The sequence below is a fragment of the bacterium genome (assembly GCA_040755755.1).
GTDB lineage: Bacteria > SZUA-182 > SZUA-182 > DTGQ01 > DTGQ01 > DTGQ01.
In genome coordinates this window covers 175,654-233,324 of sequence record JBFLZW010000022.1, presented here as the reverse complement: position 1 = coordinate 233,324, position 57,671 = coordinate 175,654, and the positions used below count along the sequence as shown (strand labels likewise).

Below are 57,671 nucleotides of genomic sequence, written 5' to 3'. Positions count from 1 at the left end.
GGGTGTCTACGGTCGGAACACCAGTGATGTCAATGATGGCAATGGCCGAGCCGGTCTCGGCAATCACGTTCAGGAGGCTCTCCATGACTGTCTGCGTGCGCTCGCTGTCAAGTGTGCCGATCAGCGGCAGGGCCAGAACACCCTCCCATAATTTAACTACCGGTGTCGAAAGCTCCAGAAGCTCTTTGCGCTGCCGGGCGATTATCCCCTCACGGCTCTCCTGATACTTCTCGGTGACAAAAAGTCCCACTTTGTCCAGAAAGACTGTGGCCAGCCATATCTCAGCCTTCAGCGCCTCGCTGTCCTGCCCCGTCTCCCTGAACAGGTAAGCGAACAGAGGCTGTTTGAGGGAGAAGATAAAGGTTGCGGCTTCCGAAGAGGTAAAACCCTGCTCCGCTCTGATACGCGACAGACGGACCAGCATTGCCCTCATGTCATCCCATTCGGGGGCAGTAATATCAGTCAATTGCCCGCTCCGTGCCCCTTTCGTCAAGAGGTTGAGGAATTCGGACGACTGCTGCCGCAGCTCCGATTCACTGATGAGATCAAGCCTCAGCGTGATCGAGGCCGTTTGCTCCTTCATCCAGTCGATTAATAATTCCTGCTGATACTTTTGCAGAATGTCCGGTATTCTTGTCTTATTTGTTGGATTTCCCATTACTCTCTCTATTCCTCCTGACTCATGCTGAACCTTAACGATTACTTACCCCAAAAGCCCCTGTCGCAGATGGTGCGAACTGAATGGTCAACAATGCCATATCTCAGGACTTTTCGGATAGGTTATCAGGATACACCGCATAGGTATCCTCTGAGAAATTTTTTCCAGCTCCAGAACACAATTATACACCTCAACTGATAATTTCACAACAACTTAAGTATGATCGACCGTCCTATTTATCGCAGGTGGCCGGAAATATAAATATAATATACTGAAATTATTCAGCGAAGGGGCGAGGGAGTAAAGACGGGGCACTGCCCCCTCCGGTTGCCGCTATCATGGACTTGGCGCGAGGATCGCTAAGGTAAGTGCCATTCGCCTCCCCTGGCAGGCAAATGATTCACAATTGAAAATCCAAATCCAAATTTTACCATCATAGTAAATAATTCCCGATCATGCTCCCTGCCAAAGTCGAAAATATAGTGTGAGAGCACTTTTCATTATTACCTGCTCTCTTTCGGGGAACCTGATTTTCATGGGGAGATCGGGTTCCCCTTTTTTCTCCGGGTATGCATCTGGCATGGCCCGGGCAGGAAAGCTTATCGAGAACTCACTGAATTTATTGCTTGCAGATAAGGCTTTCTTATGCTAATTTATCTCCATTATGCCAGATAACCAGGGAAAATCGGACAGCCGGGGAAAAATTTTCATCCTCGATACCAATGTCATTCTTCATGACAGCACCTGCATCTACCAGTTCCAGGAACATGATATCCTTATCCCGATCACTGTTTTGGAGGAACTTGACCAGTTTAAAAAGGGCAATGAAACCCTGAACTTTCATGCCCGCGAATTTGTGCGCGCACTGGATTCGCTCAGCGGTGACAGCCTATTCGACGGCGGGGTCAGAATAGGTCCGGATCGCGGCCGCATTTCCATCAAGCTGGAGCAGGAATTCCATCAGGATCTGGCATTCAATTTCACCAACAACAAGCCGGATCACCACATTTTAAATATCGCCTATCATGTTGCCAAAGAGAACCCTTCCAAGCAGGTCATTCTGGTATCGAAAGATGTAAACCTTCGCATGAAGGCCAAGTCCATCGGGCTGCTGGCCCAGGATTACCGCACAGACCATGTGAAGGATATCTCGTCACTCTATACCGGACACCGGATCGAAGAAAAAGTCACCGAGGAGCTGATTAACCGGATTCATGCTGAACCTTTCGAGATCGATGCATCTGAGCTGACCCCGGAGAAACCACTCCAGCCGAATGAATTTCTTATTCTGCGCTCAGGGAAAAAGTCAGCCCTGGGAACCTATGATCCCTTTACCCAGAAAATCAGGCGGGTGGATAAGACCATTGCCTATGGGATTACTCCCCGCAATGCAGAGCAAACCTTTGCCCTGCATGCCCTGATGAACCCCGATCTGCAACTGGTCAGCATCTCCGGCAAAGCGGGGACCGGCAAGACCCTCCTTGCCCTGGCCGCGGCCCTGGAGAAAAAACGGTATTATCAGCGCATCTTTCTCGCCCGGCCGATTATCCCTCTGAGCAACAGGGACATCGGCTACCTGCCCGGCGATATCCACTCCAAGCTCGATCCCTACATGCAGCCGCTCTACGATAACCTTGGGGTGATTCAGAACCAGTTCCCCGAATCAGATCACAAGCACAGCCAGATCAAGGAACTCCTTGAAAATGAAAAACTCGTCATCTCCCCTCTGGCTTATATCCGGGGACGCAGTCTGGTGAAAATTTACTTCATCGTGGATGAAGCCCAGAATCTTACCCCCCATGAAATCAAAACCATTATCACCCGTGCCGGTGAAGGAACAAAAATCGTGTTCACGGGTGATATCTTCCAGATCGATCATCCCTACCTTAACACCCAATCCAATGGCCTCAGCCATCTCATCGAGAAAATGCAGGGCCAGAAAATCTATGCCCACATCAACCTCGAAAAAGGCGAGCGGTCCGAATTGGCTGAACTGGCCAGTAATCTGCTGTAGGAAAAAGTGGCCAGTGGTCAGTAAAACAGTGGTCAGCGGTCAGTTATCAGTGCCCTCTCTGAGGGCAGCCATGCTCCCTCTCCCCCCTCAGGCTTCAGGGGCGGACAGTTGTATTTAGCCGATGCAGTTATAGTGGAAGCGGCTTCCGCCCGCCTTCCAAAGTCCGCTTCCCCAAATTCAAAAGTGTCCGCGTTTTTCAAAAATACCTTACCGGGTGCCGCACATTTCGTTCTCAGTACCCTCCGCGGCAAATCCACGGCCAAGTCAGGACTGACCATGAGATCGCGTGCGGTATTTGGTGGGGCAAAAAAGCAGCCCTACCCTAGATGTGCTATCGTGCCTTGTTCAGGTATTGAGTAATAATAATCCTGGCCATAAGCCGAAAAAGAATACTCAAAGGAATACTATCAGGCAGGAAAAGCCAAATGGAGCCAAGTATGGAGTCTCAGCCGAAGGGGAAAACCGGGTCGGTTATGGTAGTGGGGGCAGGGATTGCCGGTATTCAGGCCTCGCTTGACCTGGCAGAGTCGGGCTATTTCGTTTACCTGGCGGAGCGATCTGCGGCCATCGGCGGCACCATGCCGATGCTGGACAAAACCTTTCCCACGCATGACTGCTCTTTGTGCATCCTTTCACCGAAACTGGTCGAGTGCGGCCGTCATCCGAACATCAAAATCTATACCGGCGCACAAGTGACCGATATCCAGGGTGAGCCGGGAAATTTTCAGCTCACCCTGCACTGTCAGCCCTGCTTCGTCGATCCGGCCACGTGCAGAAACTGCGGGCAATGTGCCGAGGTCTGCCCCGGCCATGTGCCCAATGAGTTCAACCAGGGGCTTGATTTCCGGCCTGCCATTTACAAGCTTTACCCCCAGGCACTTCCCGATTCCTATGCCATTGACCGGGAGAACTGCAAAATGTGCAGGGCCTGTGAGAAGGTCTGTCCAGCCGGGGCAATCGATCTTGACCGAAAGGAGGAGATCGTTACCGTGTCTGCCGGTGCGGTTATCCTTGCTCCCGGCTTTGAGCTGATCGATCCACGGGGGCTGCTCTCCTATGGCTACGGGAGATTTCCCAATGTGCTCACCGGCCTTGAATTCGAGCGGATTCTGAGCGCCGGAGGCCCATTCCATGGTGATCTGGTCAGGCCGTTCGATCGCCAAAAGCCCGCCAGAATAGCCTGGATCCAATGCGCAGGATCGCGCAATACTTCTGAGGGCCGGGGATACTGCTCTTCGGTCTGCTGCCGGTTTGCCATCAAAGAGGCGGTCCTGACCAGAGAGCACAGCCAGGCTGACATCGACACGGTCATATTTTTCATGGATATCCGGGCATATACCAAAGGGCTGGAGAAATATTATACGAGTGCCAGAGATCTCCACGGCGTGCGGTTCGTACGGTCGCGCATTTCCGAGGTGATCGAAATTCAGGACGGGCGAAGAAATCTGCTGATCCGCTTCGCTGACCCGGCAGAAAACAGCCTCAAGGCTGAAGAATTTGACCTTGTTGTTCTCGCTGTCGGTTTCAGGCCGCCGGTCAGAGCTGCGGAGCTTTATCAAAAGCTTGGGATCGACCTCAACCGCTACGGCTTTGGCGAGCCTGCACCGCCCTCCGGCGTGGAGACTGTGCGTCCGGGGATCTTTGTGGCCGGTGCCTTTGCCGGACCAAAATGCATTTCCGAAACCGTAACCCAGGCCATGGCCAGTGCCGGTGCTGCCGGAAGCTGGCTGGCCCCGGCCCGGGGAAGTCTGGTCAGGGGGAAAATATTTCCTCCGGAAAAGAGCAGGGATGCCGAGAAGCCCCGCATCGGCGTTTTCGTCTGCCATTGCGGCACCAATATCAGCCAGGCGGTCCGGGTAGCGGAAGTGGTCGAAGCAGCCAGCCGGATTCCCCGGGTGGTTTATGCGGCGGAGTATCCCCACGTCTGCTCGCAGGACAGTCAGGCAGGCATCAGGGAAGCGGTAAAAGAACACGGCCTGAACCGCCTGGTGATTGCCGCCTGCAGCCCGGCCACCCACTGGCCGCTGTTTCAGGAGACTGCCCGGGAAGCCGGCCTGAACAAGTACCTGTGCGAAATGGCCAATATCCGCAATCAGTGTGCCTGGGTGCATAAAGATCTGCCGGAAAAGGCTACGGAGAAGGCCACGGAGATGGTCAGAATGAAGGTGGCCAAACTCATCCTGCAGGAGCCCATCCGGCAGACATCGGTCGGCCTGACCAGGGCAGCCCTGGTTATCGGCGGCGGCATATCGGGCATGACCTGCGCCCTGAACCTGGCCGGAGAATCTGGCTTCGAAGTCCATCTGGTGGAAAAGTCAAAGGCCCTGGGGGGCATGGCCCGAAAGGTCCGCCAGGGATTTAACGGCGAGAATATCCCCGCCCTGGTTGACGATCTGGTTGCCAGGGTCGGCGCTCAACCGCTCATCAGGACCTATCTTTCCACCGGGCCCGTGGAAAGCTGCGGCGGGGTGGGCAACTGCATCACCACCCTGGATAATGGCCAGAAGATCAGGCATGGTGTAATCATCCTGGCTACCGGAGGCCGGGAATACCAGCCTGCAGAATACCGGTATGGCGAAAGTGACCGGATCATGACCTATCTTGAGCTGGACAAAGCCCTGGCTGAAGAAGATGAGCGGCTGAAAAAAAGCCGGAGCATCGTCCTGATTAACTGCGTCGGCTCGCGGGAGCCTGAGCGGCCCTATTGCAGCCGGGTATGCTGCAATACATCGGTCAGGCTGGCTCTGGCGCTCAAGGGCAGGTACCCTGACATGGATATTTTCATACTCTACCGCGACATGCGCACCTATGGCTTCCTGGAGGATAAATACCGGCAGGCGCGCATGATGGGTGTCACCTTCGTCCGCTATGAAGCTGAGCAAAAACCCGTGGTTGAAAAAACCGGGCAGGGGGGCTCGAGGGTTATTGTCATTGATCATGTTCTGAGGCGGCCCCTGGTTATCGAACCGGATATTGTCGGTCTGGCTGCGGCTGTTCTGCCCGGCGAGGATACCCTGAAGCTCAGCCGGATTTTCAAGGTTCCTCTCGACGAATATGGATTTTTCCTCGAGGCGCACCTGAAGCTTCGTCCGGTGGATTTTGCAGCCAAAGGCGTTTTTCTGGCCGGTGTCGCTCATGGGCCGAAAAACGTAGAGGAAAACCTGATCCAGGCCAAAGCGGCCGCGGGACGGGCAGCCTGCATCCTGAGCAAAAACGTCCTTGAGTCTCAGGGCGTGGTAGCCAGAGTCAACCCGGACCGGTGCGTGGCCTGCCTTACCTGCATGCGGCTCTGCCTGTTCAATGCTCCGAAGGTAAAAAATTCGGTGACTGAAATCGATCCCTCGATCTGCCAGGGCTGCGGCACCTGCGTGGATGAATGCCCCAACCAGGCCATCAGCCTGCAAGGGTATAATGACCATATCTACCTGGCCATGACCGGATGCCTGCCAGCCGGCGTGCAAATTACGGATGGAAAATTCGAACCGAAAATCGTGGCCTTCTGCTGCACCTATTGTGCTTACGCTGCCGCTGACCTGGCAGGTACGATGAGGCTTCAGTATCCTCCCAATATCAGGATCATCGAAGTACCCTGCTCGGGAGACGCCGGTGAGCAGGTGCTCATCCAGGCTTTCGAGCATGGTGCCGACGGCGTGTTTGTGGCCGGATGTCTGGAAGGAAGCTGCCACTTTCTCCAGGGAAACTGCCATGCCAGAAAACGGGTCGAGGCAGTGAAAAAAATACTCGATGAGATCGGCCTGGGCAGCGAGCGATTGGAGATGTATAACCTGTCTTCATCCATGGGCCAGCGGTTCGTCCAGATCGCTCATGAGATGACTGAGCGCATCCGCCAGCTTGGACCAAATCCTTTCAGCCGGGCCGGATAATGAGAGAAAAGGAGATACTGACACCATGCCGCCAGAACCGTTGCAGGAATCAATCCTGGTATCACGGCTTGACCGGAATTTCAGGTTTGAAGTGGCTGCCAGCCACCCCATCGCCCAGGACCTGAATGCCTGCTTCACCTGCGGAACCTGTTCGGCAGGCTGCCCGATTCACCGGGTGTATCCTGAGTATGACCCGCTTAAGATGCTCAGGATGATTCACCTTGGGATGCGGGAGGAACTTTTCAGCAGCGGATATATCTGGTATTGTGCCACCTGCCATACCTGCGGGCAGCGATGCCCGCAGGGGGTGCAATTTTTTGATATCCTGAATCTGATAAAAAATATGGCTGCCAGGGAAGGATATGCCCCTCCTGCCTGGATCAACCAGACCAGACAGGTTGGGCAAACCGGGCTGGTCTTTCCAACCGAAGAGGCATGGGTAAAAAGGAGGGAAGAGCTTTCTCTCCCGCCGCTCAGGAACAATGGGGACAGGCTGTCCAGGCTGCTGACAGCCGCAGGTTGTGCACCGATAATCGAACCTGAAATCGAACCGAAGGGAAACCGGCCATGACGGGGAAAAAATATGCTCTGTTTTTAGGCTGCACCACGCCCACCAGGGTGCCGCAGTATGAGCTTTCGGCGCGGTGGGTGGCCAGGAATCTGGGCATCGAGCTGGTTGACCTTCCGGATATGGCCTGCTGCGGCTCCAATCAGATCAACCTGAGCCTTGAAGCAGGGCTTTTAATGGCAGCCATGAACCTGGCCCTGGCTGAAAGCCATGAGCTTGACATGATAACCCTGTGCAGCGGCTGTACCGGGGCATTGACCGAAGCCAGGGAAGCATTGAAGGATGAAAGAGTCCGGGACCGCATCAACGGGAAACTTTCAGCCATTGGCCTCGCCTACCAGGGAAAGTACACGGTCAGGCACTTCTCGCGGGTCCTCTCCGAGGATATCGGCCCGGACCGGCTGAAAGAGAAAGTGACCAGAAATCTGTCGAAGCTGAAAACCGCCCCCCATTACGGCTGTCACTACCTGAGACCAAAAGCTGTCTACAACGGATTTGACGAGCCGGAAAATCCCAGGACTCTCCATCAGCTCATCGCTGCCACCGGAGCCTCACTCATCGACTATGAGACCCTGCTCCTGTGCTGCGGCGGAAAAACCTTTCCGAACTCTCCGGATGTTGCCTTTTCCCTGGCTGGATTGAAACTTGAAAACCTCAAAGACAAGGGAGTGGACTTTATCACCCTGCACTGCAATACCTGCTACGTTATGTATGGCCTGAATCAGACCAATATTGCCAAAAAACTCGGCCAGCCGCCATACAACCTCCCTGCCCTCCTCTATCCTCAACTCCTTGGCCTGGCCCTGGGCGCAGATCCAATCGCCGACCTTGGTCTTCACCTGAATGTCCCTCTCCCCGCCAGGCTGCTTGAAAGCTTTTAGGGGCAGGAGGCTGCATAATAATTTGAATTAATTGCCTAAAAAGGCTATATACTATCCGTCTGTTATGCTATAATGAGTGTTATAGTGATAGTGTTGAGGAGGCACTATAAAAAAAAGGATTAAGCAGACAATGTTCGGAGATTTTGGCAGGAAGAAAATGATACATCGTGATAAGGCCAGAGAGAAACTCAAAGAGCAGGTGCGACTCCTGCGCCAGAGGGTGACTGAGCTGGAAAAATGGGAAACAGATCATTGCGAGGCTGAGGAAGAGATCGAGCGCGCACGCTCTGATCTCGATCAGATATTCAACGCGGCTGTCCCCCTGTGCGTTATTGCCAGGGACCGCACCATACTCCGGGTTAACGATTCCTTCTGTTCCCTTTTTCACCTGAAGAAAGATGAAATAATCGGCCATGACTGCTGCGAGGTCTGGCAGGGTCCGTTCTGTAATACTCCTGCGTGTCCACTGCAGCAGGTACTGAACGGTGCAAAGATCAGTTCGCATGAAGTTGATAAAAAGCTCGACGGGGGAAGTGGTAAAACTATTTCCTGCCTGATAACGGCTGTCCCCTATCTGGGACTGAAGGGGGAGATTCTAGGAATCGTCGAGAATTTTACCGACATCACCGAACGCAGGAAGGTCGAGAAAGATTTACAGGACCACCGCTCCCGGCTCGAAGAGCTCGTAAGGGAGCGTACTGCCCAACTGACCGCAGCCAACGAACGGCTTCAGCAGGAGATAGCCGACCGCAGGCGGGCAGAGGAAGCGACCAGGGTAGCCTATGCGGAACTGAATCAGATATTCAATGCCGCTGCTGACGGCATGTGCCTGATCAGCAAGGACCTTCGGGTGATTCGGGTCAACGAGACTTTTTGTACCCTCTTTGGCTTGAAAAAAGAAGATGTGGAAGGCAAAAGCTGCTACGAAGCATTCCATCAGAACCTTTGCAAAGCCTTTGCCTGTCCGGTTTCACTCATGTACAGCGGTGATGAGCATTTTGAGCGTGATGTTGAAATAGAGCGCAGCGATGGCAAAAAACTAACCTGTATCCTGACGGCAACTCCTTTTCGTAACCCTGAAGGCGAAGTGGTCGGGTTCATGGAAAATTTCAAGGACATCACCGAACATAAGAAGGCCGAAGAAGAGCTTCAGCGGGCCCAGAAGCTTGAATCGATCGGGGTGCTGGCTGGCGGTATCGCTCATGATTTCAACAATCTGCTGACCGCCGTCATTGGCAATATTTCCCTGCTTGAGCTGTACATGCAGGCCAGCCCTAGCGTTGCCAGAATCTTACAAGAGACCGAAAAAGCGGCTCAGCAGGCCAAGCGCCTGACCAGCCAGATTCTCACCTTCTCCAAGGGCGGGGTACCGGTCAAGAAAACCGCCTCGATCACCGAATTGTTAAACGATACCACGGCCTTTGCTCTGAGCGGTTCCAAGATCAGGAGTGAGTTTGTGCTGCCGGATGATTTATGGTGGGCTGAAATCGATGAGGGGCAGATGAGCCAGGCCCTCAATAATCTGCTGATTAACTCCATCCAGGCCATGCCCGAAGGTGGAGTTATTACCATACGGGCGAAAAATGTGGTCGTTCAGGCAAGCGAGGGCCTGCCGCTGGGTCAGGGAGAATATATCAAGATATCCATACAGGATCAGGGAAGCGGGATACCGGAAAAGTATCTCCACCAGGTGTTCGATCCCTATTTCACTACCAAGGAGCAGGGGAGCGGTTTGGGCCTGTCGATCACCTATGCCATCGTCAAGGGACACGGGGGCCATATTACCGTGGAATCTCAGGTCGGCGTCGGGACGACTTTCCACATTTACCTTCCCGCTTCAGCGAAAAAGGCCGTACCGGAGGAGAAAGCCGCAAAACAAAAGCTCCATGCAGGCAGGGGGAGAATCCTGTTTATGGATGATCAGGAAAGCCTCAGAGATATGGTCGGCGAGATGCTGAATGACCTTGGATACGAGGTCGATCTTGCCCGAGAGGGTGACGAGGCTATCGAGCTCTACGCGCAGGCCAGGGAATCGGACAAACCTTTTGATGCCGTTATCCTGGATCTGACCATTCCCGGTGGAATGGGAGGCGAAGAAGCAATCAAGAAACTCCACCAGCTCGATCCTTCGGTTAAGGCTATCGTTTCCAGCGGCTACTCCCAGGATCCCATCATGGCCGAATACCAGCAGCACGGCTTTTGCGAAGTGGTGGCCAAACCTTACGGCATCAGGGAATTGAGTGAGGTATTGCACAAGGTAGTGAGACATGGCAGGGAAGCAGGTTAAAGAGGATAGAAAGCAGGTTAGGAAGGGTAAGAGATGGAAAAAAATTATCGGCAGTATTATTCTTTAGTATTTGCTGTTTTGGTGTCCACAGTCCTGATCAGTGGCTGTTCGATGTGGTCAGGATCAATTAACCTGATGATGCCGGCTGACAGCCGGCCTGGCAGGGCTGAATTTGCGGTGAATAAGGTCACGCCGCTGGAATTTGACACCATCGCCTCGCAGTTGAGCAAAGATTTTTCTTACCGATTCAATCATATCGAACAGTTCCGGAAAGCGAATCTTCTTGGCTATGAGGGACCCGGGACCTGCCTCCGCTGTCACGAGAAGATCACTGTTCAGGATGCAGTCAGCGGGAAAGAGAAAAAAGTTGACCTGATGGACAATATCACCAGCTCGGCGCACTATCGCTTTTTCACGAAAAATCATCCGAATGTCTATGGTTTCAACGGCCATTTGGCTGATGATTTCCCGATGGGGAAAATCAACCGCCCCTGTCCCAAGCCCGGCTCCTTTGCCATGACTGCCTGGGCTGAGCTGGTAATAACCAAAAAAGGCAAGACCCTGTCCGAAGGCTGCGGGCAGTGCCACATCGGCAGCCAGTATCAGGCTCCGCTGGGAGAGATGATGCCATTCTATTCCACCCTGGCCAGGGAGAAGGAAACCATCGACTGCCTCATCTGTCACGCGGCGGCTTACGACATGAATAAAAAGCAGGTTATTGCCGGTGATGCCGGGCGGCTCAGATGGGACCAGGACCGCTCCCTCAAGGCTGCCCTGTCGGTCATCAGACCGACGGCCCAGAACTGCCTGCGTTGCCATCAGCATAACATGGGCGGCGATATCTACATCGATCCGGAAGATCCGTCATACATGCAGAGTACCCAAAACCTTGGGCATGAGCGGCCGCGGATCAGGCACCCCGGCTCCAAGCGAGGGACGCCCTATTCACCATCCTGGGATGTGCATGCTGCTGCCGGGCTCTCATGCATCGACTGCCACCTGGCCGAAGGCCATCTCATGGCCAGGGGGACCCACACCACGACCATCATGGCCAACGACCTGCCTAACGTGGAGGTTTCCTGCGAAAAGTGTCATACTGCCGAGCCCCATAAATCCAACCGGGAACTGGCGGACTATCTGAACGGGCATACGGCAACAATAGCCTGCCAAACCTGTCATATCCCTTCTCTTCACCCGGATAACGCCACCTTGCGGGATTTCAGCAATCCTGTTTTTGAGGAAGATCCGGGGATTTACCTGTACCACGATCTGAAAAAAGATACCGAGCCGGGAAAGGGAATCGTATATGTCTGGTGGAACGGTGATGCCAGCTTCCTTGGCAATCCTATCGGCGATAATCCCAATGGCGCCAACCTCTACAGATTTTATAAACCCGCCCACATATGGCCCGAATTTACCGGCTTTGACTATCAGGCATGGTATGAAACGGTAATGCGTCCTATTGCCAGACAGGGAAGAGCGTCCAAAATTTACCCCATGAAGCTCTTTAACGGCAAACAGCATATCGATCTTCAGAATATCGGACCTTTCGGCGGGATGTACGTTCCCTATAACCTGCCCGCCTATTATGCGTACGGAAAACCCGATCTGGCAGCCTCGAAGGAAATGGAAAAAAGCATGATGAATCGCCTGTACGGATGGATGTTCGACCTCTACCTGATGAATAAGTTCATGACCTTTATGGATGATGGATCCGGAAAGTATCTCCCGGGGTGGAATACCCGTTCATATCAGGATGTTCTGACCATGGCCAGGGGGAAAGTGGAAGCGCGGTGGATACCGCAGGATGCCTGCCTCGAGATCAGTCACGCAATCAGACGCAACGGCGCTCTCTCCTGTGCGGACTGCCATAGGCCGGATGGAGTCCTTGATTGGAAAGACCTTGGCTATACCCGGGAAGAGATCAGGACTCTTACCCAAAATCCCCTTGAATAGCGGCATCAAAGGGACAGAGGGAACATCTCGAGCGGTATCATGATTTTTGCCTCCTCAGCAGCTTCTTTGTATGCTTTTTGCATTTTTTTAATCTCGAACTGATAATTTTCTTACTAAGCTGACGATTTTTTTATATAATTACATAACCTAAATTTATCGGCAGGGCCTGGAGGCCATGATTATCATGAGCCAGGAGCAGATTTTCGGAAGAAAAACCTTTAGATGAGTCTGCTTCAAGGTCCTCAAACGATAGAAACAGCAGGATGCACATTCTGAATTGTGAAGTTTGCGTTTTGACTGATGGTTTCTCATTCCAAATTCTCACTGGACAAGGGAAAGGGAGAAATAGTATCTTTAAGGAGAACAGTATGGAGAGAGGCATAAAAGGTATGGAGGCAAAAAGAATGAATCGCAGGTTCATGCTCCTGACAGTTGCTCTGATTTTCAGTCTTTCAATGATCACAGCAGGTTCAGCGCAAAGTCCGAGCTCGGGGACCCGGATACCCCCGGAGGTTATCATGAAAGTACCGGAGGGAGTGAAAAACAGAAAAGCACCTGTTCCCTTCCCCCATGCCAAACATAAAGACTTCGATTGCACACTGTGCCACCATAATGCTTATGAAACCCTGGTCATGAATAAATGCTCCGCGAATGGCTGCCATTCCAATGCCCAAAAGCGAGAAGGGACCGATTCATTCTATGGTGCCTTCCATAACGTGTTTGAACAGCACGACCGCAGTTGTCTGGATTGCCACAAAACCCGGGGAAAAGGTCCAACCTCCTGCAAGGATTGCCATCAGCAAAGATAAGCGCCTATGCGAACCCGCTCCGGCGGTATTTTGGTGGGGCATAAGCCCCACCCTCCATTTTATCAGGAGGCAGGAGTCAGAAGTCAGAAGAAAAGACAGCCTTTATTCTGACTCCTGACTCCTGACTCTTACCCCCCTTTTCTCTTCAATTTCTTCCGTAGGATTTACAGAATGGTGCCGAATAAAAAGTAGTCCCTGCTTGCATACTGTCTTGTTTATCTTTCGTGAGCAATACACCATTTGGCGGTGCGCGCGGCCCTGGAGGGCCGCCTTCCCTATGTAAGATAGCTATACGTTATCGAATAGATACTTACCGAGAGAGTGCCATCGGGGTGAACAGTGAGCCTGTTACCAAATCATATCATATGAGCGGAGATACACCAACACTTCCTGGTAGTTATCGTCTAATTTCCAGGCAATCATTAGCATTGAAAAAGGAGGTCTCAGTTATGAAGAGTTTAAAGACAGGTTGTGCACTCATCATTTTCCTGAATGCCTTTACTCTCATTCTGGCAGGATGCGGCAGCAGCAGTGACAAAGATGATGATAATCCGCCTCAAACCGGAACCACGGTTATCAGCGGGGTTGCATCCAAAGGTCTTATCAAGGGAGGAAATGTCAGAGCCTATGCTCTGAATGCGGATGGAAGCACAGGAGCTCAACTTGGCACAGCGGTGACTGATCAGGAAGGCTATTACTCCATCAATCTTGGATCGTACGCCGGTAATGTTCTGGTTGAAACAACCGGCGGCGTATATACCGACGAGGCGTCGGGTGACGCTAACGTTCCGGCTCCTCCGCTGCGGGCAGCATTGACCAATGCTCAGGGGAACGTTTCAATCGCCATTACTCCCCTGACTGATATTGCAGTCCAGTGCGCAGGCAGCGCCCTGACCGGAGACAAGATCGAAGGTGCCAATTACCTGGTTGGCGCAGCCTTCGGCATCCAGGATATCATCGGCACCAGACCTCACGATGCCACCAGGGTACCGCAATTGGGAGCGCCGGATGGCGGCATCAGGTATGGGCTCCTCCTTGCATCCCTGTCTCAAATGGCCCAGACCGAGGGGAAAAACGTAGGGGAGGTCATCAGCGATATCAGGACCGATCTGCTTGATCAGAAACCCGATGTTGAAGGGCCTAAGCTATTGAACGCTTTCACTACTTTTGCCGCATCTAACCAAAACCGTACCCAGATCAGGGCAGTGCCTCTATTGATAGCGAATGCCATCAGTGATGCTATCGAAAACCCGATCACTCCTCCCAACTGGGAGCCCGACCCGGCGGCGGCAGGCTTGATAAAAGCCAAACGGCTCGTGGCAGACCTTCGCAATACCGCCCTTTCTCTTTACAATTACCAGACCGGCGAAGTAAAGGATGTAGTAAAGACACCGTTCGTCAATCTCGCCCAGGAACTGGAGAGCGGTCTTGGTCCAAACCTTGCCTTCAATACCCAGCGGATAGGCTGGATAGTAGATTGCACCAAGCTGATAATCCAGGATATCACGACTGATGAGCCCCTGGCGGCAGAACGGAAATTGGACCCCGAACCCACCTATACCTATACGCAAGGCGACCTGAAGCTGGAACTGACATTAGTTGAGTGTGACAATAATGTCGGCTATTGTTCCGTAACCTTTACGGTTACCGATACGGGTCAGGAGCCCGATGCAGTTCTCGACAGCGGCGCTCTGACCCTGACCGCCAATTCAGCCGGAAAAATTGTCGTCGGCGTATTTACCGGCTTCATGACAACCCTGTCGAATGAGAAACTGGTGGTTAATCTGAATTATAGCGGCATCTATCAAGATACCCTGCTGGCCAGGATAATCCTGACAGGTTCCATCATAATCCCCGGAGGGTTCACGTTTGATTTCGCCAATGACGGGAGAAAGCTCGAAGTAAACTTTGCCAGCACCCCTGAGGGCAAGTATATCCCCCTGCCTGATGTACCCGTGCCCAGTGAAGATGAATGGAATGCATGGACGGAGGAATACCTTCAGGAAAATCCTGAGATGGAAAATGCCCTCCCGCCTTATCCGGACACTGCCAGCATCCCGGACAAGGTGTTCGCATCCTTCTATCCCACCAGGCTTTTCTTTTCAGGCAGAGCCAAGAGTAATACAGCTCAGATGGATGGCAATATCATCATCTCGGATATGACCTGGTACGAAGCTGAGTCGGATGATCAGTCGGTTGTCGCTGTCGTGCCCCAGTCAGTCCGCTTTGAGGGAACATTCCAGGAACTGAAAAACAACGCCTCAACCGGCGCTAAATTTGCCGGAAGCATAGTCGGCACCTGGCAAAATGCTGATACTTTCAATTGCTGTATCCCGCAAAGCCCGACCAATTACCCGGAATGGACAGCTACCTTCGATGGTACGGTCGCCATACCCTCGCAGCCTGTCCTGACTGCATTCCTGAGCGTGGAACAGACCGGATACCGGCTAGCTGAAGTGGAAGTCTCCTACCGGAAAACCTATAGTAACGGGACGGTCATATCACTTGAGGGAACCGCCACGATTAACGACCAGACCAAACAGTTGACAGCCACCCTCAGCAACCAGGAAAACATGCAGGTGACTATCTGCTATGATGACACCAAGCCGAAGAACAGCAAGCTCAGCGGTTCGATCACTACCGCCAATGGCACAAAAATGGCGGACCTGTATACCATAAGCGGTATGCCGACTGTCAAGTACACTGCGGACGATTATATTGAATCAGTCTTTTAGCAAACCGGTTGCCAGCCACATGAGGGCGGCCCCATGGGCCGCCCTTATTTCCTGGGTCTCTCTCTCCTTCTGTCTCCTCCTGCCATCCTCCGCCCGTGCCCAAAATCCCCTCTCAGGTTTCAACCCCGCCACCCTGGCAGGTGAGACCAGGGGTGTCTTCCTGGAGGCCAGGGCTTTCTGCGCAGAGAATACCCTCACCCTCCAGCCGCTGCTCATCGGGGATCAGAAAAAAAGACCATTCAGGCCCGGCAGCAGCAATACAGCCGATGGAGCATGGAAAACCGCATCCGGCCTTATCTGGCACGGCTGGAAGTTTGCAGCCCTCTACCGCGGCGAGATATACCTGAAAGCCAACCGTGACACTCTGGAGATCCTGCGGCTGATAGACCAGAAGAAGAACCTGCCCGTTGGAAGAGAATACAAGATAGACATTCAGGCCAGAGGATTTTCCGCTTTCGGTGTCGAAGTGTCGAAAGGGATGAAATTCAACATCCTGGTCCCCGGATTAACCGCAGGATTCACGGCCCGTTACCTGCAGGGCGAGATGATTCAGGAGGGGAAGATCGAAGGCAGGATAATACCCGTAAGCAAAAAAAGCTATAATTTCGACCTGTCCATTGACTATGTTTATGACGATAACCTTGTCTATGACCGCCTGGAAACGATCCCCGGAACGGGTACCGGGTACAGCTTCGACTTTGGCCTGCAATATGTCATGAACACATGGTTCCGGGGAGAGATCCTGTGCAGGGATATCGGAGGCAGGATGTTCTGGAAAGATGTACCCTACACCGACGCCAATGCCAGCTCGAAGAACAGAGAATACGACAGCCAGGGCTACCAGATCTACCGCCCGACCATTCGCGGCTATGAGAGCTACAAGGACTATGTCCAGAAGATCCCGCTGAAAACCGATATACTCATCTCCTGCCAGGCCGGACCTTTTGCCCTGACCCCTTCGGTCAGTTTCATCGACAGCAGGCCATTCCCCTGGATCGACCTGAGCTACCGGAGAGTGAGCCACCGGAGAGGAAAAAATTTCTCCCTTCATACAGGATACAACCCCGACTATCGGGCTTACTCCCTGGGAGTAGCCTACGGCAAGGTCTCACTGACCATATCGGGAAGCGATACCGATATCAACACCACCCAATTCCTCGGCCTCATGCTCTCGCTCCAGTATCCCTGGTAACGGGCAGCCTCTTTCTCTCACTCCCCACCTGGAAAGTACCTCCACCAAAAGCCCCTTACAACTTTCCCGGCATGGGAAACTTCTGTCTTACTAATTCTAACAGCCGGGATTCGATGACCTGAAATGCCTCCGGCCTCGGAGAGGACGTTGGGAAGCTTTGGTAAACCACTGTCTTCTCTCTTTGCACAGGCTGCTCGCCCTGCGTGATCCTGACAGATAGCGTATAGGGGTAATATCTCTGCCCAGGGGCCGCTCCCCCGTAAGTATCTTCAAGATCCACAAAACGTGTCTGATATATCAGGCCGATTAACCCGTTGACTTCATCCTTTGATAAAGGTGTCTCCATGGTCGTAAGGTCCTGTTGTGTCCAGCAGGGAGATTGAGCAACCCAATACCTGCACTTCTGATCGGTGTCTTCAAAATAGGTGTAAACCAGTTTTGCCTGGTCTATCCTGATGTTTACATATGTTGCCTCGGCTGTAAAGCCGTAGGTCACGGATAACTGCTCTTCCTCAATTTCCAGACAGGATGCCTGACCCACGTAGCTTTGAAATAAACACAGGGCATCCGCCGGGGTAATATGGCCATCCTGGTTTACATCAGCACATTTCGGACAGGGGCCGGACACAAGGTAACACTTGAAAGCGATGAGAGCATCCGCCGGGCTGATGACTTCATCCCCGTTGAGATCACCGTTGCAGACAGTTACCGTGAAATGGTATTCGCTGGAGCGGCCAAAGCTATCAATGCCTGTGACTCTGACTATTGACTCCCCGACCGGAAATTCGGATCCGGAAGGCGGATCATAGATAAACCTGACATCATTGGAATCCGCTGGCAGGGGATACGTTACCGGCGTTAAAATGCCGGTTGTAGAAACCGTGATATCAGATGGAAGGGCGAGCGATAGTGACCAGGCACATGGAACATGTAAGAGTATGGCTATGATGGAAGCCATGCGCATGAGGCGCATGGGTAAAGCCGAAAGCTTTTTCATTTTTTCCCTCCTGTGCAGATGAAAACAATGACACGCAATCTCCTTGTCATAATTATTATAGCAAATTATTACCTTTATTAATATTCCTGTTTTTAACTAATATTGGGAACCCGTGCCGGACATAGGAGTACTTGCCTGCAATTATGCATTCGTGATATAAACTCGGACAATATTTCTTGATAAGGTCTGCTTAACCGCATTATCTCAATTAAGAGAAAAATGGTATAATAAAAATATTGCAGGCTGTTGAGGGAGAAATTCAATGATTTGCCGGATAGAGACATTGAATTATCGATGTTTACGATATATTGATCAGCGATTAGCAAATTTCGAGGTACTGGTGGGTCCGAATGCCAGCGGGAAAACGACATTCCTTGATGGAGTGGCCTTTTTGAAGGATCTTGTCACCAGTGGCCTGGATGTTGCCATCCGGAATCGAACGGAAAATTTCGAGGACCTGATATGGAACCATTCCGGTGATAAGTTCGAGTTGGCCATAGAGCTGAAAATCCCTGATGAACTGCAAAAACAGATTGCCAGGTCGTTTTCAATCATACGATATGAGGTTTCCGTTGGCTTCGACAGCATGGATAAGGAACCGTCAATTCTAGCTGAAAAAGTCCTTCTCAAGGAAGAAGAGGACGAAAACCGCCAGGGTATGCAGATGAGGCTTTTCTTTCCTGTAGAGCCCACCCCTCTGGACACGTTAATCACAACGAGGGCGAAGAAGAACATCAGGACAGTGGTCAACAAGGTCAGGGGGGAAATGATAATTTCTACTCAGAAGTTTATAAGAAGGGGGGCAGGGGGTGGGCACCTGCCTTTCGGCTTGGTCCCCGGAAATCGGCCCTCGGAAACCTGCCCGCGGATGAATCGAAGTTTCCGGTAACCACATGGTTAAAGGATCTTCTGACCGATGGGGTTCAGCAATTGATGCTGAACAGTCTCCTGATACGCAAAGCAAGCCCTCCCGGACAACCGAGGGGATTCAAGCCGGATGGTTCTAACCTCCCCTGGGTGATTGAAAACCTTAAAAAAACATCTCCCGAACGGTTCAAAGAATGGATTGGTCATGTGCGGACCGCACTTCCTGACCTTGAAGATATACGCACGGTCGAACGGCCGGACGATAAACACCGGTATTTGAAAATTTGCTATTCGGGCAACCTGGAAGTACCGTCGTGGATGGTTTCGGATGGAACCCTGCGGCTCCTGGCCCTCACCCTTCCAGCATATCTTCCTGATTTCTCCGGTATATATCTCATTGAAGAACCGGAGAACGGCATCCATCCACGTGCAATAGAAACTATGTTCCAATCCTTATCCTCGGTCTATGAGGCACAGATTCTTTTGGCCACGCATTCTCCAGTGATTCTCAGCATGGCCGAACCTGATCAGATCTTATGTTTCTCAAAAACAGAAAGCGGGGCTGTAGATATTGTACGGGGAAAAGAACATCCGAATCTCCGTGACTGGAAGGGGGAAACCAATCTGGGAATAATTTTCGCCGCAGGAGTCCCCGGATGAGAAGGGGGGAATCAGATCTGGTTATTCTGGTTCCAGATAAAAATCTGGAAGCGACCGTGAAAGGACTGCTATCCCGGCGCCGATCTCTGAGCATACGACAACTGAAATTTATACCCTATGTCCATCCTGGACGTGATTCCGGATGCTTTCGAGAGAGCCACATTTTTCTTCGCACTTTTACAAAACTTTATGCTCATGCTCTGGTCCTGTTTGATCGGCATGGTTGCGGGCATGAAGATAAATCAAGAGAATCATTGGAAGGGATAATGGGAGGGGAAAAATCCAAACCTTCGGACCTGGCTCTGCAACCAGGGGCTCTGGCAGGAAAATGCTCTCAAACCAGCCGATCCCAAAGAGGCGGTAGAGCTGGCTCTCCGCCTGGCTAAACTTGTTTCTTTCCATAAATGCACTGACGACGCATTCATAAAATTTAAAAGGACATTACAAAAATGGTATCCGGAAAGCAAGCCTTTGGAAAACGAAGTATCGGGCGGCTCCCGGACACCTGAGCCATAGCTGAAACGCTACAATCTGCTTGTAACTTTTCCGCACATAGAATATAATTTTTCCAAAATGGCACCATTTGGCTTGGTCTTTCACAGGATGGGAAAATATCATGAATACCTTGTTCACACTGGCCCTTGGGGCGATGACATTTTACCTTGGCCATAACTGCTATGCCAGGAGAATTGACCGAAACATTATCAAGGCTGATCCCCGGAAGATCACACCGGCCAGGATGTACATGGATGGTGTGGATTTTTCTCCGGCCAGCCGCTATGTTTTGTACGGATTCCAGTTCAAGTCCATTGCCGCTGCCGGTCCCATTGTGGGGGTCATTACCGCGGTCAGTCTGTGGGGGTGGATGCCGGCGCTCATCTGGCTGCTTGTCGGCGTCAGCTTCATCGGCTGGGTGCAGGACTATTGCAGCATGATGATGTCGGTGCGCCGCGATGGTGACTCGCTCAGCGCCACGGCCCACAAGCTGGTCTCTCCGGCCAGCCGCTCCATCCTGCTGATTTTTATCTTTGCCTATCTTCTTGTTGTGGCCGGGGCCTTCGGCAATCTGATGGCTTCGGTCTTTTCCAGCACGCCGGGTGTGCCGATGGGCATTGTTGCCCTGGTCGTGGCCGGTCTTCTGGGCGGCCAGATGCTCTACCGATGGCGGATTGGCCTGGCAGTGACCACGGCGGTTATCGTCGGGCTGACCCTTCTGGCCATTATCCTTGGGCCCACGCCGCAGGTGAGCGGGCTGGTGAACGGGGTGAACAACGCTCTGAACGGTTTGACGGGCGGCCAGCCCCTCTACTCGGTCTTTGATCCTATGGCCAACGGCTATCTGAAAGTTACTCCCAGCTATGTTTTCTGGCTGCTGTTCACCATTCTCTTCTGTTATCTTGGCGCCACCCTGCCCATCTGGCGCTATGCTCAGCCCATCAACTATATCGGCTTCTGGGTTATGGCCATTACCCTGATCGGCGGATTTCTGGGCGCAGCCCTGGCCTTCTTTGTCAGGCCGGAGCTGGCTACCTTCACCATGCCCGCCTTCAAGGCCTGGGATGTGGGGACCAAAGGCGCATTCCAGCCGCTGTGGCCCATGCTCTTCATCACCATTGCCTGCGGCGCTGTGTCCGGCTGGCATGGCCTGATCTCGACCGTGGGTACGGCCCGGCAACTGGAGAATGAAACCGATGCCCTGCCCGTCGGCAGCGGCTCCATGTTCAGCGAGATGCTGCTGGCTGTTCTTTCCCTGATGGCCATTTCGGTTGCCGGGAAGGGCGGCGGGGCCGCAGCCTTTGCCGAGGGCGTGGGCAACTTCCTGTCCATCTTCGGGCTGGACCCCAAATACGGCAGTTCGATCGCCTTTGCCGCGTTCGTGATCATCATCATTACCATGCTGCAGCTTGCCATCCGCTTCATGCGCGTCTCCCTGGCCGAGTGGCTGGGCCAGAGCCTTCCCTTCATCCACAATATCCACCTGGGCACGATCATCTCCTCAGCCCTGGTGTTCTTCGTGGTGCTCTCCGGCACCTTCACCTACCTGTTTCAGCTCTTTGGCGGAGCCAATCAGCTCATGGCCTCACTGGCCCTCATGCTGATAACCCTCTGGCTGGTTTCGGAGGGGAAAAAAGCCCTCTGGGTAGCCCTGCCCATGTTCTTCATGTATGTAACCACCGTTGTCGCCAACCTGATTACCGCCTGGAACCTGTACATCACCGTCGTGGCCCCCAACTGGGGCAAACCCGACTACAGCGGACTGGCCATTACCGGCGCACTGATCCTGGTGGTGCTGGCCTTCTTCCTGGTAGGCGCAGCCCTCTTCCTGGCATGGGAAGGCTGGAAGGCATACCTGCGGCTCAAGGCCAGGGCCAAGGCCCCGGCGGTGGGGCCGGTGGCGGCGTAAGGCTGCGGGGAGACTTAGGGGCGAGCATTACCATTTCTCACCTTGAGGGGCAATGCCATTAGCCTCAGAGGTGGAAAACAGGAATAGATAATGAAACATATCAAAGAAGACAAAGTGTTAGATTTTTTTTGCATCAGATTCGAGAACGGCTCTGTGACCACCTTAAACTGACTATCTTATTTGGATCAAGAGCCCGGGAAGATGAGGCTCAGGATTCCGACTATGATGAATGGCACTTACAGAAGCCTAGTTGGAACTCATCCACCGCGGCAGAAGGCAGGAGCGTTATCTTTCAGGGTGTAAGAGCATCATTGCCCCCAAGAGGGAGATGAGATCGGATTAGCCGTATGATTCGTTCTGTAAGTGCCATTCGTGTTAACCTGTAAAGGCTGGTCCTCCTGAAAGCCCCAATCCCAACAATCCTGAGAGGTCTGCATATCTGCCAAGGTTTGAAAATCAGCCAGGGATTGTTCCTGCCTTGCTCATTCTCAGAGCGTGGTGTATAATTTCCTGAAAATCTGATTCTGAAGAATGGGTGTTACCCGGTTGAGGAAGTCGGCGTTTTACCGCTGCGTTCCAAAACATCTACCCTGCACTGCAGGTACCCTATACAGTAAGTTCCGCCACTTATAAGGCAAACAGATGTATTCGATGGTCGCTGACGGAGAGGGGTGGGGGTTTTTGTCTCACCAAATTCTTCAGCAGCCTCATGGATAAGGGGAAAAAGCGTGCCGACGATAAAGAAAATCGTGGCCACCCTGCGCCGGTGGGCCAGGGTGCTGGGCGATGTCTGGTACGGGATGACTGCCTACGGCTTTGTCGTGAGCCTGAAGCATGAGCGGGCCTATGTGGAGCGGATATTCATGCTCATGCTGGTGGGCGATCTTCTTGGCCTGCCCATTCTGCCGCCTTACTACTCTCTGCGCATCATCCCCTACATTCTGCCTTCGATCAACCGCTGGCGGGCCGGGATGCTGCGCGAGCGGGACATTGTCGATATCCTGGGGGAAGGAGAGAGTATCGGATAAATCAAGATCGCTCATATTGATAAGACAACACACTATTTGATAAGCATTTAGATCCCGTCTTAAAAAGCATTAGATCAAAATCCAGGAGTCAACATTCAAAATAGGCAACTTTAACTCTGAGCAAGTAGATGTTCTCCATTTCCCCTGCCAGAGGGGCTCCCTGTTTCTTGATGAGGAGGGTGAATACCAGCCATCACCCCCACCCGGCCTCCCCCCTCAAGGGGGAGGAGTGTAAGGGAAGCTCCCACCCCAAGGCAGGCAGGGGATGCTCCCATACAAGTTGGAGCTCTCATACGAGTTGGAAAACATCTGCTGAATGAGAGGAGTCAATCGCTATGTCAGAAGCACCAAAATCAAAAACGCCAAACTCAGAATCGCCAAAGAAAGCAGGTTTCTTCCGCAAATCCTTAAGCCGGGCCAAAGAGCTGGTTTACGGCATGGCTGCCCACGACATGACCCGCCAGGCCATGAAGACGCGGGCCAGCATGGAGCACCTTTTCATCCTGATCACTATGGGTGACCTCCTGGGTGTGCCCATTCTGCCGCCGTATTATTCCCTGCGCCTCCTGCCCTATGTGGTACCCCAGATCAGCACCTGGAAGCGCCGGATGCTGCGGGAGAAAGACCTGACCGACGCTATGGCCTGAGCCCGAAGGCTGCGACAATGTCAGGATGGATTTGAAATGGTGACTTGAGGTTAAAGAGAAGGTAATGGAGGCATGGATTAAGATATGGACAAAGAGACAAGAGATTATATTGATGAAAGATTGACTTGTTTTCAAAAAGAGATTGTCCATCAGTTTCACATCATAGCTGAGGATGTTGTTAGTAAGGTTCAAGTAGTAGCTGAGGGAGTAGCCACTGTAAATGAAAAGCTCGATAGGCGGACAGATGAATTGGACCAAAGGATCAATGAAACCCAGGCTATGATGGTTAAGATGAACAAGCATCTGAATAAAAAGATAGATGAAACCACCAAAGAAGTAAAGGAACTTAAGGCTGATGTAACTGTATTAAAGGCTGATGTAATTGAACTTAAGGCTGATGTAATTGAACTTAAGGCTGATGTAATTGAACTTAAGGCTGATGTAAGGGAACTTAAGGCTGATGTAACAGAAATTAAATCTGATATGAAAGAGCTCAAAGCTGATATCCATAGGGTTGAGGACAAAGTAGAAACAATCGATGGCAGGCTCGGAGAGCATGAAAGGATTATGCATCGCTTCTGACAGGCAAAAACCAAGAGGAAACATCTCGATCAAAAAGTATATCAACGATATTCTCCATCAGGGCTGCATACTTACCGATCCAGAGGAGTCAGGAGTCAGAATTCAGAAGAAGGTATGGGCTGTCTTAAGTGAGGAGTTCTTTTACCTTCTCCTGGCTCCTGGCTTCTGACTTCTGACTTCTGGCTTCTAGCTCCTGGCTTCTGGCTTCTGACTCCTGACTTCTGGCTTCTGACTCCTGACTCCTGGCTCCTGAGCAAAAAGTTCAATATTCACCTATTCACGGTATAATAAGCTTTAGTTTATAGCCGAGGAAATAGCCGCTTTAGATGAAAAGCTTGATAGACGAATGGATGAGTTAGGCAGAAAGATTGATCAAAAATTCATCGAGACCCAGGATATGATTCAGGCAATGTGCAAGCAACTGGTTGACAAGGACTCGTGATCCTCAAGGAGAAAAAAATACCATGTCGTTACGAGAAGTTTTTGAGCAAAACCCCGACCGCCGCTATATCATGTTCGGCGGGAAAGGGGGGCTTGGCAAGACTACATTTTCCGCGGCCACGGCCTACTGGCTGGCCAAAACCGGCAAAAAGGTGCTGGTTTTCTCCGTGGATCCCCAGGCCAGTCTGACTGATATCTTTCAGCAGGATATCTTTGGCCGGGGGCCGGTGAAGATCATGGATAACCTCTGGGCTCAGGAAGTCGATGCAGACCGGCGCATCAGGGAGTATCAGCAGGAAATCCGCCAGAAGATACTGGACATGTACGGCTTTGACAAAGTGCCTGACGAGATCGAAAATTATCTTCAGGCCGCCGGTGCGGAACCGGCAATGGAGGAGTCGGCCATTTTTGACGCGGTGGTGGACATTATCAAGGAAGGCAGCTATGATTACTACATCTACGATCTGGTGCCCCTTGGGCATGCGCTCTATTACCTGAAAATGGCCCGCATCTATGACGAGTGGATCAACAAGATCACCAGCCTGCGCGAAGAGATGGCCGAATACGACCGGATGGCTTCGGTGATGAAGCGCGGCCAGGAGACGGAAGAGGATAAAATCCTCGAAGAGCTGGTATACATCAAGCAGCGCATCAATACCTCGTCGCAGATCCTCACGGACAGGCAAAAGACCGCCTTTTTCTTCGTGGTCGTGCCGGAGGAAATGATTATTCTCGATACTCAGAACGCTGCCCGGCTTTTTGCCGATTACGTGCCCATTGCCGGGTATGTGGTCAACCGCCTGATACCCGATGAACTGCTCAAGCAGAATATCCCCGGTTATCTCAGGCACCGCATAGCCATGCAGAAAACCTATGTGGATAAAATCGGCGAGGTCTTCGGCGACAAGGTCAAAGCTTTCGTACCGGAGCTTGAGCGGGATGTGACCGGTCTGGCTATGGTCGAGAAGCTGGCCCATATTATGTACGGCGATTTTTAGGCGATCTTCTGTCTCACGCTCTCTCCAAGGAGTTGACACAACCATGAGTGATATTGATAAATCAATGAAATCCTACGTCCGGGATATTTCTACTCTCAAGTATATCTTTTTCGGCGGCAAGGGCGGGGTAGGAAAAACCGTCATGGCCGGGGCCACTGCCCTCTGGTACGCCAGGCATGGCCGGCGGACCCTGCTGGCCTCGACCAACCCGGTGCACAGCCTGTCAGGGCTTCTCTCCCAGGATGTCTTTGGCCGTCCCACGCCGGTGACCGGCGCAGCCAATCTCTCTGCCTATGAGATCGACACAAAAGACACTATCAGCCGCTCCAAGCAGGAAATCAGGGATAAGATCCAGTGGTTCCTCAAGTTCGCCGACATCAGGACCAAGGCGGATGAATTTGTGGAGTCAGCCACCATGAACCCTGCCTTTGAAGAGTCGGCCATGTTCGAGAACATGATCGATCTCATGTTCCGGGACGAATACGAGATCTATGTCTTCGATACCGCTCCGACGGCCAATGCCCGGAGGCTGCTTGGCATGTCAAAGGTCTACAGTCTCTGGGTCAACAAGATGATGAAATCCCGGCAGGAAGCAAGGTCCCTGCGTGAGATGCTCTCCTTCAGCAGGAAAAAGGAGGCGGATCCCCTGATGGATTACCTGACCGGTTTCCGGGACCGCATGGAGCATGCCCGCGTCCTTCTTACCGATGCGGCCAGGACCAGCTTCTTTTTCGTGACCCTGCCTGAGGCCCTGCCCATCGCCGTAATTTCCCGCTTTGTGGAGTGGTTTCATGACTTTGGGATTCCCGTGGGCGGTGTTATTGTCAACATGATGATCGACAGGTCCATGATACCGGAAGGCGCAGCCGAGTTTGTCCAAAGCCGCGCCAGAATGCAGGATGAGCATATGAAGAGCATCAGGCAGAAGTTTGGCGGCCAGGTCCGGGCCGTTTTGCCGCTCCTTGAGACCGAAGTCCGAGGCGTGCCCATGCTCTCGCGGACGGCTGATTTGCTGTTTGTTTAGGCAACTAGCTTCAGTAGACTATAATAGGCTAATATCAATTTAAAACGTTATTGACAAACGTTCCCATTATATGATATCCATAAAAAGAGTTGTTACATTCGGAAGGTTATTTTAATAATACTAATTTCTCAAGGTAAATCGATAATGTGTGGAGAAAAAATTACTGACTCGATCCCGCGCGTGACCATTGAGCAGATACTTGAGGTTGCTGCCCTGCTTTCTGGATCAGATAGTATTTATACATTCGATCAGGTACGCCAGCATTTGCATCAAAGATCGGTACGTCGAGCACCTGCCTCCCGCGAGGCCATGTGGACGGCCGCTCGCGACGCTCTTTCTGACCTTCAGAGGCTTGGCTACGCAACAATCGGCGTCTTGCCACGTAAACGATCTGAAGTAAGCTGCCTGCGTGAAACCCCGTGTAAATTGACTGATCGCGGATATACTCTTGCTCGTCTGTACTTAGATAACTCAGAGCGAGCTTTCGATGAACTCTTAATTACGTGGATGAATGAACATCCATACTTTCGAATCCTTATGACACGCTTGCTCCGTGGCCCGCTCTACATACCAGATATTACAAGTATAAAGCAATTAAACCCTAGCCAGGCGCAAGGTGAGCATGTTGCGGAACGCGTTATAGTGAGCTGCATGACTCGGCTTGAAGCAATTGGTTTTGAGAAAAGTAAGAGAGAGATATTTTCTCAAGTAGTCCATGAGCGCATAGAATATCTGAGTGCCAAGTTTTCACTGAACGACCTTGATCCGAAGAAAAGGATTGATGCTATTGAAGATGGTGTCGTTATCCCCTCGTTTCTGGCGGCAGAAGAACTGCCCTTTGACACAGTAACTTTTCAGCACTTAATTAAAGTGTCTCAAAATTTTTTCTCAGCATCATGGACTTCCTCGCATCCCGATTTTGATGGGCGCATAGTATTCGCCACGTGCGAGTTTCGGCCAGATATACTGAATGAGCAAGTACCTGTAAAACAGGTGGTTCACCACGGAAGGACTTTTGCGCAGGGTAATTTTGAGCATGCACTTTGGCAGAGCTATTATCACCTTGCAGGTACTCAGGGAGGTTATGTCGATGCCTATTCGCTTCGCGCCTTAGTTTGCCTTGGGTTGGGAATCCAACCCCGTGTCTTCAACCTCTGCTTAGAAGATATTATTCACGCAGGTCAAGCGAGTAGTTTAGTCATTTACACAGAACTACCTTTTAAACCGCCGCCTCCAGGTGAAGACTATGTATCAATCGGCAATAAACGGATCGGCCTGATCAAGATCAGCGTACCTAAGGAGAATGAACATGCTGCTGAAATCATATTACGAAACTCAATACGGTCTTAAGAAGAACCCTTTTCCGGGCAGGGCAACATACAGCGAGGATACACAGGGCATCTATGTACCTGAAATGTTTGGACATCAGAGAGAAGAGTTCCTCCGGAAATTTATTCTTGCACCTCTTGAGAACGGACAACCCCTCATCGGTGCAGTGTGGTCAATTGTACCTGGTGATCCGGAGGCACGTGGATTTGGCAAATCAACGCTCATGGGAGAAGAGGCGAAACTCATAAACTGTGACTTGGGTCGAAGCACCTTGGTAGGTCTTGGTGTATCTGAGGAGGATGCACAGGCTAATCCAGTCCTTGCAAGTTATGCTTCTTTTAACGCCAAAGCCTATGGGGGAATTGCAAGTATTGATGCTGTTGCTTTCCATCTTGCCCGATTTATCCTCCGTGGGAAAGATGCGTCCGGAGAGAGCGTGCATCAGCGACTTTTTGAATTAGCCGCAGCGCGCTTGATTGCTCAGGGGAAAGCATCAGCAGTCAATGAAAGAGATGCTCTTGTTGCTTCAGTGCGAGAGAAGGTTCGTAGTTTTGCTGTACCGATTGATATACGAAATCTACTTGAGGATTATCTCTTCCTTTTGGCGTCACCCGATACCGATGAACTTCAACGATTTCTTGTAGATGAAGTTGGTACCTGGCACCACGATCGTAATGGCCTTAAGTATTTACAACTACTTGTTATATTTACGGAACTTGCGGGGATCGAGCATCTTACCTTTTTTATCGATCAGGTTGAAGATTTTACCGCAAATGCCAACTCCGGTAAGATACTGAAGAACGTTAAGATTATCAGGGACGCCCTTCTTGAAACTGAGCCTTTCTCTTCCCGTGCTTCCTTTGTATTTCAGCTTCATCCCATAGCATGGGAACGGTTGAGTGTTGCCTGGACACACGAAGATCTTCGATCGCTTCATCCAGATGATCCTTTAAATGCATCGGTTGTAGTTGTTCTCAAGGGTCTGGAGACTTTTGATTCAGCACGTCTGCTTGCTGATCGCTGTCTGAATGATGCATCTGTTGCCCTGCCGACTCGCCAGGGAGGTATTTACCCATTTACTGATTCAGCCCTGAAGCAGGTATGGGAAGCCACTAAACCTAAGCCACGTAATTATCTTAGTGTACTTTATGGATTACTCGATCTTGGAAAAAATGAACGTCAGCCCCAAATTGACGACTCATTTGTGAAACCGAAACTGGAAAAGTTGGTCTCTTCAGTCCGTGAGATAGATGGTGAAAGTGGACCCGTCATGAATTATGATCGACTTGCCTGACAGGTGGAGTCGTGTGGTGGTTCAAACCAGTACTTCGAGAATTTAATCCACTCTTATCTCCAAATCTCCTGGATATTGTTGCCCGGGCTTATGCCCTCATTGAGGTTGGAGGACTGACCGGCTGTGGAGCACAACGCGGCAGGAATTTTGAACAACTCTTTTACAAACTCTGCCGTAGCCGCAGTATCCATCTTTGTGAAAAGGCCGGGGCACGAACAGTAGCAGGAAATAGAAGTGCATCTCGTTTACCTCATGAAGTTGATGGGATCATACATTCCAGTGCGTGCGTTACGCAGTGGGAACTCAAGCACCTGAGCACTGAAGTCCCGAAAAATGAGCTACTTATATTCAACGGGAAATGTCTCGACTTCCTCCAGGGAAGCCAGCCTTACTTGGCCCAAACGCCAGTCCTTCGCTTCTTGCTTACCGGCTCAAACCTGCGCGATGAATGCAGATACTTTGCTATACTGTGGAGCATCATGGTCATTGAGCCTTTCCGTTTACCAGTGCCACTTTTATACGAGGCTGTGGCACGAGGTGCTGCGGAGTGTCTGAGTTCAGCAGATTGCGATGTTGTTCGTGATCGCATCTGTTGGGCGTGCCGTTCACTTCAAAGCGTTATTAAGGAATTGTTTCACTGGACAACTGTACCTGAAGGACCAGTAAAGTGCGGCCCTGGTGTTATACGAATCGCCAGAGAGATTCTCGATGTGCAGGAGCAAATAGGTGCTACCGTTGTCGATTACCTTGATGAACACTTTCCAGACTGGATTGATAATGCAGCCGAAGAGACTTGGCATGCAGTTGGAGGATGGTAAAGTACAACGAAAGCAGTGAACGAATAATCCCAAAATAATTCTCGCCCGCATGTTCCCTTTGTATCCTTCAGCTCCTGAAGGATCAGGAATCACAGTGCAGATCTTTCCCTCCTGACTTCCGATAGACTTCTGAACAGTGCCCTGTGCACTATTACGAGCTCCGTGGAATCAGGAGCTTTCTGTCGAAATCGAGAGCCTTCTCTTGAAATATGGAGGTTGTAACTATCATGAATAAAAGACAGCTTATCCTTCTGTCCATCGGAAGTCTGCTGCTGGTTCTGGCCGCGGCTATGCTGATATGTCTCGTGAATCACCGGAGCAATCTTTCCGAAGAGCAGATTCAAAGGAGAATGAATATACTTCACGGGAGTGCCGCAGTTCCAGTGGCTCCGAACAGGAGTGAGATTATGGCTGAAGTTGAAGGCGTTGAAAAAGGTGACTTTCCGATCGTGCACCTTACCCTTCAGATCATTGAATCCAGGGATATCAGCGAGTTCAATAATCTCCTTGAGCCGGGCAGGACAATCGAGGCTTCTCCGCAGTATGTCTATGAGTATCGTGCCGGTGCCCGGCAAATCGTATTGACCGATCCGCAGAATATCCGGAATTTTCAGGCCTATTACCTATTCCCCAAAGACCGGTTCAGAGCTATGGCCTGGGCTAAGGGCGGCCCCGGAAACCTGAACTGGTCAATAACGGACATTACCCGCATCGCCGGGCAGGAGCCTGTGTTCGGGCCGGTGGTTTCTCCATCGCCTGCCCCGATAGCTCCCAACAAGAGCAGGATAACCGGCAGTGTGTTGAAAGTTGAGAGGAAGGATTACCCCCAGGTCGAGCTGACTCTCAGGGTTATGGAGTCCAGGGACATCGGCGATTTTTACAATTTTCTTGGACCTGGAGTAACCATTACCGCCAGGCCGGAGTATGTCTATGAAAAAGATACATTTGTACCTACTGAACCGCGTAACAGCAGGAATCTTCTGGCCTATTATCTTGTAACCGGAGATATCATAGAGGCTGAAGCGAGCCTGTATCCGGGTAACGGCAGACTCACCTGGGTTATTTCCGACCTTGAGCGGGTCCCTCAGGAAAGCGAGGTGGAAAATAATGGTTCACGGTGAGAGACAAATGATAAGCATAATCCAAAGAGCCTGCCATCGGACAGCGGCCTCAATCCCTGCCCTGGCCGGGATTCTCCTGGCCGTGTTCCTGCCTGCTGCAATATTTTGCCGGGTATCCTGTGTTTTGGCCATGCCCGTGCACCCTGACCTGAAAACCGGAGTAAGGGTCCGGGCCCTGGAAATATACCGGCAGGCGAAAGAGCGCTCCCCCCGGCTTGATGCTCCAGGGATGCTGACTGCACCTTCAGGCTCCTTTCGGGCGCTGGTACTGCTGGTGGATTTTCCCGATAATCTGGGGCGGACCAGCCAGGATCAATACCGGAAGATGCTGTTCAGTCTGGGAACCTATCCGACAGGCAGCATGAGGGATTATTATCAGGAGGTATCCTACCGCCAGTTTGATCTTACAGGTGATGTGAACGGCACAACCGGGACACCTTCCGACTGGCTCAGGATGCCGCATACCTATAGCTATTACCTCGGCGGACAATCGGGGTTGGGTTCCTACCCGACCAATGCCCAGAAGCTTGCCGAAGATGCTGTCATAGCCGCTGACCCCTATGTCGATTACCGACTATACGATAATAACGGAGATGGCGAGGTGGACAGCCTCTTTATTCTCCATGCCGGAGCATGCGCGGAGGCTTCAACCAATCCCGATGCTTACATCTGGTCACACCGGTGGGAGATGGAACATCCGCCTGTTCTGGATGGCATGAGATTCAGAGGCTATTCTATGGAGCCTGAGTATACCAGAAGCCCGGGTGACAGCACGATCGGAGTTTTCTGCCACGAATACGGCCATGAACTGGGCCTTCCGGATTTGTATGACGTGGGCCACAGCGGGGGAGAAGGCATCGGAAACTGGGGAGTGATGGGTGGAGGAAGCTGGAACGGAAACCCTTCGGGTTCCCGGCCAGCTCATTTTTGCGCCTGGTCGAAAGTACAGCTTGGCTGGGTGACTCCTTTTGTCCTCAAATCGAACCAGACCGCGGTAAATATACCTCAGGTGGAAACTCAGGGTTCCATATTCCTTGTGTGGACGAACGGGGAGGTGGGGACTCAGTATTTCCTGGTGGAAAACCGGCAAAAGGTGTCCTTTGATGACAGCCTGCCCGGAGATGGCCTCCTGATCTATCATGTCGATAATCAGGTCAAGCGGCAGGATAATCCGGCCCACTATAAGGTGGATGTCGAGCAGGCCGACGGTGATTATGACCTGAACAATGGCACAAATGGCGGCGATGGCGGCGATCCCTGGCCGGGAACCAGGGGCAGAAGGAATTTCAACCAGAACAGCACTCCGAACAGCACGGATTATAATGGCCAAAAGACCCAGGTTGCCATAAAGAATATCAGTAGCTCGGCACCGACAATGGCTGCTGACTTTTACATCAGCGGGGGGAATTAACCTGATTTAAAGAAAGAAAGTGCGTGGTGTGGGAAAAAACGCACCACGCACAATTATTTACAGCATGCTTCTCACTGCCTCAAGGGCACGATCGTAATCGGGGTGCTTGGTCGTATCCGGGACTATTTCCTTATAGCGGATAATGCCTTTCTGGTCGATGACAAAAATCGAACGGGCCAGGAGCCTGAGCTCTTTGATCAACACTCCATAGGCCAGGCCGAAGGATGCGTCCCGATGATCCGACAGGACCTCCACATTTTCAATGCCTGCGGTTGCGCAAAACCTTTTGGCCGCAAAGGGAAGATCCATGCTGATATTGATCATGGCCACATTTTGCGGAAAAGTTACCGCTTCCTGATTCAATCTCCTGACCTGTAAATCACAGACAGGCGTATCAAGCGACGGGGTTGCACTGATAAGCACTGTTTTCCCGGTAAAGTCCTTCATGCTGACTTCCTTTGGCTCCTGGTCAATAAGGGTGATGCAGCTCAGGGCTTTGAAATCGGGTGCCTTGTCTCCGACTTTCAGATCCGCGCCAAGAAGCGTAGCCGGTTTTCCACGAACAGTAACTACACCTTTTCTTTCCTGCACTTTTCTCTCCTCCATAGTTCGTCCTCGCGTGATTGATATGCCAGCCAGGGCTTTTTACCCTGCCAGCGAAAAATACGGAATATCTTGCTATTCGGATAAAGAGGGTTTTCTGTATGACAGAGGAATAATGCTTGACGAAACGCCGGGCTCTGGATTAGCATAATAGGAATGTTTCAGTGATAATGCCGGGAGGCATGCCAAGGAGCATGCCCTAAAACATACCAAAGGACGACGTATTACAACTGCCATATTGATACAGAGGCAAGAAAGGAAAAAGCAGGATATGTGTGACGGACACAAGAAATGCCAGAAGCCAAAGGACGCAGCCGATAAACCCGAGAACTGCCAGGATGAACAGATCAAAAAGTGCCACGGCACGGCCAGGAAGCATCCGTGCTGCAAGAAAGATGAGAAAAAGTAAGGCAGCATGCTGCGAGACGATTCCTGACTGAAGACAGGGAAAGTATCAAAGCTCCCCGTGGGAATCCCCTCACTGAAAAACCTTATCGGACAGCGATATATTCGGCGAAGGAACTGGATTCAGGAACAGGCAAGTTGTCCTCAAGTAATCCATGAACATGCATTTCAATCGCTTCGTGCATGTTCTGTTCCGCTTCTTCGCGGGTAGCACCGGTTGCAACGCAGCCCGGCAAGTCCGGTGAATATGCTGAATAATTATTGTTTGCCTTTTCAATCACAACAGGGAAGCGGTAGATGGTTATGTTTTCTCCTTCAATTTTGCCTGTTTCAGGATGCTGTTTAAAGTACCAGGCCATCAGCTTCCATCAATTTTATAATATCACGCACTTTCATAGCCATAGTTATTATGATATGGTCATTTGCTGATAAATGTCAAATATAAACTGCCAAGGTCAGATGTTCCCCATCTTGCAGAGAAGCATCCAATACTCCTCCCCCTTGATGGCGAAGGGGCGGACAGATTTATTGTTCCCTCTTTCGGGGAATTGCATGGCAGCCTCGGTATCCACACCAGCGAAAAACCCTGTGCTGATGCCTGATCCGACTTCTGGCTTCTGGCTCCTGAGCAAAAAGTTCAATATTCACCCCTTCACAGTATATTCAGGATGTGGCTTTCCGGTCAAACCGCGATGCGCAGGCTCCTGAATGTGACCTGTGTGCAGACGATCTATGGCCAGGCCAAAAGTATCGAGGGCTTAAAGCCTGCCGAGCAGGGAATCAGGCAGGGCCTGCGGCAACGCCACCGGCTGGGAGACAAACCGGACGATTTTACCATCATAAAGATGCCCAGAGGATTACCGAAAAGTTTTCTCCCCTGCTTTTCTCTGTGGCTCTGTGTCTCAGTGGTGTCTATTTTTTAGGGGAAGCGCACATGAAAATCGGCTCTTTTGAATTCAATCTTCGCGAGCTGGCCGGATCGATGGGCGATTTCGGAACCCTGCTGCCTCTGGCTGTCGGCTATATCACCGTCTGCCGGATGAATCCATCGGGTCTTCTGGTGATGATGGGACTGGCCAATATCGTCACCGGCCTCGTTTATCGCCTGCCGATGCCGATCGAGCCGATGAAGGTGCTGGCCATAGTCGCCATTACCCAGGGCTGGAGTCCGCACAAGGTGTATACCTCTGGAATAGTCATGGGTGTGGTCTGGCTGCTCATGGGAGCAACTTCAGCCATGACCTGGGTAGCCCGCTGGACACCGAAAACCGTGGTAACCGGAATTCAGCTCTCACTGGGGGTCTTACTGGTCGTCGAGGGCCTCAAAATGGCCAGTTCCTGGTGGCTGCTTGGGTGTGCGGCCATTATCATAACCCTGCTCTTTCGCCGGAACCGCTATGCACCGGCAGCCGTTGATCTGATCATCCTCGGCATTGTCATCATGGCCTTCAGAGGGCAACTGGCCGACATAGCCAGCCCCGGACTTTCGCTCCCTCCCCTGACTCTCTTCGATCCGCGCCAGATCTGGCCGGTCTTGCGGGATGCGGGCCTGGCCCAGATTCCTCTCACCGCTGCCAATGCGGTCATAGCCACCTCGGCCCTGATCTCTCAATACTGGCCGGACCGCCGGGTTACGGAGCGGCAGTTGTCATTCAATATGGGCGTGATGAACCTGATTCTTCCCTTCTTCGGCGGGATGCCCCTGTGCCACGGTGCCGGGGGGCTGGCCGGACAATACTACTTTGGCGCACGCACCGGCGGCACCAATATTATCGAGGGCTTGATCGAGATAAGCCTCGGCGTGTTTCTGGCCGGCAACATAGCCGCGATTTTCACTTCCTTCCCGATGGCCATTGTAGGAGCCATGATGCTCATGGTCGGGATCGGGCTCATGAAATTCGCCCGCGACCTTCGGCCAAACCGTGACCTTGTGCCGGTGGCTGCCACGATGGCAGGCACTATAGTCCTGAATATGGCCGCAGGCTTTGCCGCAGGCCTCCTGGTTCACTATCTATTGATGTTGATTCGAAGCCCGCAAGAGGCGACCATCGCCGATTGATGACCGCACTCCTGACCGTGAAAGTTGCCTGGCCGGTGGAATAAAGCCCCGCCTACCATCCCCCTTCAGGGGATAACAGACCGGATATTTGGTTGGTAATTTGATTCACAACAAAGCACAGCACCTCGGATTTAAGCCGGGCTACTTTACTCATCCCTCATCCCGGCGATAAATTCCTCGGTCATGCGGTAGGCTTCGTCATCGGTGAACTGCCGGGGCGGATGCTTCATGAAATAGGCGGCGGGAGAATACAGGGCTCCGCCTTTGCCTCTGTTCAGGGCTAACTTGCAGCATCGTATGGCATCGATGGCCACTCCGGCAGAGTTTGGAGAATCCTCCACTGACAGCCGCAATTCCAGATTCATCGGCACATCGCCAAACAGCCTGCCTTCCATCCTGATGAAGCAAACCTTGTTATCGTTCTGCCAGGGTACGTAGTCGCTCGGTCCGATATGGATGTTGGCGGCATCAAGCCGCTCGGCCAGGACTGACTGGACAGCCTCTGTCTTCGATGTCTTTTTTGAGGCCAGCCTGCTTCGGTTGAGCATGTTGAGAAAATCGGTATTGCCGCCGGTATTGAGCTGATAAGTTCTCTCCAGCTTAACCCCCCGTTTCCTGAATAAATCAGCCAGGGCCCTATGGGTGATGGTAGCACCCAGTTGGGCCTTGATATCATCGCCCAGGATCGGCAGGTTTTTGCTCCTGAACCTCTCGGCCCATTCGGGATCGCTGGCAATAAAGACCGGCATGTTATTGATGAAGGCCAGCCCTGCATCGAGAGCACATTCGGCATAAAAGCGGGTAGCCTGCTCGGAGCCGACGGGCAGATAGTTTAACAGTATCTGTGCCCCTGAATCTCTCAGCGTGGCTGTTACCTCCTCTTGGGAGGATTCCCTTTCATTCGCCAGGACAAAGGTGCGGGCATCGTCGTAATTTCGCATATGGCTGGAAAAACCATCCAGGATTTTTCCCATCCTTACGTTGACGCCTGTGCGGGGGATATCCCTGCAAAATACGGCTGTACAGTTTGGCAGGGCGAAGACTGCCTCGGATATGTCCTTGCCAACTTTCCTGGTATCGATATCGAAAGCAGCGACCACTTCGATATCATAGGGCTTATATCCGCCAATATCCCAATGCATCAATCCAACGGGTTCCTGGCAGTCATTTTTTTTATAATATTCGATACCTTGAATTAATGAGCTTGCGCAGTTACCAACACCTGCTATGGCAATTCTGATGGTATCCACAACTGATGACCTCCTGAGGCACCTCATAAGTGAATCGGCTGGATAATCCGACATGAATGGATTTTTATACGGGTTAGGATATTATACTAAATATAAGACCTAATCTCAATAACAATTTTTCCGACTGGAGTGCTTGAGTTTTGACAGGAGCGGAACAGGCGGGAACTGCTGGAAGAGGGGATATCCCCTCTTCCAGCATATAATGTTATTTCTGTCTTGCCTGTCGCATCTTTTGTAAGTAGTTTGCGGCAGCATCTCTGCCGCCCAATCCGAAGGCCAGTGCCAGGGCCAGCGAAAAAGCACCAAAGAGGATGGCGAAAGCTACCGTAACTACAGAACTGGCAATGTTGAGTTGTTGAAGGGCCATGGTTATGGCCAGAATCACAACCGAGTATTTGGCGATTTTCGACAGCAGCGTGGCTGTATCTGTGCCTAATCCTGCGCTTACCGTCTTGACGATGGTTTCCAGGAAATTAGCCAGGATCCCTCCGAAGATCAGGACCACCACTGCCGCAATGATATTCGGAATATAGAGAACTATCTTGTTCAGCAGATCATAGATAATAGGCAGCCCCAGGACATCAAAAGCAGCGATGATCACTATCAGCATGAGAAACCAGTAGACCAGCATGGCAAGCACTTCCTTGGGCGACTTTTGGATGTTCCCTTTGGCCAGAAGGGTGTTGATTCCTGCTCTTTCGGTCAGGACATCAAACCGTAATGCACCGAGGACCTTGATGATCAAAGTCCTGGCGATTCTGGACAAAAGCCAGCCCAGGAGAAAAACGATAATCGCTGCCATAAGGTTAGGCAGAAACAGCATAACCTTGTTAGAGACAGCGTTCCAGGCACCTATGATATTCGAAACAACACCCATGAATCTCACCTCCTCAGGTTGAACCTTCTCATAAAGATACCTCTTACAATTATTCTATCGGTCTAAATGAAAATATTTTACTTCTCGTTACCGAAATTTTCAGCAGATTGTGATGGCCGAGTCGACCGTGGTTCACTCGACAACTGCCCTGCTGGCCACTGGCCGCTGCCTTTACTGACCACTGATCACTGGCCACTGGCCACTGACCACTTTACCTCCAGGGACCGGCAGGTATTCAAGGCTGACCGAAGGTGCATCCTGGCCTTTGTGGTAACAGCGCTTTGCCTTCTGGGGGCAGTACCACCAGCGGGCATAGTGTTCCTGATCTCTTCCAGAATGGACTGTGCAGCCTCCAGTTGAGCATAGGCCCTGACCACATCTTGCTTCCCGGCTTCAATTACTGTGTTCGCATCGGAGTTTGCCTCCCTGCTGAAAGTTTCCATCAGAAGCTGGAGATGAGCCATCGGCTCCTCCAGGTTTGCCCATGCCGATTCAACATCGTTCTGTCGCAGGGCCTGCAAGACCTGGAGGATGAGATCCCGCACCCACCTGATATGCGAGCGGATCATATCTTTTGTATTAACCGGCGCCAGTACACTGACTCCTCCCGATGGCTTCTCCGGATCGAAGCCCAACCTCTGGGCAATGGAATAAGCGATTGAACTGGTGATCGAGGCGTGCGCGCAAAAGACCGTTCCATCTTTGTCCAATGAGATCACACTTTCGGAAGTGTCCGGTATTTCCACGATCGAGGTGATCAGGGGAAGAGTTTTCTTTTGCTTGCTGGAGGGAGTCAGGACCACCAGGTAACTTTTCAGGGGATAGACGTTCGATAAATTGCTTTCGCCAAGAGCGAACTCATAACCGAGAGCCAGAGTAAGATAGAGGTGATTTTTACTGGCCGTGACAACACTGTTGCATTGGATGGCAGATTTGATTACCTGATAGGGCAAATTTTCGACCAGGGACGAGAGAGAGTTAAACAGAGTGGCGATCATTGTCTCGGAAAAATCCATTTTCCAGAGAATTTCTCCTGAACTGCCCCGGTCTTTGATTGCATAGAGCAGACCTTCGCTCACCCCATAGATTGTTCCATCCGGCCCGATGGTTGGAGATGCTGGCTTGGCCTTCATTCCGAGGGTCCATGCCTTCGTTCCATCCGCATCGAAAGCGTAGAGAGTGCCTTTATTATCAAGAGCATAGATGCGAGAGCCGTCGGCTGAAATTGCCGGGCTCGATCCGCTGCCCGGCTCCATCGGCGTTTGAAAGGCCAGTTGCAGCCTGCCGGACTCCTGGGAGGTTGGGGGGATAAAATCTATACCATAAAACCTGCCCTGAATTTCAAGTGAAACAGGAGACTTTATGCTGCCGGTAATATAGATTCGTCCATTGACCGGATTGACTCCGGGAGTATTGGCGATTTTAAATTCAAAGCCCAGAAGGCCATTGAAGATCTCATTGATCGTGAGATGATCTCCATCGCAGATCATTCCCTGCCACAGGCCGGGAGGAGTAAAGACTTTATAGCTCTTTCCCGGCGACTGGCCGGGGATCTCCATCGGCGGGGCGGCCAGATGCCCATTCTCCGGGTCAAACACATACGTCCAGCCGCTTGCGCCGATGCCGACGATATAACCATCACGGGTGAACGCGGCGGAGGCAAAAGGCCCGTTAATCCCGGAATTTTTCCATTTCAGGCTTCCATCGGGGTGGAAGCTGAAGAATTCATCCGAATCGCCAAGGTAGATATCTCCCTGGCGGTCTATCAGGGGGGCGCTGCACAGGGCTCCATTGTCCGGCAGGTAGCTTCTCCACAACTCATTTCCCTGCCGGTCAAAGGCATGGAGATTGCCATAACTTTCCTCTTTTCCCGTAGTAAAATACACGTTCCCCTCCGGCCCGATAACTGCAGCGGTCAGCACTGCCGAATACTCATCCATGAGAGCATGCCACTTTGGCTCCAACTGAGCGGCGGTAACAAACGGGACATAGTTTGAATTCCTGGAATCCCGGTGAATGGATGGCCAGCAAGTCTGGGCGTAGGAAGAAAGAAGTCCCGGTTCATCCGCGGTATTGGTAATTTGAATCCCACTGGTGGAAAAGCCGGGTGACCATTCTTTTCTTCCGGACAGAAAGGCGGCTTCGGCCATTGGCCGGGAATACAACGGTAATCTGCTGATAAAAAAAATAATGATCGGAATGAGGAGAAATTTCTTACTCTTGTTCATGGCAAGCTCCTTATTCTTTGAGAGTCTGATTTTGTTGCCTTTATACGGCCTATTGATGTCCGTGGATCTCTATGAGTGAGCATACATCTATCGGGCAATTCGATAAACAATAACTATTTAATAAATGTTTGGTATAACTTTTAGCAGGAGTCAGAAGTCTGGAGTCAGAAGTCAGAAGTCAGAAGTCAGAAGTCTGGTTTATTTCTAGGGACAGAGGCCGGGGGCCGGAGAAATGTAACCAGAAGCCGGGAGCCCGAAGTCGGGCTGAAAAGGGCCCGATAATGTAAAACAGGAGACAGAAGTCAGGAGGGAGTGATCAGTGGGCAGTGGTCAGTGAAAAGCGGGCAGGAGCCAGGGAAAGAGAGTTTTTATTCTGACTCCTGACTTCTGACTCCTGACTCCTGCCTCCTGACTCCTGACTCCTGAATTTTCAACACTCATACTACAGGAAAATCTCTCAGGAGGGAAAATGGATGGCATCTATAATCTTGTTCGACGATGATATCCAAATGTCTAAAGCTATGGTGAATGATCTGGAAAAGATGGGCAATAATGTAGTCGTTATTAACAATCTCGATGAGATGGATGAAAAGATCAGTCAGATCGAAAATAACGACATTATTATCATGGATGTTATTTGCCGCTCCAAGAAGCTTGCCCAAAAGATGGGTACCAAAGAGGAGTACGTTGGACCCTATGGAATTATCTATGTCGCTGAGAAGTGGGGGCAGAATAAGGAGATGCTCGATAAGGTCATTCTCATGAGCTCCTGGGAAGACCCCTGGATCGAGGGTGCAGCCAGAAAAATCGATTGTCCTCTGTTCAACAAGTCCTTTCAAAAGGAAAACATGCTCAAATACATTTCACAGAAGCAAAATCCGCTGAGCATCTGATTTGGCCGCGGACAATACAACAATACTAGCGGACAATACAACAATACTATATACTGTGAACGGTAAAAGGTTGGTTTTTGTGGATCAGTTCAAGGACATTGAGTTTTACGAGATTCTCAAGGAATTATACACTGACGTAGATTACTATAAGACCTCGATGCAGGACTTTCTGTCCAGAGTTGACCGCATCTGCCAGAAGTTTTTTCACCTGAAAGCGGGTTTTTTTATTCAAACCGACCAGGAAGGCCAGACTCATTATCTCCCGTTCGGTACCGGTTATTTGCCCTGGGAAAAAAGGGTCCGCACGCTCTATAATTTTAAAAACCAGACCAGCTCTCATATGGTCCAGAACCTTCTGGGCATAGGGGATGATCTGCCTCATATTCCGTTCTGTTTCCCTGATGAGGACCAGGTGGTCATCAATAATCAGTTCGTCAGCTTTGTGTATGGCTTCTTCCCGATCTGCGACGCCACCAGCCAGAAAAAAGGGATGCTGTTCTTTGCCTGCGAGAAAAAAACCAGCAGCCGGTATGCCTCCGAGATTGAAAACCAGTGGAGGGATCTTTACTACATCAGTAAGATCTTCAACAAGTTCTTAATCTTCAAGCTTCAGGCAGAGCAGGGACAAAACATCAAAAAAGCATTTCTCAAGGCGCTCGAGGCCAAGGACATCTATTCCTACATGCACGCGGATTTTGTTACCAAATATGTCAGGGCCATCAGCCAGAAGGCCCTTCAGGAGAAAGACCCCGGTTTCCGGGAGGAGGATGCCGACAATCTCATTCTGGCTGCAGAGCTGCATGATGTCGGGAAAATCAGTATTCCTGACGGCATTCTCAACAAACCGGGCAGGATTACCGAATCGGAGTACCGGGAAATCAAGCGGCACCCCTTCTATGCCTACAAGCTCCTCGACATGGTGAATGTCAGCCCGCAGGTGCTGCGGCTCATTACCAACCACCATGAGCGGTGCGATGGCATGGGTTACTACCGCAAGCCGAGGGGAGACATGGACCTGTCGCTGAGCATTCTCATTCTGGCTGACTGCTTTGATGCCATGACTTCCTGGCGGTATTATAAACCCAAGGAAAAAATTTTAAGCCTGACCGACGCCCTGATCGAGTTCAAATGCCAGAATTCCGGCACTGGAAGCTGCATCTCCCCCAGGATTATCCTGCCCAGAGCCGTTGAGCTGCTGGAAAAATGTCTCGCTGATAACCTGGATGTCTGGGAGAGGGAATCTCAGGAGCGCAACTCCTCCCTTGAAGAGCTGGCCAGGAACTGGAACAAAACCTTTCGGGACATCCCCCTCTATTGCCGGCATTTCCCGGAGAAAAAGTGTTCGGGGAGAGAGTGCCTGGATAATTAATTAATCATACTTCCCAGATCTCATAATTCATCGATACGGAATCAGCCTCCCGAATGAGATTTACGGTAATGATACCGTTTTCATCGCAGGAAAATTCCTCAATGACCCTGTTCCTGTTCATCCCGTAGTGCTTGACCTCAATATCGCCTGGCTGCGGCATTCGGGACAGGTTCCAGGCAGGATCGTAGGGGAAGAAAATCTCGCTCCACATCCGTGGTGCTATGGCCTGGCCATCGCGGTGCTCGGCACATTCCAGATAGCGGTAGTAGCCGATGTTGTGTTCAGGATAAATTTCGAACCGTTTGGCAGTAGGGATCCTGGTCCCCTTCTCGAAGATCGGATCGAAATACTCTCGTCCACCGGCTGTACGGATGACGCCGAAGGTCCGGTTCAAGACCTGCTCGACCTGGATCTTCTGCTGGGCCATATGACAGGCTCCAAGCGCTATGGAGGCGAAGGGAAGGCTTGAAAGGTGCACCTTGTCCTGGCCGTACTTCCCCTGCACCCGCTTCAGGATCAGGGGGAGCTGGGAGCTTCCGCCCACCAGGTAGATTTTTTCGATCTGCTCGAGGCTGCTGATCCCTTCGGCCTGAGCGTTCGGTGACCGCAGCACTTCTTCGAGCTTGCCAAGGGTCTGATTGACCAGGGGAAGGATGCGCTCATAGTAATCCTCCACCCGGATCCTTACCGACCCTTCACCGATATGGGCATCTTCCAGATCGATGCGCAGGTATTTGGGATCGATGATATTGGACAGGGACTCCTTGGCCTCACAGCAGCGGTGAAGCAGCAGTTTTTCCTGCAAGGGAGTGATATCTGTCAACTCCCTGTTTTCTATGACCATCTGATACAGGCAGCGGTCAAAATCATCCCCCCCCAGTTGCTCGATGCCTGATGAGGCAATGACCCGGTAGTGCTCCGGCTCGATCCGGACCAGGGAAACATCGAAGGTTCCGCCTCCCAGATCGTAGACCAGGACATAAACGGGTTTGCCCTGCGAGGACAGTCGTCCGGACAGACCGGAATAGGAGAACTCGATGGCTGAAGCTGTCGGCTCGTCGATGATCCGGGGTGAGACTATAAAACCTGCCTCCCGGAAAGATTCCCGGGTAACGAACCTTTGGGCGCCATTGGCGTTGGCCGGTACGGTCAGGAGGACCTCAAGCTCTTCATTGCCAAGATGCTGGGTCGAAACAATGGTTTCCTTAAGATGGAGGAGGAAATCCACCAGAAGCTCTCTGACTCCCCGCTGGAATTCTCCCTCCAGAAGCTGTGAGCCCGGATGATAATTCTTGAGGCTTCGCTTCAGGGACCGGACCAGCGTGCCCCGCCGGGTAAAAGCGTACTCCAGGGCCTCGAGGCCATGTACTCCTTTTTCCTCCCCCTCCGGATAGAACGAGACCGAAGGGAATACATCTTTTGCCAGACCGCCATGTTTGAACTTCATGGCCACCGGAGTATGGTTTTCCAGATAGGCGACTACGGTGTTGGAAGTGCCAAAGTCAAGGCCGATCTTCATGCTGACAGCCTCCTGTTGACCGTAACCTGAGGTTTAACGATCATTTCCTGGTTGTATTCCCAGAAATATCCATCCCGCACAGTAGCCAGAATTTCCGCTTCCCCCCGATCCGGGTTCCAGGCAAAATCGACCTCCTCATGGAGGGTGGGATTGAATTTCTCTCCAGCCTGCGGGGATATCCGCTGCAGCTTGCTGTTTTCGAGAATATAATCCAGATCATCTTCAAGATCCGAGAGACACTCGGCAGTCTCTTTGTCCATGGTTTTTCGCAGCTTGTGCACCTTCAGGGACAATTTGGCTACCGGAACCAATAAGCCTTTGATTCTCTTGACGACATGCTCCTCCAGCCGATGGTTGATGAAGCCGATGACCTCATCCTCAAGCTGCATGAGCAGGGAATCGGCGATCCGGGAACCCCGAATGGTCAGGGCATCACCGCCTTCTTCGGACAATTCCTCTCTTCCTCCTTGAAAAGCCTTCACTGTCTCTTCTTTCAAAGATTCTTCTGTCTTTTCTTGAAAAGTCTCTCCTGCCTGACAGGCACATTCTTTCTCCATCTGAAGGACCTCCTCCCCTGTGGTGATTTCTTCTTCAGCACTATCTAGCTTGATCAATAGTGCAGGCTGAGAGCTGGCAAAAAATCTTTTTCTTCTGACCTTCTTCTTCCGGGATACCATCAAGCCTCCTTTCATCTGTTTACACCCATGCAGGTTTTTTATACCATTTACACCTGAAAATGTAAACTAAATCCTTATTGCTGCGAGATGAACTTAAATTTGACATTTATCTCATAATTTTTGTATATTTACTAGGTACTGATATTGAGGAGAGAGGTATTTTGCCGTATTTTTATTTTTAAGGATGGAAAACCGATGAAGGTTTCGGATTCGCAGGTCGGTCACAGGACAAGACTGCGCGAACGTTTCTTGAAAAATGGACGGTCTGCCCTGGCTGATTATGAGCTTCTCGAAATGATTCTGTCGTACGCCATTCCCCGCAAGGATACCAAGATCATTGCCAAAGAGCTGATTTCCAGCTTTGGCACCTTTGCCGCTGTTTTTGACCAGCCGGTCGAAAAGCTCCAAACCGTGTCCGGCATAGGACCATTCGCAGCCACATTTTTAGTCTCGATCCGGGCTGTTTTAACCCGCTATCTGGAACAGCAGGCCGAGCGGGCCAACGCGATTTCCTCCCCTGAAGATGTAACGGATTTCGTCCGTCTGGCAATCGGAGCCAGTCAGCGGGAATGCCTGATGGTTCTGTGCCTGAATGCCGCCAACCGCCTGGTTCACCATGAAATCCTGGTGGAAGGGACGGTGGATCAGGCCCCGGTTTATCCCAGGGAGATATTCAGACCCGCTTTAATGCACAACGCTACGGCCCTGATCCTTGTTCACAACCATCCCAGCGGCCGGGCGGTCCCTTCCGAACAGGATCACTATATGACCCAGCGGATCGACAATCTTGCCTCTGAATTCAACATCGTCCTGCACGATCACCTCATCGTCTGCCCCTCCCAGGCCTTCAGCATCAAGACCGGGCGGCTGCTCACATCCCCCATACGGTAATAAAGCTACCGGGGTCGGACCACGGTAACTATATGGTATTAAAGCAGATAATCCCAAAATAGATGCTCAGTTTTAGCCTTAGGAGGGCGATTTTTAGCCCAAAATTGCCCTCCTAAGGAAAGGCAGGGGAGAAAGGTCGGTGTGTGAAGAATGCCAAGAGCAAAGAGGGTCCATTATCTTCCAGGTTATCTATAATCTATGGCATATTACCCACAGGTGCTATGAGAGAGAATTTCTGCTTGAGTTTGCCCCACCTACTGGTGATGGACGGAGGCTGTCATAAGACAATACCAAAAGCGATGCAGCTTATAGCCGGGCGGACCGCACAGGAGTACAATCAAAGGCAAGGTCGCGTAAAGGGACATATTCTTGGGACATATATCGTAAATAAAACAATATAATGTCTTGGTCTGACCCTGAGCCGCGCACCGCTGAGCCGCGACCGAGCCGCGAGCCGAACCCTGAACCGACTGAGCCGAGCCGCACCCTGGAGCCGGAGCCGCTGGAGCCGACCGGCAGGAGCCAGAGCTGGACCGGGCCACTGGAGCCGCTAAAATAAATACAGAGAAAAAATAAACTTGCATTTCATCCAGATCGGTATTATTTTTATAATTATGAAGCCAAAACTATACTTAGACACAAGTATACCCAGTGCGTATTTTGATTATTCTAAACCCTTAAGGCAATTAATAACTCAAAAATGGTTTGAAAACCAGAAATCAGGATACGAGCTATTTATATCAATTATTACAATTGAAGAAGTTGAGCAACTGGAAAACATTCGCAAGAGGGATAGTATCAAAAGTCTCATATTAGACACTGATACAAAAATCCTGGAATTGACTGACAAAGCAATAACTCTGGCCAATGAATACTTAAAGAGAGGGGCAATTCCGAAAACAGAGCCTGAGGATGCTTACCATATTGCCGTTGCAACGGTAAACAGGATCGAGGCTTTAGCTTCCTGGAACTTTAAGCATATCGTAAGCATAAATCCTATTAGAAAAATCCACGAAATTAACAGAGAGTTTAACTATCCGATTATCGAAATTGGTTCACTGGAATTATTTGGAGGTTCCCAATATGGAAATTTATAAAAATGATTATACAAAAGATGAAGATCAGGCTTTATGGGAACTGCACGAGATAAGACATAAATTGCACAAGGAATTTAAAAATAAAACATTAGATGAAATAAATAATAGTGCATTGGCAAAATATCAAAATTGGATAAAACTTAAAGAAAAAGTCTAATTTTATGGGTGATTTAAAAGGGGATATTACTGCCGGATACTTTCTCTAACAATGGAGTAATAACCAATGAGTCTATCCCAAAATGGCAGATATCGAGAGGCAGATCACCCCAGACTCCCGATCCCCCTATATAATGGGGGAGGGATAAGAATATGCCACTCGTCGTTTGAGGTACCGTGCTACCTCTGCTACCGGGTCGGACCAGGGTAGTATATGGTATGAAAACAGATAATGCCAAAACAGACACTCACTTTTGGCCTTAGAAGGTCATTTTGGGGCTAAAAATTGCCCTTCTAAAAAAGTCAGAAAAGAGAGTGTGGTGTGTAAAGAATGCCAAGAGCAAACAGGCATTATCTGCCAGGTTATATCTGGCATATTACCCACAGGTGCCATGAGAGAGAATTCCTGCTGAAGTTTGCCCACGATCGGCGAAGCTGGCTAAGGTGAATGGCACTTACATAAGAATTAGTAATTCTCCCGCAGAGACGCTGAGACGCAGAGGATATCATTGAAAAGTAAAAGTAAAACAAGTTCCTCCTTGTGCCTTTTTACTTTTTGCTTGCTTCCAGGCCGTTGACACATCGATATATCCCGACTTTCATCAGGACCTTGCCGGATTGGTTGTTCTCTGCGTCTCTGCGTCTTCTGCGGGAGATCTTTTTTCCCTGTGTGCTTTGTGTCCTCTCTATATTATAAGCTTGGCTTATGTAAGTGCCATTCTGGCTAAGGTGGTTGTTTGAGTCAAAAAAGCGCTATGGAGTCCAGATATTGAAGAGCCCAGAATGTTCGCTATCCACATTCTTGATGGTAATGTGAATAATGTAGTGTTCAATTTTCTGGGGGAACTGGTAATGATGTGGATTCAACCTCGAATCTGCAAAGGAATGCAGTGGGTAATATATTTTTAAATCCCGCGTCAGGAGACTACCGGCTTACGCGGAATAGCCCTGCCAAAGACGCCGGTATGGTTGAATACGCTCGACAACGTGCTCCTTTCGACGATTGTAATGGTGCAGTCAGACCCCAAGGTAGCGGATATGATATCGGCGCATACGAGAATTGAAGGATGTTCCCGCAACAGGTTTACTTGGGCACATGCATCACCCTGCGGTGGACTCTGCCAAGAGCGGGTAACGCGGGGGGCTTCCCCCCACCCTACCTCTTATTTTTGCCCCCCAAAATAGCCTTCTAAGGCATAAAAATACCTATTTGGGGAACATCTATCGTAAATAAAACAATATGATGTCTTGGTCTGGCCCTGAGACAGAGACAGGACAAGAGACACAAAGACCGGGCGACTGCTCACATCCCCCATACGGTAATACTTTTGTTTTGGTATTTTTCTTTCCGCTTGAATATCTTATCCTCCCACCTTTTCCCCTCACTCCGGTCAAAGATCACCAGGTGGCCTTGATCAGTACCGCATCGGTCCATATATTCCACGGTCTGTTTCAGCCCCTCGGCAATTGTATCGTCAAGCGATTTATAGAGCACTTTCAGCTCAATCACCACTTTCTGAACACCGGCTTGAAAAGGCCAGATAACGAGAAGGTCTGTCCGCATTCTGCCAAGGCCGTATTCTCTTTCTACTCTCCCTCCGCCATTGATAATCCTCTGGAGGAAGGCTTGCAGCAGCAGTTGAGGGCCTGCCTCTTTGTACTGAAACCGCTCTACCCAATGTTCCGAATGTTCGCGGAAAAACTCCTGAAATGAGCCGAGAAGCTTGTCCATATCGAGTTGGCCATCCGGACCGATATACCATGAAGGCTGCTCCGAGATAGTGACCTGGGTGCTATAGGTCAGCTCCCGGGGAATCACCTCCTGACATATCCGGTTTGCTATCTGCAACTGGCCATCAACTCTCACCAATCCCAGGTCTATAACATATGATAAGTCTTCGACAGGAATCTGCTCCGGTTCTTTATGCCCCTCCAATATTGGCTCAATCACCCGGCGGACCCGCGCTTCCTGCAGCTTGTCGGCCAACTGGTCGATGTGGGTATCCCTCCTGAGAATGATATTTTCTTTGGCCTGCTGCACCATCTCGGCTGTAATTGGCTTGCTTCGGTCACGCCCCTCTTCCATTTTAAAACATACCTCGTAGCCCAGGGCATTGAGCAGCCAGGGCTGCCCCTGCGTCAAGTCCCAAACCAGGTTCAGGGTTTCATGCGTAAATTCCTGACCCGTTTCTTCTGTATGCTCTCCATAAAGAGCCAATACCTCGTCTCTGGAGAAGTTCCCAAGCCGCAGAGATTCTGCTTTTATGTTGAAAGCACTTCCTCCGGTAATGATTGCTTTATCTTTGGCAGAATGTATCCGGTAGTCTCTCACGTCCCGAACACCGCACAACACGATACTCTGGGGAAACATATCCGGACGTTTGGAATACCCTGCCCGTAATTGACGTAAGAGGGAAATCAGAGTATCCCCAATCAGTGAATCGATCTCATCAATTAAAATAACCAAAGGTAGATGACTCTCTTTGGCCCAGAGGGATAGCAGCATGTTTAAGGCACCATATTCCCCGCTCTTTTCAAAAACCTGGTCCCAGCAGGATTCGAGGAAATCATCTTTCAGGAAGGCTACAGCGCTCAAAGCCATCTCGCTCAGTATGGCCCTCATGCCTTGCCGGACATCTTCTCTGGCAGCTTGAGCCGCTTCGACATTCAAGTAAAGGCATCGATAGCTCTCCCTGGCGTTGAGATAATCCATCAATGCGAGAAGATAGCTCGTTTTTCCAGTCTGCCGGGGGGCATGTAACACAAAGTATTTCTTCTGGGAAATCAGGGATAGTATTTCCGTGAGGTTAAACCGTCCAAGTGGAGGTAAACAGTAATGTTCTTCGCATTTTATCGGTCCAGCCGTATTAAAATAGCGCATCTGTCAACACACCTCCTTCGGTTATCACAGAGTCTGTGATAGGTTGGAATTTACCTTAAAGCAATTCGCTACTCTAAAAACAAAGTTCTTGACTGCTGGTAGAAACACAGCATATATTGTAACATAGATGAAATCCAAATGCTCAACAGATACCGAGATGAACAACAGGACGTTCGCCTTAAGGTACGCTCTATTGCCCTGCTCATGCTCGCCCAAGGGGTTAGTGTTGAGATCGTTGCCTCTTCAATTGGCAAGTCAGTGAGAACCATTATAATGACCCGGCGGATCGACAATCTTGCCTCTGAATTCAACATCGTCCTGCACGACCACCTTATCGTCTGCCCCTCCCGGGCCTTCAGCATCAAGACCGGCCGGCTGCTCACATCCCCCATACGGGTAGTATAAGGTCAGCTTCCTTTGAGAACTTATCACTGTCGAGTTACAAATAAGCTTGCATTTCCCCCGAATCGGTATTATTCTTATAACCATGAAGCCAAAACTATACTGAGGAGATCAAGCGTTCATCCATTCTCGATACAGAAGGAGAAATACCAAATGAAAAAAGCAGCTTTGATTTTGCTGGTTGTGATATTGTCAGGCGCGATAACAGCTCCTGCCTTTGCCGGTGGAGACCAAAATCGAGGAGATAAAGGACAGGGAAGTGTAAATCAGGAGCAAGTGAGGAATAAATAACCGCGCATGGTCCAGTGATCATTGCATACTGGTTATTGCTGCATCCGGGAGGGACATCATCCCCACAGCGCGTCCTGCAATCCCGATTGCCGCTGGATACGCCGTGAAACAGCATTCAGGAATACCTCTTCCCTGCCCCACACCTCGACATAATTTCTGGCCCTGGTGATGCTGGTATAGATAAGCTCGCGGGTGAGGATTCTGGCATCGGTATCGGGCAGGAGGAGAAGCACGCGGTCAAATTCCGATCCCTGGCTTTTATGAACGGTCATGGCATACACGGCCTCATGTCCGGGAAGCCTGCCGGGAGGGATCTTTCGCATGGCCCCGTCGGAGGTGGGAAAGTAGGCAGCCAGGGCCCCGTTTGAAGCCGGGTCAGGCAGGATAAGACCGACATCGCCGTTAAAGAGCCCAAGCTGGTAGTCATTGCAGGTGATCATGACCGGCTGTCCCCGGTACCGGCGGCCTCTGGCATTGATCAGACCGGCCCGCTGGAGCTCATCCTCGATCAAGGCGTTCACCTGGTTGGCACCATAGGCTCCCTGGCGCACGGCGCACAGGAGGCGAAAACGGCTAAAGCGCCGGAAAGCCTCATCGGGGTCATCCACGGTGAGATAAGCGGCATACTCTTGAATGACCCGCTCGGCAATGGCTTTAGCCATCGCTCCCGGAGGCGGAGAGCGCCGCCAGGAAATATCGCGGTATCCAGCGCGGCTGAGCCCTTTGAGAAGGCTGAGCGCCCGCTCTCCTTCTCCTGCGTTGATCGAGCGGCTGAGCAGCCCGATGCCGCTGTCCGAACCAAATCGGTAGCTTTTGCCCAGGATGACCAGTGAGTCCCGAAGTCCTCCCTTGCCGCTGACTTCCTTGCCCTGCACAGCAGCCTGGCCAGTGGTTGTGGCAGGCTCCCTGCCGGGAGCTGTGGCCTGTTCTGTACCTGCGCTCACGGCTGCCTCTCGACCGGCAGTCATGGCTGGCAGCGGCGGCAGCCCCCCGGCTGAGGGCAGCTCACCGGCGGACGGCTGCTGTGGCTGTTGTGGATGCTGCGCAAGTATCCGGGATGAATACCAGCCCGGGCCGAGGCCGCAGATATCACTCAGAACGGTTCCAGCTTCCACCGAGGCCAACTGGTCCTTGTCCCCAAGGATGATCAGGCGGGATTTCGGCGAGACGGCCCGCACCAGTCTGGCCATGAGAGGAAGATCAATCATCGAGGCTTCATCCACGACCACCACATCGTAGGGAAGAGGGTTATTTTCATGATAGCGCAGGAACGACAGGGTACGAACGATGCCCAGCAGCCGGTGAATGGTTGACACCTCATCGGGAATCAGGCTGCGGATCTCGGGCGGGCAGGCCAGTTTCCCTCTGGTCTGGCGGATGGATTCCCTGAGCCTGTTTGCGGCTTTGCCCGTAGGCGCGGCCAGGGCAAGGCGCAGGGGTTTTCCCCTGGCCTGCTCAAGAAGAAGCGCCAGAACCTTGACCACCGTGGAAGTTTTCCCTGCTCCGGGGCCGCCCGAAATAACGCAGAACATCCGGCGGACAGCGGTCAGGGCAGCGATCCTCTGCCAGTTAGGTTCACTCCTGGACTCACACTCTCCGGCAGAACCTGGAGAATCGGGGAAAAGCCGGTTAAGCCCATCCTCAAGGAGCGCTTCGTCAAGATCAGGGCACAATCTGGCAGCCCTCTCCGCCAGGCTTTCAGCTACGATCCGCTCGTATTCCCAGTAGCGGTAAAGATAGAGCCTTCCTGCATTATCCAGGATCAGGGGTTTAAATTCACCCGGTGAGCCCACAACGGAAGTGTTCCTCAATGTCTTGATCCAGTGGGGTAACGGCGGGCATTTCTCCCGGCATTCAACTCCACCAAGGACCTCGGCCAATGGCTGCCCGGCAGCACGGGACAGGTCAAGACATACATGGCCCTCTTCAGTATACCGGCTGACCAGACCGGCAGCCAGATAGAGCTCAGGGCAATTCTCTCCAGCCAGATTGAGCATGAACCGGGCAAAATGCCTGCTTATGTCCATGCCTCCCTCCCGATAGTCAAAAACCGCCATCCAATCATTAATCATGAGTCGCTCCATTCCGTTTATTCCCCTCGTAGGATTACCTCCTTAATCATGATAGTCCATATCTCATCCATTTTATGTCCATACTGTATCCGATTATCATCCAGGAGTCTATATGGAAATTCGATAGAGAAGCGTGGATTGGTATCTTCTCGCAGGAAAAATCAAATTCGGGCTTCCCTATCTCATCCAACTATGTTATATACACTGGTATGGGCATAGGCACGCTGCTTACTGGAATTTTGATCTTTCTGGCCAGAATTGTCGATGTTTCCCTGGGAACGGTGAGGACAATCAGCATTGTCCAGGGAAGGGTCGAGACTGCATTTCTTCTGGGTTTTGTGGAAGTCAGTGTCTGGCTGGCGGTCATAGCTTCTGTCATGGACAGGGTAAAGGAGAAACCGATCCTCGGAGTTTTCTATGCCCTCGGCTTCTCGACGGGTAATGCCGTCGGTATCCTGCTTGAGGATCGGGTTTCGTTCGGTCACATTGTGCTGCGGATTATCAGTCCCCAAAGAAGCAGGGAGATGGCCGAGCAAATCAGAGGGCTGGGACATGCAGTGACCACCTTTCAGGGGGAAGGAGCATCCGGGCCGGTCACGGAATTGTACGTTATGTGCAGAAAGAGCGACTTGAAACGCATCGTGGCCCTCGTCAAATGCATCGAGCCGGACGCCTTTTACACAACGGAAAAGGCGGGTGTCGCGGGTAAATGATTTAAGGCTGCCAAAGCCTACAGCCGCAGATAGAGACTGGCCACCAGGACTGCTGTCATGAGGAAGAAAAACACCGCAGTGAGGAGCTTGGTCGTTGCCAGGTGCCGTTCCATGATTCCGGCCAGTTGCTTGGAAGATGTTCCTTTGTAGGTAATCAGAAACACGACTACCAGCGGCAAAACGAAGGCGAGATTATAGAGAATCAGATAGAGGGTGGCGTGCAGTTTGAGGCTTGGAATGCCGGTGACGGCGATAATGGTCGGCAGGTATACCTGGCCGGTGCAGGCCAGTTCGAGCAGGGATACGGTTACTCCCATGACGAAGGCAGCCGCGGCGATCCCTTTGACATTGGTTTTCTCCTTGATTACCTTATGTATCAGCATCTTGATACGCTTTGGCAATTGCAGAGCCACATCCCGGGTTTTCCCCTGCCGGACCTTGATGTAATCACTGATACTCAGGATGCCGAAAATAAAGGTGACCAGGGCCATGGCCAGAAAGACTACGAAGCGCACGCCTTTCACCGCGCTCAGTTTTTTCAGGGCTTGCAGCATGCCCAGTCCGATGAGCAGGTAGGTCAGGAACACGGCCAAAGTGAATGAGCTTCCCACCCAGAGCAGTTCTTTATCTTTCTTGCCGATGAAAGCCAGCCAGGAAATCAGAAAGATGATCGTGGCAAACGCACAGGGGTTGACCCCATCCAGGAGGCCGCTGCCGAGAACAGCCAAAGGTCCCAGTTTCTGGAACCGGTCGGCAATTTTATGGTAAAATTTTGAGGAATCCTGCTGAACATTGATTTTTTCCCAAATACAGGCGCTCCCTGTGGCCTGATATTTCTTGATGAGCAATTCCATGTTTCCGAAGGTCAGCATGTTCTTGGCCAGAAAATCCTGGCCTATCATGACCATGGGAGCTAAAAGGGCCTGATTCTCCGGAATACCGGCCTGCTCGGCCATGGCCTCCTGGGCCATGATATTTTCGGGCCGGGTAACATCGAATTGCTTCACCATCAGGTTCGGGTACCTGCTTTTCAGAAGCTTCAGACTGGCCTGGGTCCGGTCACATTTCTGGCAGCCCGGCTTGGTAAATAAGGCCAGGTGGATGGGAGGGGCTGCTGTATTATTGGGGGCAGATGCAGCCTGCTCTGCCTGCGAACCGCCAGGCGTTGGCTTTTCAAACTCCGGCAGGCGGCACCCCCCTTGTCCGGCATAAAACCTGATGTATTCTTCGAGGTGCTGCTCAATTTCCTCCCGGCCTTCCAGGATTTTGTCTCCAATGACGAATACGGGAGATTCAAAAGTCTGGCGGTTGTACTTTTTTTCCAGTTGAACCAGGAGCTGATAGTTCTTGAGATCATCGATATTGAAATAGTGAACTTTGAGCTGAGGATACCGGGCCTGAATACCGGGAAGAAAGTGCTCTTTAATCTCCTGGCAGACATCACAGCCTTCGGCACCAAAAAGGGCGATGGAAATATCACCTTTATGCACATCGCTGTCCTGCTGACTGAAGGCAGGGCCTTCGGTCCAGACATGAAAAATGAGAGAAAGCAGAAAAACCGTCAGGCAAAAAACCGGAAGGCAAACGGCCTTGTTTTGCCAGTTATTTTCCATAGGATCACCTCACATGAGAATTCAGGAGAAATAAAAGTATATCATTAACTAACCGCTCCGCTACTTCAAAATTTCTGCAAACAGGTCATAATCCGTGGCCCGGATAATTCTGACCGGATGGATCTCTCCGGCAGCGCAGGGGATATCTCCCGGCATAAGGTACACTGCTCCATCGATGTCCGGGGCATGGCCGAAGGTCCTGCCAATGGCGAAGGTATTGTCAGCAGGAGCTCTGTCACCGGCAACCCCGTCACCGGCAGTCCTGTCATCGACCGCAGGGTCAGCGGCGTTATCTTCTCCCGCTCCGGCACAATCGATGATGACCTCCTGAACAGTTCCGACGAGCTGCTGATTCTTCTGCCGGGAAATTTCGGCCTGGAGGCGCAGGATTTCATTTCGTCTCTGCTCTTTGATCTTCCGGGAGACCTGGTCCTTCATCCTGGCGGCAGGCGTTCCTTCCTGCGGGGAAAAGGCAAAAACCCCCAGGCGGTCAAACCGGGCGGCAGCGGCAAAGTCTCGCAACTCCTCGAACTGCTTTTTCCCCTCTCCGGGAAAGCCGACCATCAACGAGGTCCTCAAGATGGCATCAGGAAGGATTTCCCGGATAAGACCAAGGGTGTTTTCAATGCCGGATCTGCTGCTTCTGCGGTTCATAGCCTGAAGGATGCCGTCATTGATGTGCTGAATGGGAATGTCGAGATAATTGCAGATCCTGGGCTCTTCAGCCATACATTCCAGAAGCTCCCGGCTGATGGAATCCGGGTAGGTGTAGAGCAGCCGGATCCAGTGGATGCCTTCCAGCCCGGCCAGCCTCCTGAGCAGCGGAACCAGTTTGTCCTGCCCGGAAGGAAGATCCCGTCCGTAGGCGGTAGTGTCCTGCGCGATGAGGTTTATTTCCCGGACCCCCTGCCGGACCAGAGCGCGGCTCTCGGCCACGATGGAGTCTGCCGGACGGCTTCGAAGTTTTCCCCGCAGCCGGGGAATGAGGCAGTAGGAGCAGCAGTTGCTGCATCCTTCGGCTATCTTTACATAAGCGGCATGGGGAAGGGTTGCCCGGATCCGGGGCATGTGCTCGGTATAGAGGAAGTCCGGCTCCTCGATCCAGACAGATGACCGGTCAGATTTTCCAGTTATGGATTCCCGGCAGATCTCACCGATTCGGGAAATCATGCCGGTGCCGATGACAAGGTCGATTTCCGGGATCTGGCGGCGAAGCTCTTCACCAAAATCCTGGGCCAGACATCCCATGACCACCAGTTGCTTGAGACTGCCGGTATCTTTCCCTTCAGCCACTTCAAGAATGGTGTCTATGGACTCCTGTTTGGCATCCTCGATAAAACTACAGGTATTGATAACTACAACCTCAGCTTCATTTTCATCGAAGGTGATGGTAAAGCCAGCCTGCTGAAGCTGGCCTAATGCAATCTCGGAATCCACCAGATTTTTCGGACACCCAAGACTGATCAGAGCTACCTTTGGAGAGTTTTCAGATTTCAAGAAAAACAATCCTTCTCTGTATCCTTCTGTGCGAGAGCCTTACTGCTGAAGGCAATTTCAAATTACGAGCAAATTATATCATAAATCCTTCCATAATCAACCACATTGTTTTTCTGCCAGATGCTCCCCATCTTGTATATGAGCCTCTCCTATCCTCCTCCACCTCAAGGGGCAATGCTGTTCAGTCAAGAGGAGATGGTGAGGTCAGGGTAAATCGGTATCTTTTCTCTTGTCCGCAACCACCATTTCTCCATGAGATGCGCCCTCTGATCTGCGATCCTCAAGGTAATTTATGGTAACAGATATCTGGAGATAATCGAAAACCTTTGACTTTTTGCTGAAAAATAAAGTATAGTAATTACAGGGAAGGAAGGGAAAGGCTATGTCTGAACAAAATTAATACCTTAGCTAAGGCAGGAGGAGATGAAAACAAGCGGGATAAGATAGTTCTCCCCGCTGTTTGAGTAAGTTAATACTGATGTGACTATTTTCCGAGTGATTGCTGCCATATCTCTCTCGTTGTGCAGATTCAATTCTCCTGGTGAGTGCAGCAGGCTGTCACTTGCGGCCTTGAAACTGGCACGACAGGTAAGACCTCCGCCATCTGAAATCCCCTGCTTCCCTGTAAGTATGGCTGTTTTCAGCCTGAACCATAACAATACCAATGATTCAGGAGTCAGAATCCAAAAAGCCTGTCCCCGCAGGTTTTAAGCGGGGATCAGAAAGTCAGGAGAAGACGCTTGCTTATTCTGAATTCTGAATTCTGACTCCTGACTCCTCAGGAAAAGTTCAGTTCTCAGCCTAAGCCATTTATAGTTATGATTTCTCGCTTGTGAAGGCATTCTCTTATGGAAGGGAATCGGGGGGGCCTCGAATTCATTCATCCAAAGGAGGTGATTGCAAGATCGAGCATTGTTTGTAAGAATTAACCAAGAGAGGTTGGTGGTGCATGACAGGCCCTTGTATTCACTCGTCCAGTGATTGACCATTTTTCCCCGGCAGCGATTATTTTTCCCGGCCTTATTTCCTGGAGTTATTCCCCGTTGATCTCCACACATTGTCCTTACAAAAAGAGTACCATCGTACCGAAGCTGATGGCGGCAGATTCTTTTTTGGTCTGAAACTCATCGACCAGTCTCTCCAAACCGTGAAATTTTTCTGCCTCAATGCGTAGTTATCAATTTTTCCGTTAACAACTACAGGGATGTACAAGGAGTAGTTATGATTCAGCGAAGAACATGGCAGCATTTTATCTTGCATCTGGTAATAGCCACCGCCCTGCTGGCAGGCACAGCCTTCGCCGGCATGGACCATATTGCCTCCAGCGTATCCACGGATTTCAGCCGGAAGGTTTCCTCTCCACACATTGCCGGGACAACCTTTGTTCACCCTCTGGCCTCGGTAATAGGCAATGTTACCCTGGAGGGTCATATCATGATCTCTCCCGCCGCATCGGTGCGGGGTGATGAAGGCCAGCCCATCTTTGTGGGTGAGGCGGCCAATATTCAGGATGGCGTGATACTGCATGGTCTTGAGACCGAGGAACTGTCAGAGCATGGCGAGTGGGAATTCA

51 protein-coding genes and 1 pseudogene (1 of these 52 running past the window's edge) are annotated in these 57,671 nt (G+C 51.3%); 38 read left to right on the top strand and 14 right to left on the bottom strand.

Annotation, left to right across the window (positions count from 1 at the left end; genetic code table 11):
* Positions 1–658 carry the 5' portion of an STAS domain-containing protein gene (locus AB1611_08370; GenBank protein MEW6379610.1) on the bottom strand. The gene continues 224 nt to the left of window position 1, outside the view, so the window shows 658 of its 882 coding nt (coding positions 1–658); its start codon is at positions 656–658; the stop codon falls past the left edge of the window.
* A gap of 664 nt (positions 659–1,322) precedes the next feature.
* Between AB1611_08370 and AB1611_08365 the strand changes: the two genes are divergently transcribed.
* From AB1611_08365 to AB1611_08325, 9 genes are all read left to right on the top strand, one after another.
* Positions 1,323–2,672: a PhoH family protein gene (locus AB1611_08365; protein MEW6379609.1), complete on the top strand. Its 1,350-nt coding sequence runs from the start codon at positions 1,323–1,325 to the stop codon at positions 2,670–2,672.
* Between the two features lie 425 nt (positions 2,673–3,097).
* Complete coding sequence (locus AB1611_08360; protein ID MEW6379608.1) at positions 3,098–6,556, top strand: hydrogenase iron-sulfur subunit; 3,459 nt, start codon at positions 3,098–3,100, stop codon at positions 6,554–6,556.
* Between the two features lie 25 nt (positions 6,557–6,581).
* Positions 6,582–7,127 (top strand): 4Fe-4S dicluster domain-containing protein, encoded by a 546-nt coding sequence (locus AB1611_08355; GenBank protein ID MEW6379607.1) that lies wholly within the window; start codon positions 6,582–6,584, stop codon positions 7,125–7,127.
* On the top strand, positions 7,124–8,005 hold the full coding sequence (locus AB1611_08350) for a CoB--CoM heterodisulfide reductase iron-sulfur subunit B family protein (GenBank protein MEW6379606.1): 882 nt from the start codon (positions 7,124–7,126) through the stop codon (positions 8,003–8,005). The genes AB1611_08355 and AB1611_08350 overlap by 4 nt, the downstream gene beginning before the upstream one ends.
* Positions 8,006–8,162: 157 nt before the next feature.
* The gene (locus AB1611_08345) at positions 8,163–10,292 is read left to right on the top strand and encodes a PAS domain-containing protein (GenBank protein ID MEW6379605.1); all 2,130 of its coding nucleotides are present in this window, start codon (positions 8,163–8,165) and stop codon (positions 10,290–10,292) included.
* 33 nt (positions 10,293–10,325) lie between these two features.
* Complete coding sequence (locus AB1611_08340; protein MEW6379604.1) at positions 10,326–12,248, top strand: nitrite reductase; 1,923 nt, start codon at positions 10,326–10,328, stop codon at positions 12,246–12,248.
* A gap of 368 nt (positions 12,249–12,616) precedes the next feature.
* On the top strand, positions 12,617–13,057 hold the full coding sequence (locus AB1611_08335; GenBank protein MEW6379603.1) for a cytochrome c3 family protein: 441 nt from the start codon (positions 12,617–12,619) through the stop codon (positions 13,055–13,057).
* A 449-nt stretch (positions 13,058–13,506) separates the two neighbouring features.
* Positions 13,507–15,792 carry a hypothetical protein gene (locus AB1611_08330; protein ID MEW6379602.1) on the top strand — a complete coding sequence of 762 codons (2,286 nt, stop codon included), beginning with the start codon at positions 13,507–13,509 and terminating at the stop codon, positions 15,790–15,792.
* A gap of 19 nt (positions 15,793–15,811) precedes the next feature.
* Complete coding sequence (locus AB1611_08325; protein MEW6379601.1) at positions 15,812–16,984, top strand: hypothetical protein; 1,173 nt, start codon at positions 15,812–15,814, stop codon at positions 16,982–16,984.
* A gap of 55 nt (positions 16,985–17,039) precedes the next feature.
* Here the strand turns inward: AB1611_08325 and AB1611_08320 are convergent, their stop codons facing one another.
* Positions 17,040–17,981 carry a dockerin type I domain-containing protein gene (locus AB1611_08320; protein MEW6379600.1) on the bottom strand — a complete coding sequence of 314 codons (942 nt, stop codon included), beginning with the start codon at positions 17,979–17,981 and terminating at the stop codon, positions 17,040–17,042.
* 262 nt (positions 17,982–18,243) lie between these two features.
* Between AB1611_08320 and AB1611_08315 the strand changes: the two genes are divergently transcribed.
* The 14 genes from AB1611_08315 to AB1611_08250 all read left to right on the top strand — a co-directional run bounded on the left by AB1611_08315 (position 18,244) and on the right by AB1611_08250 (position 32,605).
* A complete protein-coding gene (locus tag AB1611_08315; GenBank protein MEW6379599.1) occupies positions 18,244–18,870 on the top strand; it encodes an AAA family ATPase in 627 nt (208 codons plus the stop codon).
* A complete protein-coding gene (locus AB1611_08310; protein ID MEW6379598.1) occupies positions 18,840–19,508 on the top strand; it encodes an ATP-binding protein in 669 nt (222 codons plus the stop codon). Before AB1611_08315 ends, AB1611_08310 begins: the two co-directional genes overlap by 31 nt.
* A 616-nt stretch (positions 19,509–20,124) precedes the next feature.
* Positions 20,125–21,912, top strand: a complete 1,788-nt coding sequence (locus AB1611_08305) for a carbon starvation CstA family protein (GenBank protein MEW6379597.1) — start codon at positions 20,125–20,127, stop codon at positions 21,910–21,912.
* Between the two features lie 728 nt (positions 21,913–22,640).
* The gene (locus AB1611_08300; GenBank protein MEW6379596.1) at positions 22,641–22,940 is read left to right on the top strand and encodes a hypothetical protein; all 300 of its coding nucleotides are present in this window, start codon (positions 22,641–22,643) and stop codon (positions 22,938–22,940) included.
* Between the two features lie 335 nt (positions 22,941–23,275).
* Entirely contained in the window at positions 23,276–23,587 is a 312-nt protein-coding gene (locus AB1611_08295; protein ID MEW6379595.1) for a hypothetical protein, read from the top strand.
* A gap of 84 nt (positions 23,588–23,671) precedes the next feature.
* Positions 23,672–24,169: a hypothetical protein gene (locus AB1611_08290; GenBank protein MEW6379594.1), complete on the top strand. Its 498-nt coding sequence runs from the start codon at positions 23,672–23,674 to the stop codon at positions 24,167–24,169.
* On the top strand, positions 24,144–24,338 hold the full coding sequence (locus tag AB1611_08285) for a hypothetical protein (GenBank protein ID MEW6379593.1): 195 nt from the start codon (positions 24,144–24,146) through the stop codon (positions 24,336–24,338). Before AB1611_08290 ends, AB1611_08285 begins: the two co-directional genes overlap by 26 nt.
* 295 nt (positions 24,339–24,633) lie before the next feature.
* Entirely contained in the window at positions 24,634–25,608 is a 975-nt protein-coding gene (locus AB1611_08280; protein MEW6379592.1) for a TRC40/GET3/ArsA family transport-energizing ATPase, read from the top strand.
* 43 nt (positions 25,609–25,651) lie between these two features.
* Positions 25,652–26,632, top strand: coding sequence for an ArsA family ATPase (locus AB1611_08275; GenBank protein ID MEW6379591.1), 981 nt, complete (start codon positions 25,652–25,654; stop codon positions 26,630–26,632).
* Positions 26,633–26,776: 144 nt separating this feature from the next.
* Positions 26,777–27,982: a hypothetical protein gene (locus AB1611_08270; GenBank protein MEW6379590.1), complete on the top strand. Its 1,206-nt coding sequence runs from the start codon at positions 26,777–26,779 to the stop codon at positions 27,980–27,982.
* Positions 27,942–29,255, top strand: coding sequence for a hypothetical protein (locus AB1611_08265; GenBank protein MEW6379589.1), 1,314 nt, complete (start codon positions 27,942–27,944; stop codon positions 29,253–29,255). The genes AB1611_08270 and AB1611_08265 overlap by 41 nt, the downstream gene beginning before the upstream one ends.
* An 11-nt stretch (positions 29,256–29,266) precedes the next feature.
* On the top strand, positions 29,267–30,073 hold the full coding sequence (locus AB1611_08260; GenBank protein ID MEW6379588.1) for a hypothetical protein: 807 nt from the start codon (positions 29,267–29,269) through the stop codon (positions 30,071–30,073).
* A 227-nt stretch (positions 30,074–30,300) separates the two neighbouring features.
* Entirely contained in the window at positions 30,301–31,194 is an 894-nt protein-coding gene (locus tag AB1611_08255; protein ID MEW6379587.1) for a hypothetical protein, read from the top strand.
* A 7-nt stretch (positions 31,195–31,201) separates the two neighbouring features.
* The gene (locus AB1611_08250; protein MEW6379586.1) at positions 31,202–32,605 is read left to right on the top strand and encodes a M6 family metalloprotease domain-containing protein; all 1,404 of its coding nucleotides are present in this window, start codon (positions 31,202–31,204) and stop codon (positions 32,603–32,605) included.
* Between the two features lie 57 nt (positions 32,606–32,662).
* Here AB1611_08250 and tpx read toward each other — a convergent pair whose 3' ends face one another.
* Positions 32,663–33,196 (bottom strand): thiol peroxidase, encoded by a 534-nt coding sequence (gene tpx, locus AB1611_08245; protein MEW6379585.1) that lies wholly within the window; start codon positions 33,194–33,196, stop codon positions 32,663–32,665.
* A gap of 283 nt (positions 33,197–33,479) precedes the next feature.
* Here tpx and AB1611_08240 point away from each other — a divergent pair, with 283 nt between their 5' ends.
* Entirely contained in the window at positions 33,480–33,617 is a 138-nt protein-coding gene (locus AB1611_08240) for a hypothetical protein (GenBank protein ID MEW6379584.1), read from the top strand.
* Between the two features lie 82 nt (positions 33,618–33,699).
* On the opposite strand, the gene AB1611_08235 is transcribed toward AB1611_08240, so the two are convergent.
* Both AB1611_08235 and AB1611_08230 read right to left on the bottom strand, forming a co-directional pair.
* Entirely contained in the window at positions 33,700–33,912 is a 213-nt protein-coding gene (locus AB1611_08235) for a type II toxin-antitoxin system HicB family antitoxin (GenBank protein ID MEW6379583.1), read from the bottom strand.
* Positions 33,913–34,068: 156 nt separating this feature from the next.
* Positions 34,069–34,254 (bottom strand): hypothetical protein, encoded by a 186-nt coding sequence (locus AB1611_08230; protein MEW6379582.1) that lies wholly within the window; start codon positions 34,252–34,254, stop codon positions 34,069–34,071.
* Positions 34,255–34,281: 27 nt separating this feature from the next.
* On the opposite strand from AB1611_08230, the gene AB1611_08225 reads away from it, so the two are divergent.
* A complete protein-coding gene (locus AB1611_08225) occupies positions 34,282–34,536 on the top strand; it encodes a hypothetical protein (protein ID MEW6379581.1) in 255 nt (84 codons plus the stop codon).
* 11 nt (positions 34,537–34,547) lie between these two features.
* Positions 34,548–35,672, top strand: coding sequence for a putative sulfate/molybdate transporter (locus AB1611_08220; protein MEW6379580.1), 1,125 nt, complete (start codon positions 34,548–34,550; stop codon positions 35,670–35,672).
* A gap of 146 nt (positions 35,673–35,818) precedes the next feature.
* On the opposite strand, the gene AB1611_08215 is transcribed toward AB1611_08220, so the two are convergent.
* The 3 genes from AB1611_08215 to AB1611_08205 all read right to left on the bottom strand — a co-directional run bounded on the left by AB1611_08215 (position 35,819) and on the right by AB1611_08205 (position 40,027).
* Entirely contained in the window at positions 35,819–36,922 is a 1,104-nt protein-coding gene (locus AB1611_08215) for an inositol-3-phosphate synthase (protein ID MEW6379579.1), read from the bottom strand.
* Positions 36,923–37,127: 205 nt separating this feature from the next.
* Positions 37,128–37,799 carry a hypothetical protein gene (locus AB1611_08210; protein MEW6379578.1) on the bottom strand — a complete coding sequence of 224 codons (672 nt, stop codon included), beginning with the start codon at positions 37,797–37,799 and terminating at the stop codon, positions 37,128–37,130.
* A gap of 185 nt (positions 37,800–37,984) precedes the next feature.
* Entirely contained in the window at positions 37,985–40,027 is a 2,043-nt protein-coding gene (locus tag AB1611_08205) for a PQQ-binding-like beta-propeller repeat protein (protein ID MEW6379577.1), read from the bottom strand.
* A 473-nt stretch (positions 40,028–40,500) separates the two neighbouring features.
* Between AB1611_08205 and AB1611_08200 the strand changes: the two genes are divergently transcribed.
* Together AB1611_08200 and AB1611_08195 are read left to right on the top strand one after the other, a co-directional pair.
* A complete protein-coding gene (locus tag AB1611_08200; GenBank protein MEW6379576.1) occupies positions 40,501–40,920 on the top strand; it encodes a hypothetical protein in 420 nt (139 codons plus the stop codon).
* 55 nt (positions 40,921–40,975) lie between these two features.
* On the top strand, positions 40,976–42,289 hold the full coding sequence (locus AB1611_08195; protein ID MEW6379575.1) for an HD domain-containing phosphohydrolase: 1,314 nt from the start codon (positions 40,976–40,978) through the stop codon (positions 42,287–42,289).
* 4 nt (positions 42,290–42,293) lie between these two features.
* Here AB1611_08195 and AB1611_08190 read toward each other — a convergent pair whose 3' ends face one another.
* Positions 42,294–43,808: an Hsp70 family protein gene (locus tag AB1611_08190; protein ID MEW6379574.1), complete on the bottom strand. Its 1,515-nt coding sequence runs from the start codon at positions 43,806–43,808 to the stop codon at positions 42,294–42,296.
* Positions 43,805–44,485: a nucleotide exchange factor GrpE gene (gene grpE, locus AB1611_08185; GenBank protein ID MEW6379573.1), complete on the bottom strand. Its 681-nt coding sequence runs from the start codon at positions 44,483–44,485 to the stop codon at positions 43,805–43,807. The genes AB1611_08190 and grpE overlap by 4 nt, the downstream gene beginning before the upstream one ends.
* A gap of 195 nt (positions 44,486–44,680) precedes the next feature.
* On the opposite strand from grpE, the gene radC reads away from it, so the two are divergent.
* From radC to AB1611_08160, 5 genes and pseudogenes are all read left to right on the top strand, one after another.
* Entirely contained in the window at positions 44,681–45,376 is a 696-nt protein-coding gene (radC, locus tag AB1611_08180) for a DNA repair protein RadC (protein ID MEW6379572.1), read from the top strand.
* Positions 45,377–45,526: 150 nt separating this feature from the next.
* Positions 45,527–45,729, top strand: a pseudogene (locus AB1611_08175) (transposase).
* Positions 45,730–45,990: 261 nt separating this feature from the next.
* A complete protein-coding gene (locus AB1611_08170) occupies positions 45,991–46,473 on the top strand; it encodes a type II toxin-antitoxin system VapC family toxin (GenBank protein MEW6379571.1) in 483 nt (160 codons plus the stop codon).
* Complete coding sequence (locus AB1611_08165) at positions 46,460–46,630, top strand: hypothetical protein (protein ID MEW6379570.1); 171 nt, start codon at positions 46,460–46,462, stop codon at positions 46,628–46,630. Before AB1611_08170 ends, AB1611_08165 begins: the two co-directional genes overlap by 14 nt.
* Before the next feature lie 856 nt (positions 46,631–47,486).
* Positions 47,487–47,693 carry a choice-of-anchor Q domain-containing protein gene (locus AB1611_08160; GenBank protein MEW6379569.1) on the top strand — a complete coding sequence of 69 codons (207 nt, stop codon included), beginning with the start codon at positions 47,487–47,489 and terminating at the stop codon, positions 47,691–47,693.
* 239 nt (positions 47,694–47,932) lie between these two features.
* Here the strand turns inward: AB1611_08160 and AB1611_08155 are convergent, their stop codons facing one another.
* The gene (locus AB1611_08155) at positions 47,933–49,510 is read right to left on the bottom strand and encodes an ATP-binding protein (GenBank protein MEW6379568.1); all 1,578 of its coding nucleotides are present in this window, start codon (positions 49,508–49,510) and stop codon (positions 47,933–47,935) included.
* 138 nt (positions 49,511–49,648) lie between these two features.
* Here AB1611_08155 and AB1611_08150 point away from each other — a divergent pair, with 138 nt between their 5' ends.
* Together AB1611_08150 and AB1611_08145 are read left to right on the top strand one after the other, a co-directional pair.
* The gene (locus AB1611_08150) at positions 49,649–49,915 is read left to right on the top strand and encodes a hypothetical protein (protein ID MEW6379567.1); all 267 of its coding nucleotides are present in this window, start codon (positions 49,649–49,651) and stop codon (positions 49,913–49,915) included.
* Between the two features lie 150 nt (positions 49,916–50,065).
* Positions 50,066–50,203: a hypothetical protein gene (locus AB1611_08145; GenBank protein MEW6379566.1), complete on the top strand. Its 138-nt coding sequence runs from the start codon at positions 50,066–50,068 to the stop codon at positions 50,201–50,203.
* Between the two features lie 56 nt (positions 50,204–50,259).
* On the opposite strand, the gene AB1611_08140 is transcribed toward AB1611_08145, so the two are convergent.
* Entirely contained in the window at positions 50,260–52,287 is a 2,028-nt protein-coding gene (locus AB1611_08140) for an AAA family ATPase (GenBank protein MEW6379565.1), read from the bottom strand.
* A gap of 62 nt (positions 52,288–52,349) precedes the next feature.
* Here AB1611_08140 and AB1611_08135 point away from each other — a divergent pair, with 62 nt between their 5' ends.
* A complete protein-coding gene (locus AB1611_08135; protein MEW6379564.1) occupies positions 52,350–52,988 on the top strand; it encodes a DUF5698 domain-containing protein in 639 nt (212 codons plus the stop codon).
* A 17-nt stretch (positions 52,989–53,005) separates the two neighbouring features.
* On the opposite strand, the gene AB1611_08130 is transcribed toward AB1611_08135, so the two are convergent.
* Together AB1611_08130 and rimO are read right to left on the bottom strand one after the other, a co-directional pair.
* The gene (locus AB1611_08130; protein ID MEW6379563.1) at positions 53,006–54,601 is read right to left on the bottom strand and encodes a hypothetical protein; all 1,596 of its coding nucleotides are present in this window, start codon (positions 54,599–54,601) and stop codon (positions 53,006–53,008) included.
* 60 nt (positions 54,602–54,661) lie between these two features.
* Positions 54,662–56,098, bottom strand: coding sequence for a 30S ribosomal protein S12 methylthiotransferase RimO (rimO, locus tag AB1611_08125; GenBank protein ID MEW6379562.1), 1,437 nt, complete (start codon positions 56,096–56,098; stop codon positions 54,662–54,664).
* Positions 56,099–56,578: 480 nt separating this feature from the next.
* Between rimO and AB1611_08120 the strand changes: the two genes are divergently transcribed.
* Entirely contained in the window at positions 56,579–56,809 is a 231-nt protein-coding gene (locus AB1611_08120; protein MEW6379561.1) for a hypothetical protein, read from the top strand.
* A 510-nt stretch (positions 56,810–57,319) separates the two neighbouring features.
* On the top strand, positions 57,320–57,671 hold a 352-nt coding region (locus AB1611_08115), incomplete at its 3' end, for a hypothetical protein (protein ID MEW6379560.1).

Excerpts from the sequence above, each read along its gene's own strand:
- AB1611_08135 (MEW6379564.1), top strand. The coding sequence starts at position 52,350 with ATGTCCATACTGTATCCGATTATCATCCAGGAGTCTATATGGAAATTC.
- AB1611_08155 (MEW6379568.1), bottom strand. The coding sequence starts at position 49,510 with ATGCGCTATTTTAATACGGCTGGACCGATAAAATGCGAAGAACATTAC.
- radC (MEW6379572.1), top strand. The coding sequence starts at position 44,681 with ATGAAGGTTTCGGATTCGCAGGTCGGTCACAGGACAAGACTGCGCGAA.
- AB1611_08290 (MEW6379594.1), top strand. The coding sequence starts at position 23,672 with ATGGACAAAGAGACAAGAGATTATATTGATGAAAGATTGACTTGTTTT.
- AB1611_08225 (MEW6379581.1), top strand. The coding sequence starts at position 34,282 with ATGTGGCTTTCCGGTCAAACCGCGATGCGCAGGCTCCTGAATGTGACC.
- AB1611_08315 (MEW6379599.1), top strand. The coding sequence starts at position 18,244 with ATGATTTGCCGGATAGAGACATTGAATTATCGATGTTTACGATATATT.
- AB1611_08325 (MEW6379601.1), top strand. The coding sequence starts at position 15,812 with ATGAGGGCGGCCCCATGGGCCGCCCTTATTTCCTGGGTCTCTCTCTCC.
- AB1611_08365 (MEW6379609.1), top strand. The coding sequence starts at position 1,323 with ATGCCAGATAACCAGGGAAAATCGGACAGCCGGGGAAAAATTTTCATC.
- grpE (MEW6379573.1), bottom strand. The coding sequence starts at position 44,485 with ATGGTATCCCGGAAGAAGAAGGTCAGAAGAAAAAGATTTTTTGCCAGC.
- AB1611_08340 (MEW6379604.1), top strand. The coding sequence starts at position 10,326 with ATGGAAAAAAATTATCGGCAGTATTATTCTTTAGTATTTGCTGTTTTG.
- AB1611_08350 (MEW6379606.1), top strand. The coding sequence starts at position 7,124 with ATGACGGGGAAAAAATATGCTCTGTTTTTAGGCTGCACCACGCCCACC.
- AB1611_08355 (MEW6379607.1), top strand. The coding sequence starts at position 6,582 with ATGCCGCCAGAACCGTTGCAGGAATCAATCCTGGTATCACGGCTTGAC.
- AB1611_08265 (MEW6379589.1), top strand. The coding sequence starts at position 27,942 with ATGCTGCTGAAATCATATTACGAAACTCAATACGGTCTTAAGAAGAAC.
- AB1611_08280 (MEW6379592.1), top strand. The coding sequence starts at position 24,634 with ATGTCGTTACGAGAAGTTTTTGAGCAAAACCCCGACCGCCGCTATATC.
- AB1611_08345 (MEW6379605.1), top strand. The coding sequence starts at position 8,163 with ATGATACATCGTGATAAGGCCAGAGAGAAACTCAAAGAGCAGGTGCGA.
- AB1611_08130 (MEW6379563.1), bottom strand. The coding sequence starts at position 54,601 with ATGGAAAATAACTGGCAAAACAAGGCCGTTTGCCTTCCGGTTTTTTGC.
- AB1611_08285 (MEW6379593.1), top strand. The coding sequence starts at position 24,144 with ATGAAAGGATTATGCATCGCTTCTGACAGGCAAAAACCAAGAGGAAAC.
- AB1611_08200 (MEW6379576.1), top strand. The coding sequence starts at position 40,501 with ATGGCATCTATAATCTTGTTCGACGATGATATCCAAATGTCTAAAGCT.
- AB1611_08190 (MEW6379574.1), bottom strand. The coding sequence starts at position 43,808 with ATGAAGATCGGCCTTGACTTTGGCACTTCCAACACCGTAGTCGCCTAT.
- AB1611_08240 (MEW6379584.1), top strand. The coding sequence starts at position 33,480 with ATGTGTGACGGACACAAGAAATGCCAGAAGCCAAAGGACGCAGCCGAT.
- AB1611_08210 (MEW6379578.1), bottom strand. The coding sequence starts at position 37,799 with ATGGGTGTTGTTTCGAATATCATAGGTGCCTGGAACGCTGTCTCTAAC.
- AB1611_08320 (MEW6379600.1), bottom strand. The coding sequence starts at position 17,981 with ATGAAAAAGCTTTCGGCTTTACCCATGCGCCTCATGCGCATGGCTTCC.
- AB1611_08145 (MEW6379566.1), top strand. The coding sequence starts at position 50,066 with ATGAAAAAAGCAGCTTTGATTTTGCTGGTTGTGATATTGTCAGGCGCG.
- AB1611_08165 (MEW6379570.1), top strand. The coding sequence starts at position 46,460 with ATGGAAATTTATAAAAATGATTATACAAAAGATGAAGATCAGGCTTTA.
- AB1611_08205 (MEW6379577.1), bottom strand. The coding sequence starts at position 40,027 with ATGAACAAGAGTAAGAAATTTCTCCTCATTCCGATCATTATTTTTTTT.
- AB1611_08170 (MEW6379571.1), top strand. The coding sequence starts at position 45,991 with ATGAAGCCAAAACTATACTTAGACACAAGTATACCCAGTGCGTATTTT.
- AB1611_08250 (MEW6379586.1), top strand. The coding sequence starts at position 31,202 with ATGATAAGCATAATCCAAAGAGCCTGCCATCGGACAGCGGCCTCAATC.
- AB1611_08275 (MEW6379591.1), top strand. The coding sequence starts at position 25,652 with ATGAGTGATATTGATAAATCAATGAAATCCTACGTCCGGGATATTTCT.
- AB1611_08270 (MEW6379590.1), top strand. The coding sequence starts at position 26,777 with ATGTGTGGAGAAAAAATTACTGACTCGATCCCGCGCGTGACCATTGAG.
- AB1611_08140 (MEW6379565.1), bottom strand. The coding sequence starts at position 52,287 with ATGGAGCGACTCATGATTAATGATTGGATGGCGGTTTTTGACTATCGG.
- AB1611_08305 (MEW6379597.1), top strand. The coding sequence starts at position 20,125 with ATGAATACCTTGTTCACACTGGCCCTTGGGGCGATGACATTTTACCTT.
- AB1611_08220 (MEW6379580.1), top strand. The coding sequence starts at position 34,548 with ATGAAAATCGGCTCTTTTGAATTCAATCTTCGCGAGCTGGCCGGATCG.
- AB1611_08150 (MEW6379567.1), top strand. The coding sequence starts at position 49,649 with ATGCTCAACAGATACCGAGATGAACAACAGGACGTTCGCCTTAAGGTA.
- AB1611_08335 (MEW6379603.1), top strand. The coding sequence starts at position 12,617 with ATGGAGAGAGGCATAAAAGGTATGGAGGCAAAAAGAATGAATCGCAGG.
- AB1611_08295 (MEW6379595.1), top strand. The coding sequence starts at position 23,276 with ATGTCAGAAGCACCAAAATCAAAAACGCCAAACTCAGAATCGCCAAAG.
- AB1611_08330 (MEW6379602.1), top strand. The coding sequence starts at position 13,507 with ATGAAGAGTTTAAAGACAGGTTGTGCACTCATCATTTTCCTGAATGCC.
- AB1611_08360 (MEW6379608.1), top strand. The coding sequence starts at position 3,098 with ATGGAGCCAAGTATGGAGTCTCAGCCGAAGGGGAAAACCGGGTCGGTT.
- AB1611_08255 (MEW6379587.1), top strand. The coding sequence starts at position 30,301 with ATGAATAAAAGACAGCTTATCCTTCTGTCCATCGGAAGTCTGCTGCTG.